This window comes from Salinarimonas chemoclinalis, assembly GCF_041514305.1.
GTDB classification, from domain to species: Bacteria; Pseudomonadota; Alphaproteobacteria; order Rhizobiales; family Beijerinckiaceae; genus Salinarimonas; species Salinarimonas chemoclinalis.
The window spans coordinates 1-55,724 of record NZ_JBGMWH010000009.1; the positions used below are offsets into that span (position 1 = coordinate 1).

Annotated in this window: 52 protein-coding genes and 1 pseudogene; 39 read left to right on the top strand and 14 right to left on the bottom strand. The window is 72.7% G+C overall.

Features of this window, described 5'->3' with window-relative positions:
- Window positions 1-341: 341 nt before the first annotated feature.
- Window positions 342-1,634: an adenylosuccinate synthase gene (locus AB9M23_RS14535; RefSeq protein ID WP_372425278.1), complete on the top strand. Its 1,293-nt coding sequence runs from the start codon at window positions 342-344 to the stop codon at window positions 1,632-1,634.
- 34 nt (window positions 1,635-1,668) lie between these two features.
- Window positions 1,669-3,177: a histidine kinase gene (locus AB9M23_RS14540; RefSeq protein WP_372425279.1), complete on the top strand. Its 1,509-nt coding sequence runs from the start codon at window positions 1,669-1,671 to the stop codon at window positions 3,175-3,177.
- Window positions 3,178-3,192: 15 nt separating this feature from the next.
- Here AB9M23_RS14540 and crcB read toward each other — a convergent pair whose 3' ends face one another.
- Together crcB and AB9M23_RS14550 are read right to left on the bottom strand one after the other, a co-directional pair.
- Complete coding sequence (gene crcB, locus AB9M23_RS14545; RefSeq protein WP_372425280.1) at window positions 3,193-3,567, bottom strand: fluoride efflux transporter CrcB; 375 nt, start codon at window positions 3,565-3,567, stop codon at window positions 3,193-3,195.
- 62 nt (window positions 3,568-3,629) lie between these two features.
- Window positions 3,630-4,436 (bottom strand): class I SAM-dependent methyltransferase, encoded by an 807-nt coding sequence (locus AB9M23_RS14550; RefSeq protein ID WP_372425281.1) that lies wholly within the window; start codon window positions 4,434-4,436, stop codon window positions 3,630-3,632.
- Between the two features lie 100 nt (window positions 4,437-4,536).
- Between AB9M23_RS14550 and AB9M23_RS14555 the strand changes: the two genes are divergently transcribed.
- The 4 genes from AB9M23_RS14555 to recG all read left to right on the top strand — a co-directional run bounded on the left by AB9M23_RS14555 (window position 4,537) and on the right by recG (window position 10,445).
- Window positions 4,537-5,898: a TIGR03808 family TAT-translocated repetitive protein gene (locus AB9M23_RS14555; RefSeq protein ID WP_372425282.1), complete on the top strand. Its 1,362-nt coding sequence runs from the start codon at window positions 4,537-4,539 to the stop codon at window positions 5,896-5,898.
- Window positions 5,899-5,970: 72 nt separating this feature from the next.
- Window positions 5,971-6,906, top strand: a complete 936-nt coding sequence (locus tag AB9M23_RS14560; protein ID WP_372425283.1) for a PfkB family carbohydrate kinase — start codon at window positions 5,971-5,973, stop codon at window positions 6,904-6,906.
- Entirely contained in the window at window positions 6,903-7,826 is a 924-nt protein-coding gene (locus tag AB9M23_RS14565) for a pseudouridine-5'-phosphate glycosidase (protein ID WP_372425284.1), read from the top strand. The genes AB9M23_RS14560 and AB9M23_RS14565 overlap by 4 nt, the downstream gene beginning before the upstream one ends.
- A 399-nt stretch (window positions 7,827-8,225) precedes the next feature.
- A complete protein-coding gene (recG, locus tag AB9M23_RS14570; RefSeq protein WP_372425426.1) occupies window positions 8,226-10,445 on the top strand; it encodes an ATP-dependent DNA helicase RecG in 2,220 nt (739 codons plus the stop codon).
- A gap of 80 nt (window positions 10,446-10,525) precedes the next feature.
- Here the strand turns inward: recG and argE are convergent, their stop codons facing one another.
- Together argE and AB9M23_RS14580 are read right to left on the bottom strand one after the other, a co-directional pair.
- Window positions 10,526-11,689, bottom strand: a complete 1,164-nt coding sequence (argE, locus tag AB9M23_RS14575) for an acetylornithine deacetylase (protein WP_372425285.1) — start codon at window positions 11,687-11,689, stop codon at window positions 10,526-10,528.
- A gap of 64 nt (window positions 11,690-11,753) precedes the next feature.
- On the bottom strand, window positions 11,754-12,680 hold the full coding sequence (locus AB9M23_RS14580) for a LysR family transcriptional regulator (RefSeq protein ID WP_372425286.1): 927 nt from the start codon (window positions 12,678-12,680) through the stop codon (window positions 11,754-11,756).
- Between the two features lie 199 nt (window positions 12,681-12,879).
- Here AB9M23_RS14580 and AB9M23_RS14585 point away from each other — a divergent pair, with 199 nt between their 5' ends.
- From AB9M23_RS14585 to AB9M23_RS14605, 5 genes are all read left to right on the top strand, one after another.
- The gene (locus tag AB9M23_RS14585) at window positions 12,880-14,499 is read left to right on the top strand and encodes an ABC transporter substrate-binding protein (protein WP_372425287.1); all 1,620 of its coding nucleotides are present in this window, start codon (window positions 12,880-12,882) and stop codon (window positions 14,497-14,499) included.
- A 139-nt stretch (window positions 14,500-14,638) separates the two neighbouring features.
- Window positions 14,639-15,616 (top strand): ABC transporter permease, encoded by a 978-nt coding sequence (locus AB9M23_RS14590; RefSeq protein WP_372425288.1) that lies wholly within the window; start codon window positions 14,639-14,641, stop codon window positions 15,614-15,616.
- Between the two features lie 67 nt (window positions 15,617-15,683).
- Window positions 15,684-16,598: an ABC transporter permease gene (locus AB9M23_RS14595; protein WP_372425427.1), complete on the top strand. Its 915-nt coding sequence runs from the start codon at window positions 15,684-15,686 to the stop codon at window positions 16,596-16,598.
- Window positions 16,595-17,599 (top strand): ABC transporter ATP-binding protein, encoded by a 1,005-nt coding sequence (locus AB9M23_RS14600; RefSeq protein ID WP_372425289.1) that lies wholly within the window; start codon window positions 16,595-16,597, stop codon window positions 17,597-17,599. Before AB9M23_RS14595 ends, AB9M23_RS14600 begins: the two co-directional genes overlap by 4 nt.
- Window positions 17,596-18,693 (top strand): ABC transporter ATP-binding protein, encoded by a 1,098-nt coding sequence (locus AB9M23_RS14605; protein ID WP_372425290.1) that lies wholly within the window; start codon window positions 17,596-17,598, stop codon window positions 18,691-18,693. The genes AB9M23_RS14600 and AB9M23_RS14605 overlap by 4 nt, the downstream gene beginning before the upstream one ends.
- Before the next feature lie 16 nt (window positions 18,694-18,709).
- Here the strand turns inward: AB9M23_RS14605 and AB9M23_RS14610 are convergent, their stop codons facing one another.
- The 4 genes from AB9M23_RS14610 to AB9M23_RS14625 form a co-directional block, all read right to left on the bottom strand.
- Window positions 18,710-19,399 (bottom strand): SPASM domain-containing protein, encoded by a 690-nt coding sequence (locus AB9M23_RS14610; RefSeq protein WP_372425291.1) that lies wholly within the window; start codon window positions 19,397-19,399, stop codon window positions 18,710-18,712.
- Complete coding sequence (locus AB9M23_RS14615) at window positions 19,396-20,166, bottom strand: radical SAM protein (protein WP_372425292.1); 771 nt, start codon at window positions 20,164-20,166, stop codon at window positions 19,396-19,398. The genes AB9M23_RS14610 and AB9M23_RS14615 overlap by 4 nt, the downstream gene beginning before the upstream one ends.
- A gap of 16 nt (window positions 20,167-20,182) precedes the next feature.
- Window positions 20,183-20,437 carry a hypothetical protein gene (locus AB9M23_RS14620; protein ID WP_372425293.1) on the bottom strand — a complete coding sequence of 85 codons (255 nt, stop codon included), beginning with the start codon at window positions 20,435-20,437 and terminating at the stop codon, window positions 20,183-20,185.
- Window positions 20,438-20,552: 115 nt separating this feature from the next.
- On the bottom strand, window positions 20,553-20,834 hold the full coding sequence (locus AB9M23_RS14625; protein WP_372425294.1) for a hypothetical protein: 282 nt from the start codon (window positions 20,832-20,834) through the stop codon (window positions 20,553-20,555).
- A 274-nt stretch (window positions 20,835-21,108) separates the two neighbouring features.
- Between AB9M23_RS14625 and AB9M23_RS14630 the strand changes: the two genes are divergently transcribed.
- The 8 genes from AB9M23_RS14630 to AB9M23_RS14665 all read left to right on the top strand — a co-directional run bounded on the left by AB9M23_RS14630 (window position 21,109) and on the right by AB9M23_RS14665 (window position 28,570).
- Window positions 21,109-21,489, top strand: a complete 381-nt coding sequence (locus AB9M23_RS14630) for a response regulator (protein WP_372425295.1) — start codon at window positions 21,109-21,111, stop codon at window positions 21,487-21,489.
- 22 nt (window positions 21,490-21,511) lie between these two features.
- Window positions 21,512-21,889: a response regulator gene (locus tag AB9M23_RS14635; RefSeq protein ID WP_372425296.1), complete on the top strand. Its 378-nt coding sequence runs from the start codon at window positions 21,512-21,514 to the stop codon at window positions 21,887-21,889.
- Between the two features lie 148 nt (window positions 21,890-22,037).
- Entirely contained in the window at window positions 22,038-23,612 is a 1,575-nt protein-coding gene (locus tag AB9M23_RS14640) for an ABC transporter substrate-binding protein (protein WP_372425297.1), read from the top strand.
- A gap of 264 nt (window positions 23,613-23,876) precedes the next feature.
- Window positions 23,877-24,851 (top strand): ABC transporter permease, encoded by a 975-nt coding sequence (locus AB9M23_RS14645; RefSeq protein WP_372425298.1) that lies wholly within the window; start codon window positions 23,877-23,879, stop codon window positions 24,849-24,851.
- A gap of 1 nt (window position 24,852) precedes the next feature.
- On the top strand, window positions 24,853-25,758 hold the full coding sequence (locus AB9M23_RS14650) for an ABC transporter permease (protein WP_372425299.1): 906 nt from the start codon (window positions 24,853-24,855) through the stop codon (window positions 25,756-25,758).
- Window positions 25,758-27,524, top strand: a complete 1,767-nt coding sequence (locus AB9M23_RS14655; RefSeq protein WP_372425300.1) for a dipeptide ABC transporter ATP-binding protein — start codon at window positions 25,758-25,760, stop codon at window positions 27,522-27,524. The genes AB9M23_RS14650 and AB9M23_RS14655 overlap by 1 nt, the downstream gene beginning before the upstream one ends.
- Window positions 27,525-27,724: 200 nt before the next feature.
- Window positions 27,725-28,132, top strand: a complete 408-nt coding sequence (locus AB9M23_RS14660) for a septal ring lytic transglycosylase RlpA family protein (protein WP_372425301.1) — start codon at window positions 27,725-27,727, stop codon at window positions 28,130-28,132.
- A gap of 111 nt (window positions 28,133-28,243) precedes the next feature.
- The gene (locus AB9M23_RS14665) at window positions 28,244-28,570 is read left to right on the top strand and encodes a hypothetical protein (RefSeq protein ID WP_372425302.1); all 327 of its coding nucleotides are present in this window, start codon (window positions 28,244-28,246) and stop codon (window positions 28,568-28,570) included.
- A 29-nt stretch (window positions 28,571-28,599) separates the two neighbouring features.
- Here AB9M23_RS14665 and AB9M23_RS14670 read toward each other — a convergent pair whose 3' ends face one another.
- A complete protein-coding gene (locus AB9M23_RS14670) occupies window positions 28,600-30,660 on the bottom strand; it encodes a multicopper oxidase family protein (RefSeq protein ID WP_372425303.1) in 2,061 nt (686 codons plus the stop codon).
- A 352-nt stretch (window positions 30,661-31,012) separates the two neighbouring features.
- Here AB9M23_RS14670 and AB9M23_RS14675 point away from each other — a divergent pair.
- A pseudogene (locus tag AB9M23_RS14675) lies at window positions 31,013-31,603 on the top strand (SspB family protein); the annotation flags it as partial.
- Between the two features lie 237 nt (window positions 31,604-31,840).
- Window positions 31,841-32,725, top strand: coding sequence for an N-acetylmuramidase domain-containing protein (locus tag AB9M23_RS14680; RefSeq protein ID WP_372425305.1), 885 nt, complete (start codon window positions 31,841-31,843; stop codon window positions 32,723-32,725).
- Window positions 32,726-32,924: 199 nt separating this feature from the next.
- Here the strand turns inward: AB9M23_RS14680 and AB9M23_RS14685 are convergent, their stop codons facing one another.
- On the bottom strand, window positions 32,925-33,617 hold the full coding sequence (locus tag AB9M23_RS14685; protein WP_372425306.1) for a zinc metallopeptidase: 693 nt from the start codon (window positions 33,615-33,617) through the stop codon (window positions 32,925-32,927).
- Window positions 33,618-33,915: 298 nt separating this feature from the next.
- On the bottom strand, window positions 33,916-35,133 hold the full coding sequence (locus tag AB9M23_RS14690; RefSeq protein WP_372425308.1) for an MFS transporter: 1,218 nt from the start codon (window positions 35,131-35,133) through the stop codon (window positions 33,916-33,918).
- 321 nt (window positions 35,134-35,454) lie between these two features.
- On the opposite strand from AB9M23_RS14690, the gene AB9M23_RS14695 reads away from it, so the two are divergent.
- Window positions 35,455-35,796: a hypothetical protein gene (locus tag AB9M23_RS14695; protein ID WP_372425309.1), complete on the top strand. Its 342-nt coding sequence runs from the start codon at window positions 35,455-35,457 to the stop codon at window positions 35,794-35,796.
- Between the two features lie 140 nt (window positions 35,797-35,936).
- Here the strand turns inward: AB9M23_RS14695 and AB9M23_RS14700 are convergent, their stop codons facing one another.
- A complete protein-coding gene (locus tag AB9M23_RS14700) occupies window positions 35,937-36,809 on the bottom strand; it encodes a LysR family transcriptional regulator (protein WP_372425310.1) in 873 nt (290 codons plus the stop codon).
- A 107-nt stretch (window positions 36,810-36,916) separates the two neighbouring features.
- Between AB9M23_RS14700 and AB9M23_RS14705 the strand changes: the two genes are divergently transcribed.
- From AB9M23_RS14705 to nusB, 10 genes are all read left to right on the top strand, one after another.
- Window positions 36,917-38,506 (top strand): proton-conducting transporter transmembrane domain-containing protein, encoded by a 1,590-nt coding sequence (locus AB9M23_RS14705; protein ID WP_372425311.1) that lies wholly within the window; start codon window positions 36,917-36,919, stop codon window positions 38,504-38,506.
- A gap of 16 nt (window positions 38,507-38,522) precedes the next feature.
- Complete coding sequence (locus tag AB9M23_RS14710; RefSeq protein ID WP_372425312.1) at window positions 38,523-41,087, top strand: YbcC family protein; 2,565 nt, start codon at window positions 38,523-38,525, stop codon at window positions 41,085-41,087.
- Window positions 41,088-41,214: 127 nt separating this feature from the next.
- On the top strand, window positions 41,215-41,517 hold the full coding sequence (locus tag AB9M23_RS14715; RefSeq protein WP_372425313.1) for an aa3-type cytochrome c oxidase subunit IV: 303 nt from the start codon (window positions 41,215-41,217) through the stop codon (window positions 41,515-41,517).
- Window positions 41,518-41,606: 89 nt separating this feature from the next.
- Window positions 41,607-42,755, top strand: a complete 1,149-nt coding sequence (locus tag AB9M23_RS14720; protein WP_372425314.1) for a Re/Si-specific NAD(P)(+) transhydrogenase subunit alpha — start codon at window positions 41,607-41,609, stop codon at window positions 42,753-42,755.
- A gap of 27 nt (window positions 42,756-42,782) precedes the next feature.
- Complete coding sequence (locus AB9M23_RS14725; protein WP_372425315.1) at window positions 42,783-43,238, top strand: proton-translocating transhydrogenase family protein; 456 nt, start codon at window positions 42,783-42,785, stop codon at window positions 43,236-43,238.
- 4 nt (window positions 43,239-43,242) lie between these two features.
- The gene (locus tag AB9M23_RS14730; protein ID WP_372425316.1) at window positions 43,243-44,637 is read left to right on the top strand and encodes an NAD(P)(+) transhydrogenase (Re/Si-specific) subunit beta; all 1,395 of its coding nucleotides are present in this window, start codon (window positions 43,243-43,245) and stop codon (window positions 44,635-44,637) included.
- Window positions 44,638-44,670: 33 nt separating this feature from the next.
- Window positions 44,671-45,516 carry an alpha/beta hydrolase gene (locus AB9M23_RS14735; RefSeq protein WP_372425317.1) on the top strand — a complete coding sequence of 282 codons (846 nt, stop codon included), beginning with the start codon at window positions 44,671-44,673 and terminating at the stop codon, window positions 45,514-45,516.
- On the top strand, window positions 45,513-45,992 hold the full coding sequence (locus AB9M23_RS14740) for a GNAT family N-acetyltransferase (protein ID WP_372425318.1): 480 nt from the start codon (window positions 45,513-45,515) through the stop codon (window positions 45,990-45,992). The genes AB9M23_RS14735 and AB9M23_RS14740 overlap by 4 nt, the downstream gene beginning before the upstream one ends.
- A 100-nt stretch (window positions 45,993-46,092) precedes the next feature.
- Entirely contained in the window at window positions 46,093-46,584 is a 492-nt protein-coding gene (gene ribH, locus AB9M23_RS14745) for a 6,7-dimethyl-8-ribityllumazine synthase (RefSeq protein ID WP_372425319.1), read from the top strand.
- 4 nt (window positions 46,585-46,588) lie between these two features.
- Window positions 46,589-47,071 carry a transcription antitermination factor NusB gene (gene nusB / locus AB9M23_RS14750; RefSeq protein WP_372425320.1) on the top strand — a complete coding sequence of 161 codons (483 nt, stop codon included), beginning with the start codon at window positions 46,589-46,591 and terminating at the stop codon, window positions 47,069-47,071.
- A 79-nt stretch (window positions 47,072-47,150) separates the two neighbouring features.
- Here the strand turns inward: nusB and AB9M23_RS14755 are convergent, their stop codons facing one another.
- Complete coding sequence (locus tag AB9M23_RS14755) at window positions 47,151-48,002, bottom strand: DUF2189 domain-containing protein (protein ID WP_372425321.1); 852 nt, start codon at window positions 48,000-48,002, stop codon at window positions 47,151-47,153.
- Between the two features lie 278 nt (window positions 48,003-48,280).
- On the opposite strand from AB9M23_RS14755, the gene AB9M23_RS14760 reads away from it, so the two are divergent.
- The 7 genes from AB9M23_RS14760 to trmFO all read left to right on the top strand — a co-directional run bounded on the left by AB9M23_RS14760 (window position 48,281) and on the right by trmFO (window position 55,079).
- Window positions 48,281-49,702 carry a circularly permuted type 2 ATP-grasp protein gene (locus AB9M23_RS14760; RefSeq protein ID WP_372425322.1) on the top strand — a complete coding sequence of 474 codons (1,422 nt, stop codon included), beginning with the start codon at window positions 48,281-48,283 and terminating at the stop codon, window positions 49,700-49,702.
- A gap of 50 nt (window positions 49,703-49,752) precedes the next feature.
- On the top strand, window positions 49,753-50,691 hold the full coding sequence (locus tag AB9M23_RS14765) for an alpha-E domain-containing protein (RefSeq protein ID WP_372425323.1): 939 nt from the start codon (window positions 49,753-49,755) through the stop codon (window positions 50,689-50,691).
- Window positions 50,692-50,731: 40 nt separating this feature from the next.
- The gene (locus AB9M23_RS14770) at window positions 50,732-51,637 is read left to right on the top strand and encodes a transglutaminase family protein (RefSeq protein WP_372425324.1); all 906 of its coding nucleotides are present in this window, start codon (window positions 50,732-50,734) and stop codon (window positions 51,635-51,637) included.
- Between the two features lie 42 nt (window positions 51,638-51,679).
- The gene (locus tag AB9M23_RS14775) at window positions 51,680-52,432 is read left to right on the top strand and encodes a proteasome-type protease (protein WP_372425325.1); all 753 of its coding nucleotides are present in this window, start codon (window positions 51,680-51,682) and stop codon (window positions 52,430-52,432) included.
- 296 nt (window positions 52,433-52,728) lie between these two features.
- Window positions 52,729-52,884: a DUF1127 domain-containing protein gene (locus AB9M23_RS14780; protein WP_372425326.1), complete on the top strand. Its 156-nt coding sequence runs from the start codon at window positions 52,729-52,731 to the stop codon at window positions 52,882-52,884.
- 161 nt (window positions 52,885-53,045) lie between these two features.
- Window positions 53,046-53,492: a hypothetical protein gene (locus AB9M23_RS14785; RefSeq protein WP_372425327.1), complete on the top strand. Its 447-nt coding sequence runs from the start codon at window positions 53,046-53,048 to the stop codon at window positions 53,490-53,492.
- 60 nt (window positions 53,493-53,552) lie between these two features.
- Window positions 53,553-55,079, top strand: coding sequence for a methylenetetrahydrofolate--tRNA-(uracil(54)-C(5))-methyltransferase (FADH(2)-oxidizing) TrmFO (trmFO, locus tag AB9M23_RS14790; protein ID WP_372425428.1), 1,527 nt, complete (start codon window positions 53,553-53,555; stop codon window positions 55,077-55,079).
- Between the two features lie 132 nt (window positions 55,080-55,211).
- On the opposite strand, the gene AB9M23_RS14795 is transcribed toward trmFO, so the two are convergent.
- Complete coding sequence (locus tag AB9M23_RS14795) at window positions 55,212-55,715, bottom strand: RNA pyrophosphohydrolase (RefSeq protein ID WP_372425328.1); 504 nt, start codon at window positions 55,713-55,715, stop codon at window positions 55,212-55,214.
- Window positions 55,716-55,724: the final 9 nt, after the last annotated feature.

Sequence of the window (55,724 nt, forward strand, 5' to 3'; positions counted from 1 at the left end):
AAGGCCGGAGGGTGGGGAGGGCGGCGACGCCGCTCGCCAGGATGGTCGACCGGCCCCACCGCCCGCGCTCCGCGCGGACTCCTCCCCTCCGGGGAGGAATCGGGGTTGCGGACTTCGCGAAGCGTCGATGCATGCTCGCTCGTCGAATGCCTCCCGCGCTCGACCCGCACCGCGCGCGCGAAGCCCCCTCACCTCCCCCTTGACCCCCGCCCCGCAATCCCCCACAAGACCGCGCAAGGTGAACGACCCGCCCCGGCCTTGCGCCGGGGCTTTTCGTTTGCGCCCCGCGAAGCGTGGCCGCGAACGTCGAAGGGGACCCCCAGCGAGGGGAGCGATACGAGATGTCGAACGTGGTCGTCGTGGGCGCCCAGTGGGGCGACGAGGGCAAGGGCAAGATCGTCGACTGGCTGTCGAGCCAGGCGGACGTGGTGGTGCGCTTCCAGGGCGGGCACAATGCCGGCCACACGCTCGTCGTCGGCGAGACGGTCTACAAGCTCTCGCTCCTGCCGTCGGGCGTGGTGCGCGCGGGCACGCTGTCGGTGATCGGCAACGGCGTCGTGGTCGATCCGCACGCGCTCGCCTCCGAGATCGAGCGGCTGCAGGGCCAGGGCGTCGCCATCTCGCGCGACAACCTGCGCATCGCCGACAACGCGACGCTGATCCTCTCCATCCACCGCGAGCTCGACGCGCTGCGCGAATCGGGCGGGCACGGGACCAAGATCGGCACGACGAAGCGCGGCATCGGCCCCGCCTACGAGGACAAGGCCGGGCGGCGCGCCATCCGCGTCAACGACCTCGCCGACCTCGACGCGCTCAAGCCCAAGATCGAGCGGCTGCTCACCCACCACAACGCGCTGCGCCGCGGCTTCGGGCTCGCGGAGTTCGGCCTCGAGGCGATCTACGAGGAGCTCGCCAGCGTCGCGCCCAAGGTGCTGCCCTACATCGACGCCACCTGGCGGCTGCTCGACGAGCAGCGCCGGGCCGGCAAGCGCATCCTGTTCGAGGGCGCGCAGGGCGCGCTGCTCGACGTCGACCACGGCACCTACCCGTTCGTCACGTCCTCCAACACGGTGGCGGGCCAGGCGGCGACCGGGTCCGGGCTCGGCCCGAGCGCGGTGGGCTACGTGCTCGGCATCGCCAAGGCCTACACCACCCGCGTGGGCGAGGGGCCCTTCCCCACCGAGCTGCACGACGCGGTGGGCGAGCGCATCGGCGAGCGCGGGCGCGAGTTCGGCACGGTGACCGGGCGCAAGCGCCGCTGCGGCTGGTTCGACGCCATGCTCGTGCGCCAGACCGTGCGCACGTCCGGCATCGACGGCATCGCGCTCACCAAGCTCGACGTGCTCGACGGGTTCGAGACGCTCAAGGTCTGCGTCGGCTATCGCCTTGATGGCGACACGATCGACCACTTCCCTGCGGCGCAGGACGCGCAGGCGCGAATCGAGCCCGTCTACAAGGAATTCGAGGGCTGGTCCGGCTCCACCGCCGGGGCCCGCTCCTGGGCGGACCTCCCCGCGCAGGCGGTCAAGTACGTGCGCTTCATCGAGGAGCTGATCGGCGCGCCGGTCGCGCTCCTCTCGACGAGCCCCGAGCGCGACGACACCATCCTGGTGACGAACCCGTTCGAGGCTTGACGGCGCGCTCTCCTTCAGGACAGTCAATCGCCCGATGGCCGACTACTATCCGCTGATCGCCCGCGCCGTGCAGGGCCTCGCCGATCCCTCCCCGTCGATGCGCGGGGCGGTGTACCAGCGCGCGCGCGCGGCGCTGATGGACCAGCTGCGCTCGCTCGATCCACCGCTCTCGGAAGACGACATCGCCGAGGAAGGCCGCTCGCTCGACGACGCGATCGCGCGGGTGGAGGCGGACTACGCGCCGGTCGCGGCGCCCGTCCCCGCTGCGGCGGCGCCCCCGCCGCCGGCCCTTCCCGAGCCGGAGACCCATCCCGAGCCGGAGGCGGCCCCCTACCCCGAGGCGGCCCCCTACCCGCAGCCCGCCGCCTACGCCGAGCCCGAGCCCTTCCCGGAGCCCGAGCCATTCCCGGAGCGCGAGCCATTCCCGGAGCGCGAGCCCTTCCCGGAGCCCGAGCCCTACCCGGAGCCCGAGCCCTTCCCCGAGCCCTATCCCGAGGCCGAGCCCGCCCAAGCGACGCCGTCCCTGGCGAAGGAGCCGCCCGCCCCCGCCCGTGCGATGCCGTTCGACGACGGGACGCAGCGCTTCACGCTGCCACCGACGCGGCGCCGTCCCGCCCTCGAGGCGCGCGCGGAAGGCGACGAGGTGGCCGACGACCGGCGCGCCGCCGCCGCGGCGGCGCAGGAGACCCGCCGGCGCCCGCGCATCGACGCGAAGGGAGCCAAGAGCGGGGCCGGCGGCGGGCGTGCCCGCATCGCCATAATCGCCGGCGCCGTCGCCGCGGTGATCTTCGCCATCGCCGCCGTCGCGTTGTCGCTCGGCGACGACCCGCCGGCCATCGTCGCCGAGGCGCCGGCCCCGAGCGCGACGCCGCCCGTCGAGGACGGCAAGATCGTCGAGCGCGTCGGCGCCGAGGCCCCCCCGGCGGTCGTCGCCGCGGCACCGGAGCAGCCCGCGACCGGTGTCGCGACGAACCAGGACGGCACCATCGCCGTCGCCCAGCGCGCCGTCCTCTACGAGGAGGACCCGCTCAACCCGCAGGGCGAGCCCCGCGCCGCTGCCGGACGTGCCGTGTGGAGCGTCGAGCCCGGCGGCCAGGGCGAGCCCGTCGTGCGCGCCACCGTCGAGATTCCCGATCCGCGCCTGCGGCTCGTCATGCTCATCCGCCGCAACCTCGACCCGACGCTCCCGGCCTCGCACACGATCGATCTCTCCTTCGAGACCGGCGACATGGAATCGCGGCGCGTGCGCGACATCGGCCTCCTCCAGCTCAAGGACGAGGAGACGATCCGCGGCGCGCCGGTGGCGGGCCTGCCGGTGCCGGTCCGCGACAACCTGTTCCTCATCGGCCTCTCCAACCTGCCCCGGGACATCGAGCGCAACACCGTGCTGATGACCGAGCGCAACTGGATCGACCTGCCGGTGCGCCTCGCCTCCGGCCAGCGCGCGATCCTGTCCTTCGAGAAGGGCACGTCCGGGGACCGGATCATCGACGAGGCCTTCGCCCAATGGGGCGAGAGCACGGTGAGCGCCGGCGCGAACTGACCGCGCGCGACACGGCTAGGCCGCGAGCGCGCGCCCGAGCGCCAGTCCAGCCGCGATCCCGGCGAGGGAGAGTGCCACCGAGGCGCCGACATAGGCCGCCGCGAGACCCGGCGCCCCGCGCTCGACGAGCGCGACGGCGTCGAGCGAGAAGGCCGAGAAGGTGGTGAAGCCGCCGAGCAGTCCTGTCATCAGGAAGAGCCGCGCGGTCTCCGACGGCATCCGCGCGAGGACGAGCGTCGCGACGACACCGATCGCGAAGGAGCCCGCGACGTTCACCGCCAGCGTCCCCCACGGAAAGACCGGCCCGAAGGCGCGCAGCGCCGCCAGCCCGACGAGCCAGCGCAGCACCCCGCCGAGGCCGGCGCCGAGGAAGACGGTGAGGGCGGACACGGGCGGACCTCGCGGAGCGGACGGGACGGGAGCGCCCCCTCTGTCGCCCGCCCGCGGGCATGTCAACCCGGCGCGGCCGGCGCACCGGGCTTCGTCGCCTCGAGCCAGGCGTGATGGCGCAGGCGATGGGGCAGCAGCCGGTCGCCGAGCCCCAGGCCGTCGTCGAGGCGCAGGAGCAGGCGCTGGAGCGCATTCTTGCGCTTGCGGCTCTCGTAGGTGACGTTGACCCCGAAGGCGCGGATGCGCTCGAGGCCGAGCTCGCCGGCGATCCAGCGCAGCTCGTCGATCGTGTACTCGCGGTGATGCCCGTGGAAGGGCGAGCCCTCCCGGTAGAAATGCACCACGCTCTCGTGCGGCGAGCGGCCGCCGAGCAACCTCAGGCGCATGTCGAGGCGCGCGATGTTGGGCACGGAGAGGCACAGCCGCCCGCCGGGGACGAGGGCCGCGACCATCTTCTCGAGCACGGGCCGCGGCGAGTGCGGCAGGTGCTCGATCGTCTCGAAGGCGACGACCGCGTCGTATTCGGCCTGCGGCAGCCGCATCGTCTCGACGTCCGCCTCGACGAAGCGGACGCCCGCTCGCGTGAGCGCCTCCACCCGCGGACGCACGTCGCCCGTCCACCCGCGCAGCGCGTCGACGACGGTCACATCGGTCCCCATCAGGGCCGCGACGAGCGGATAGATCGAGACGCCGCCGCCGACGTCGCAGGCGCGCCCGCCGGGGGCGCTCATCAGCGCGGCGGCGATGCGCATGCGCGCGCTCGGAGGCTGCGGGTCTGCGAGGATATCCCGGGCCCGCGCGCACGCTTCGGCGAAGACGGCGGGGTCGAGCCGGCGCTCGGCGAGGACTGCGCGGAGCCTGGGGTGCATGGATGCGCTCTCGAGGATGTCGGTCGCGCCTCTCGTCGCGCGTCGCAAACGACCCGTCAACCGCGGGCGGCTACGGTCGCGGCGAGAGGAGACCCCCGCCATGACGCTCGCGCCGCTCCATCCGCCGCCGCCGCCGCGCCCCGACCGCCGGGCGCTCCTCGGCGCCGCGCTCGGCGGCTCCGCGCTCCTCGCCGCTGGGGGTCCCGCCCTCGCCTCCGCCCTCTCCGCCGATAGCTTCGGCGTGCGCGGCGACGGCACCGAGCGCACGCTCGCGCTCCAGCAGGCCCTCGACGCGGCGACCGCCGCGGGCCGGCCGCTCGCGCTCGCGCCGGGGGACTATCCCGTCACGGGCCTGCGCCTGCCGACGGGCGCCGTGCTCATCGGCCCGCGCACCGCGCGACTGCGCCAGGCGAGCGGCGGCCCGGTGATCTCCGCGGACGGCGCCCCGACCGCGCGGCTCGCGGGGCTCTCGATCGAGGGCCTCGGCGCCGGCGTCGGCGACGCGCCGCTCGTCGCGCTCCAGGACGTCGGCGATCTCGCGATCGAGGACGTCGCGCTCGCCGGCGCGCCCGGGATCGCGATCCGGCTCGAGCGCTGCGGCGGGCGGATCTCGACCTGCACGATCGCGGGCGCGCGTATCGGCCTGCTTTCCCTCGACGCGACCGGTCTCGCGGTCACCGGCAACGCGGTCGCCGACTGCCTGGACAACGGCGTCCAGATCTGGCGCTCGCAGAAAGGTGAGGACGGCGCCCAGGTGCTCGGCAACCGCATCGAGCGCATCGCCGCCCGGTCCGGCGGTACCGGCGAGAACGGCAACGGCATCAACGTCTTCCGCGCCGGCGGGGTGATCGTCGCGGACAACGTGATCGCGGAGTGCACGTTCTCCGCCGTGCGCAACAACGGCGGCGACGGCGTGCAGATCGTCTCCAACCGCGCCCGCGCCTGCGGCGAGGTGGCGCTGTTCACCGAGTTCGGCTTCGAGGGCGCGGTGATCGCCTCCAACGTCGTCGACGGCGCGGCGCACGGGATCGTCTCGACGAACCTGAACGAGGGCGGGCGCATGGCGGCGATCACCGGGAACGTGGTGCGCAACCTCTTCCGCCGCCCCGCGGTGGAGGGCGGGCAGGAGGCGCGCAGCTACGGCATCTTCGCGGAGGCGGAGGCCGCCGTCACGGGCAACGTCGTCGACGGCGTGCCCGACGAGGGCCTGCGGCTCGGCTGGGGGCCTTACCTGCGCAACGTCGCCGCCACCGGAAACGTGCTGCGCGATTGCGGCGTGGGGATCGTCGTCAGCGTCGTCGAGGGCGCGGGACCGGTCCTGATCGCCTCGAACCTGATCAGCGGCGCGCGGCGCGGCGCGATCCTCGGCCATCGCTGGGACGAGACGGCGACCGGCGACCTCGCCCGCGAGGGCGCGGACGCGTGGGCGCACCTGACGATCACCGGCAACGCGGTGGGCTGACGCCGCCCGCTTCCGCCGGTCCCGCGCCTCTGCTAATCCCACGCTCCCGGCTGCACGACGGACACCGCGACCATGCTCCCTCCCCCGCCCCGCCGCATCCTCTGCCTCGGCGGCGCGGCCGTGGATCGGACCTACCGCGTGCGCGACGCCGTCCGGCTCGGAACTTCCAACCCGGCCGAGGCCGGCGTCTCGCACGGTGGCGTGGCGCGCAACGTCGCCGAGACGCTCGCGCGGCTCGGCACGCCGGTGGCCTTCGCCGGGGTCGTGGGCGCGGATGCGGCCGGCGCGGAGATCGTGGAGGCGCTCGCCGCGCGCGGCGTCGACGTCTCGGGCGTCGAGCGGACCGAGGGCACGCGGACGGCGGAATACGTCGCCGTGCTCGCCCCCGACGGCGCGCTGCACGTCGGCCTCGCCGCCATGGACGGGCTCGCGGGGCTCGACGCCGGCTTCGTCGCCCGCACCACGCCCGCGCGCGACGCCGCCGGCCTCGTCTTCGCCGAGGCCAACTGCGCCGCGGACGCGCTCGCGGCCCTCGTGGACCGCGCCCGAGCGGCGGCCTGGCGGCTCGCGCTCGACGCCGTCTCGGTGGCGAAAGCCGCCCGCCTGCCGCGCGACCTCGCCGGCGTCGCCGTCCTGTTCTGCGCCCGCGACGAGGCGGAGGCGCTCGTCGGCGCGTCGTTTCCGCCCGGGGATCTCGCCCGCGCGCTCGTCGATCGCGGGGCCGCGGCCGTTGTGGTGACGCTCGGCGCAGACGGCCTCGTCCACGCGGATCCGTCGGGTGCGACCCACCGCCCGGCGCCGCCGGCGGAGGTCGTCGACGTCACCGGCGCCGGCGACGCGCTCATCGCCGGGACGCTCCATCGCCTCGTCTCCGGCGTGCCGCTCGACGACGCGCTCGCCGCCGGCCAGGCCCTCGCCCGCCTCACCATCGCCCGCCCCGGCGCCGTGCGCGCCGACCTCTCGCCCGCCCTCCTCGCGGGGGCGCCGACCGACGGAGCCCCCGCATGACCACCCGCCCCTCCTTCCTCGACGTCGCCCCCGAGGTCGCCGACGCCGTCGCCGCCGGCCGGCCCGTGGTGGCGCTGGAATCCACCATCATCACGCACGGCATGCCCTGGCCCGCGAACCTAGAGACCGCGCGGGCGGTGGAGGCCGTCGTGCGCGCGGGCGGCGCCGTGCCGGCGACGATCGCGGTCATCGCGGGCCGCATCCGCGTCGGGCTCGACGACGCGTCTCTGGAGGCGTTGGCGCAGACGTCGGACGTGATGAAGCTCTCGCGGGCCGATCTCCCCTTCGCCGTCGCCGCCGGGCGCGACGGCGCAACGACGGTGGCCGCGACGATGATCTGCGCTGCCGCCGCCGGCATCCGGGTCTTCGCCACCGGCGGGATCGGGGGCGTGCATCGCGGCGTCGAGGAGACGATGGACGTCTCGGCGGACCTCGAGGAGCTCGCCCGCACGCCGGTCTGCGTCGTCTGCGCCGGCGCGAAGGCCATCCTCGACCTGCCGCGCACGCTGGAGGCGCTGGAGACCCGCGGCGTGCCGGTGATCGGCTACCGCACGGACGACCTCCCCGCCTTCTGGAGCCGCTCGTCGGGCCTGCCCGCGCCCCTGCGCCTCGACACGCCCGCGGCGATCGCGACGCTCGTCGCCGCCAAGGGCGCGCTCGGGCTCGACGGCGGCGTGCTCGTGACGAACCCCGTGCCGCACGACGCCGAGATCCCCCGCGCCGAGATCGACGCGCACATCGCCAGCGCCCTCGCGCAGGCGCGCGCCGAGGGGGTGAGCGCCAAGGCCGTGACGCCGTTTCTGCTCGGGCGCCTCGTCGCGCTCACGGCCGGCCGCAGCCTCGCGACCAACGTCGCGCTCGTGAAGAGCAACGCGGCGCTCGCCGCCGAGATCGCGGCGGCGCTGTCGGCGCGGGGCTGATCGCAGCCCCTCGCACGGGTCGTGAACGCGTCGGATTTCGCCGCTTTCGCATCCATGCGGAGCGAACCGGCTTGCCATCCGGCGCAGGCTTGCTATCCTCGGGTCTGGAGTGAACGGGGAAGGGTCTCCCCTCCCCCGCTCGTTTCGTCAGCCGCTCAGGGCGACGCGGAAGACGAGGTTCCAGCTCGTCTTCCGCACCCTGCGCAGCGTGACGGACACGGTCAGGCGTGAAAAGCTCCACGTCATCGCATGTCTCCTCCAGCGATCGAACGAGGCTGTCGCCCGCAGGCGCGCGGAGCCCGTCTCCGGCGCGGGGCTCTGGACCGCCCTGGCGTTTCGTTCGACCGCTGTCGGCAACCTATAGATCATGCCCGCGCGTCCCAAGCCGAAAGGCTGTAGATACGTCGATTGACGACACAGACCGCGTCCCGCCCCGCCGCCTTGCCCTCCCCGCCCCGATCGGCCACCTTCGCACCCCGTCGAACCGCCCGAGAGTCGCCGCCGGTGCGCCCGTCCGTCCTCGATCCGCTCTTCGCCCCCGCCACCTCGCTGCCCGGCGTGGGGCCGAAGATCGCGCCCCTCGTCGACCGGCTCGTCGCCGAGCCGGGGCAGCCGGCGCGCGTGGTCGATCTCCTGTTCCACCTCCCGACGGGGGGCGTGTCGCGCAAGGTCGCGGGGAAGATCGCGGATGCGCCCGTCGGCGAGCCCGTTTCCCTCGTCGTCACCGTCTCGCATCACCAGCCGGGGCCGCTCAACCGCTCGAAGGCGCCCTTCCGCGTCGTCGCCGACGACGACAGCGGAGACGTCGCGCTCGTCTTCTTCAACATGCCGCGCGCGCGCATCGAGCGGCTGCTGCCCGTCGGCGCGCGCAAGGTCGTCTCGGGCAAGCTCGAGGTCTACGACGGGCGCCGGCAGATGGTGCATCCGGACCGGATCGTCGACCTCTCCGAGCTCGACACGCTCCCCTCGGTCGAGACCGTCTACGGCCAGACCGAGGGCCTCTCCTCGCGCATGATCGCACGGCTCGCCGGTGCGGCGCTGGAGCGCGTGCCGGACCTCCCCGAATGGCAGGATCCCGCCTTCCTCGCCCGCGAGCGCTTCCCGCCCTTCCGCGAGGCGCTCGCCGCGCTCCACCGGCCCGAGAGCCTGGAGGCGGTGGCGGGCGAAGCCGGCGCCGCGCATCCCGCGCGCCGGCGCCTCGCCTACGACGAGGCGCTCGCCTCGCAGCTCGCGCTCGCCCTCGTGCGCGCCCGCGCCCGCCGCAAGCCGGGGCGCACCAACGCCGGCGACGGGCGGCTCGTCGAGGCGATCACGGGCCGCCTGCCCTACGCGCTCACCGGCGCGCAGGCCCGCGCGCTCGCCGAGATCCGCGGCGACATGGCGTCGGACAAGCGCATGCTGCGCCTCCTCCAGGGCGACGTCGGCGCCGGCAAGACGGTGGTGGGATTGCTGGCCATGGCGAGCGCCATCGAGGCCGGCCGGCAGGCGGCGATGATGGCACCGACCGAGATCCTGGCCCGCCAGCACTACGCCCGATTGAAGCCCCTCGCCGACGAGGCCGGCCTCTCGATCGCGCTGCTCACCGGGCGCGACCGCGGGGCGGACCGGCGCGCCGCGCTCGCCGGCTTCGCGGACGGCTCGATCCAGATCGCGGTCGGCACCCACGCGCTGTTCCAGGACGAGGTGGTCTTCCACGACCTTGGGCTGGCGGTGGTCGACGAGCAGCACCGCTTCGGCGTCCACCAGCGCCTCGCGCTCGGCGCCAAGGGCAAGGCGGTGGACGTGCTCGTCATGACCGCGACCCCGATCCCGCGCACGCTCGCGCTCACCTATTTCGGCGACATGGACGTCTCGATCCTCGACGAGAAGCCGCCGGGGCGCCAGCCGATCCAGACCAAGCTGATCGCGCTCGATCGCATCGGGGAGGTGGTGCGGGGCCTCGGCCGCGCCATGGAGGCCGGCGCGCGCATCTACTGGGTGTGTCCGCTCGTCGAGGAGAGCGAGACCATCGACCTCGCCGCGGCGGAAGAGCGCGCGGAGGACCTGCGCCGCTGGTTCGGCGAGAAGGTCGGCGTCATCCACGGCCGCATGCCGGGGCGCGACAAGGACGAGGCGATGCGCCGCTTCCAGGCGGGGGAGACGACTTTATTGGTCTCCACGACCGTCATCGAGGTCGGCGTCGACGTGCCCGAGGCCACCATCATGGTGATCGAGCACGCCGAGCGCTTTGGCCTCGCCCAGCTCCACCAGCTGCGCGGGCGCATCGGGCGCGGGTCGGGGGCCTCGACGTGCTTGTTGCTCTACAAGGGGCCTTTAGGGGAGACCGCTCGCGCTCGGCTCGAGATCATGCGCGAGACGGAGGACGGCTTCCGCATCGCGGAGGAGGACCTGCGGCTTCGCGGCGAAGGCGAGGTGCTGGGCACCCGGCAATCGGGGCTGCCGGGCTTCAAGCTCCTGCGGCCGGAGACGGACGGGCGGCTGCTCGAGACGGCGCGGGACGACGCGCGGCTGGTGGTGGAGCGCGACCCGGGGCTGGAGGGGGAGCGGGGGGAGGCGCTGCGGGTGCTGTTGTATTTGTTTTCAAGGGATGCGGCGGTGAGGACGTTGGGGGCGGGGTGAGACACCAGCCCCACGAACGAAGCAACTCTCGATCGACACAGCCGACCAGATTTCCCTTGCTTCGCGATCCGAGGTCACGCTCACCCCCGCGTCGCCTCGCGCACCACCTCCCCGAGGAAGCGGCCGCAGGCGGCGAGCTCGCTCACGGCGATCCACTCGTTCGCCTGGTGGGCCTGGGCGATGTCGCCGGGGCCGATCACCACGGTGGGTATGCCGCCGAGCTGCGAGAACAGGCCGGCCTCGGTGCCGTAGGCGACCTTGGCATGCTCGTTTCGCCCCGCCAGCCGCTTCGCCAGCGTCACGACCTCGGCGTCCGGCGGGGTGTCGAGGCCGGGGAAGCCGGCGTAGGTGTCGAAGGTGAAGCCGGTGCCCGCCCGCACGGGCGTCATGCGCGGCTCCAGCGCCTCCCGGGCGTAGGCCTCGATCTCGGCCAGCACCGCATCGGGGTCGTCGGTCCCGATGGCGCGGACCTCGAACAGGATTTCGGCGCGGTCCGAGACGATGTTGAGCGCGGTGCCGCCGCGCAGCACGCCGACATGGGTGGTGGTGTAGGGCACGTCGTAGAGCGCGTCGCGCGCGCCCTCGGCGGCGAAGCGGTCCGCCACGGCGCGGATCTTCGCCACGAGCAGCGCGGCGAACTCCACCGCGTTGACGCCGTGGGGCGCGAGCGACGAATGCACCGTGTGGCCGCGCACGCTCACCGTGACCGAGCGCTTGCCCTTGTGGCCGATGACGACGCCCATCGTCGTCGGCTCGCCGACGAAGCAGGCGAGCGGACGCACGGGCTTCGTGCGCAGCCGCTCGACGAGCCGCCGGGCGCCGACGCAGCCCACCTCCTCGTCGTAGGAGAAGGCGAGGTGGATCGGCCGCTTCAGGTCCGCCCCCGCCATCGCCGGCGCGGCGGCGAGGCAGGCGGCGAGGAAGCCCTTCATGTCGCAGGTGCCGCGACCGTGCAGCCGGCCGTCCTTCTCCGTCAGCACGAAGGGGTCGCCGTCCCACTCCTGCCCGTCCACCGGCACGACGTCGGTATGGCCGGAGAGCACCCAGCCGGGCACGTCGGCGGGGCCGATCGTCGCCCAGAGGTTCGCCTTCGTGCCGGTGTCGTCGCAGACGCGCTCGCAGGCGAAGCCGAGCGGGCCGAGGAAGGCCTCGACGTGGTCGATCAGCGGCAGGTTCGAGTTTCGGCTCGTCGTGTCGAACGCGACGAGGTCGCGCAGGTGCGCGACGATTGCCTCGGTTTCCATGACAGGCTCCTCGCGTCGCCCGCGGGTGCGGGGCGTGCGGATCGTGTTGCGACTCCCCCGGCGCTCAGGCGGCGGGAACGAGGCTCGTCTGCTCCGTGCGCACGAAGTCGACGAAGCGGCGCGCCACGGGCAGGTTGCCGCCGACCGCCGGGAAGACGAACGAGGATTCGTAGTCGATCTGCGGCGTGAAGGGCCGGAAGGCGATCTTCGCGCCGGTGACGTAGGCGATCGGGAACGGGTTCACCACCGCGACGCCGAGCCCGCCGCGCACCATCTCGGTGAGGAACTGCACCGTGCCCGCCTCGAGGACCGTACGGGGCTCCACGCCGTAGTCGGAGAAGGCGCGCTCCAGCCGCGCGCGCGCCGAGAAGCGGCGCGTCACCTGGATGAGCGGCGTGTCGCCGATATCCGCTGGCGTGACCGTTTCCTTGGCGCCGAGCGGGTGGTCGGCGGGCATCATCACGTGCGCGACCGACTGGCGGAACGGCTCGGCGCGCACGCCGAAATGGCTCGCCGGCACGTCGAGCACGCCGAGGTCCGCCGTGCCGTCCGCCACCGCGTTCACCGCGTCCGGCGAGCGGCCGATCTCCATCTGGATGCGCACGTCCGGATCGACCCGCATGAAGCGCACGACGAGCGGGGCGAGGAAGGTGTGGGCGATCGTCGGCGGCGCGAGGATGCGCAGCACCGTGCCCGCCGCGCGCACGTTCGGCCAGTCCGCGAGGCGCTCGAGGGCGGCGAAGATCGGCGCCGCCTCGGCGTCGAGGGCGAAGGCGTCGGCGGTGGGCACGAGGCGCCCGCCGTCGCGGATGAACAGGTCCCGGCCGAGCCGCGCCTCGAGGGCGCCGATGGCCCGTGACACCGCGGGTTGAGAAACCCCCAACCTCTGGGCCGCAGCAGTGGTCTTTCGCGTGGTGATCACCGCGTGCAGGACCTCGAGTTCGCGCACGCTCGGCCTCGACGAGCGGCCGGTTTCGTCGTCGCTATCCATCTCGCGCATTTTCCTATTACCGCCCCTGATGCGGTTGTGTATCGACAATGCCGGGGTCGAATATTAGCCTGCGCACAGCGGCAATCAAGCCTTTCCCCGGGACCGCGGGGGCGGCAGGATGGCCCAAGAGACGGCCCAAGAAATGCTTGCCGGTGGCCGTACAGTAAGCCCCGGCGAGAACCAGAGGAGACGTGACGACATGCACCGTACCGCCAAGCGGCTCGCGCTCGCGAGCCTGCCCCTCGCGATGATCTTCGCCACCCCGGCTCTGTCGCAGAGCCTCACCGTCGGCCTCACCTCCGAGCCGACCTCGGTCGATCCGCACTTCCACAATCTCGGCCCCAACAACTCGCTGCGCATGCACGTCTTCGAAGGCCTGACCCAGGCCGACGAGAACCAGCTGAACGTGCCGAGCCTCGCGAGCGACTGGGAATCGATCGACGACACGACCTGGCGCTTCAACCTGCGCGAGGGCGTGACCTTCTCCGACGGCACGGCCTTCGACGCCACCGACGTGGTCTACTCGATCTGCCGCGTGCCCACCGTCGAGAACTCCCCGTCCTCCTTCACGAGCTTCGTCGCCGGCATCTCCGGCGTGACGATCGAGGACCCCCACACGATCGTGTTCGAGACGAACGGCCCGGTGCCGCTGCTGCCGACGAACCTCGCGAGCGTGGGCATCATCTCGGCCGAGGCCTTCGGGGGCGAGGACGTGGTGTTCGCCCAGGGCGGCTGCGAGAATCTCGGCACGCCCCCGCAGGCCGCGGACTTCAACGATCCCGCCAAGGCGATCGGCACCGGCCCCTACAAGCTCGAGAGCTACGTGCGCGGCGACGCGATCGTGCTGTCGCGCAACGAGAACTACTGGGACGGTACGCCGACCTGGGAGCAGGTGACCTTCCGCCCGATCGCCAACGAGGGCGCGCGCGTGGCGGCTCTCCTCTCGGGCGACGTCGACATGGTCGAATCGCCCCCCGTGCAGGACTTCGACCGCCTCCGCCGCGACGGCTTCGAGATCGCCCAGGGCCTGTCGAACCGCGTCATCTACCTGCACCTCGACAACAACCCCGAGGACGGCCACGTCCCGCCGGGCGTGACCGGCACCGACGGCGCGAATCCGTTCACGGACGTGCGCGTGCGTCAGGCGATCTCCAAGGCCATCGACCGTCAGGCCATCGCGGCGCGCATCATGGGCACGCTCGCGGTGCCCGCCGGCGACCTCCTGCCCTACCCGATGTTCGGCACCCGCGAGGACACGCCGGTCGAGGCCTACGATCCGGAGGCGGCCCGCGCGCTGCTCGCCGAGGCCGGCTACCCGAACGGCTTCGGGCTCGTGCTCTCGGCGCCGAACGACCGCTACATGAACGACGAGCGGGTCGCACAGGCGGTGGCGCAGATGCTCGCGCGCATCGGCATCTCGACGACGGTCGACGCGATGACGGCCTCGACCTTCTTCTCGCGCCGCAACAACTTCGAATACGGCATGTGGCTCGCCGGCTGGGGTGCCGCCACGGGCGAGATGTCGAGCCCGCTGATCGCGCTCGTCGCGACCCGCGACCCGGACAGCGGCATGGGCTCGACCAACCGCCAGCGCTACTCCAACCCGGAGATCGACGCGCTGATCAAGGAGGCCATCGCGACCGTCGACGACGACGCCCGCGAGGCGCTGCTCCAGGAGGCCGCGACGATGGCGATGGCGGACTACGCCACCATCCCGCTGCACTTCGAGGTGACGCCCTGGGCCTTCCGCCCGGGCCTCGCGGTCACGCCGCGCGCGGACCAGTACACGCTCGCCATGGAGGTCGAGCCGGCGAGCTGAGGCGCGCCGCGCCGGCGGCGGGCGGGCTCGTCCGCCGCCGTCCTCCACTCTCCGGCACGGCGCGCGACCCGCGCCGTGCCCTCGCGCCGCGCGCCGAACCTCTCGGCGAGCGGCGGTCCGTCAGCACCCGGGTCAACCAATGCTGGTCTACCTCATCCGCCGCATCGGGCAGTCGCTGCTCGTCATAGCCGTCATGGCGTTCCTCGTCTTCCTCGCGGTCTACGCGGTGGGCGACCCGGTCGCGATCCTCGCCAACCCGGAGGCGAACCAGCAGGAGCTCGACGCCATCGCGGCGCGGCTCGGGCTCGATCGGCCGATCTGGGAGCAGTTCGGCATCTTCGTCTGGAACGCGCTCCAGGGCGACCTCGGCACGTCCTTCGTCTATTCGGAGAGCGCGCTGAAGGTGATCCTCGAGCGCCTGCCGGCGACGATGGAGCTGGCCTTCGTGGCGCTCCTCCTGTCGATCGTCATCGGCGTGCCGCTCGGCGTCATCGCCGGCCTCAAGCCCGATTCCTTCATCGGGCGCGGCATCATGTCGACCTCGATCCTCGGCTTCTCGCTGCCGAACTTCTGGATCGGGCTGATGCTCATCCTCCTGTTCGCGGTCGAGCTGCGCTGGCTGCCCGCGAGCGGGCGCGGGGAGACCGTCGAGGTGCTGGGCATGCAGCTGTCGATGTTCACCGCGAACGGCCTCTCGCACCTGCTCCTGCCCGCGATCACGCTCGCGCTGTACAAGTCCTCGCTCGTCATCCGCATCGCCCAGGCGGGCACCCGCGAGGTGATGCTGCAGGACTACGTGCGCTTCGCCCGGGCCAAGGGCCTGTCGTCGCGGCGCATCGTGTTCGTGCACGTGCTCAAGAACATGCTCATCCCGGTCGTCACCGTGCTCGGCCTCGAGCTCGGCTCGATGATCGCCTTCGCGGTCGTCACCGAGACGGTGTTCTCCTATCCCGGCATGGGCAAGCTCCTCATCGACTCGATCAACCGCCTCGATCGGCCGATCGTCGTCGCCTACCTGATGCTGACCGTGTTCATCTTCGTGATCATCAACCTCGTGGTCGACCTGCTCTACGCGGCGATCGACCCGCGGGTGCGCCTCTCCGAGGCGAAGGGCTGAGGACGATCCCATGAGCGACCTCTCCCCCCACGCCGCCGCCCGCCCCCTCGCCGGCCCCGCCGCCGGCATGCCGCCGGGCGCCTCCGTGCCCCCGGCCGCGCCGGACAAGGGCGAGAGCCTGCTGCGCCGGCACGTCTCCTCCTTCCTCGAGAGCTGGAGCGCCATCGTCGGCCTCGTCGTGCTGGTGCTGTCGGTGATGGCGGCGCTGCTGGCGCCGTGGATCGCGCCGCAGAACCCCTACGACCTGGCGACGCTGTCCATCATGGACAACATGCTCCCGCCCGGAGAGATCTTCGGCATGGGGCAGACGGCCTGGCTCGGCACCGACGACCAGGGCCGCGACATGCTCTCGGCGATCCTCTACGGGCTGCGGGTGTCGCTGACCGTCGGCGCCTCCTCGGTGCTGATCGCGGCCGTGATCGGCGCCTCGCTCGGCGTGCTCGCGGCCTATGCCGGCGGGCGGGTCGAGAGCATCGTGATGCGCATCGTCGACCTGCAGCTCTCCTTCCCGGCGATCCTGGTCGCGCTCGTGCTCCTCGCCGTCTTCGGCCGGGGCGTCGACAAGGTGGTGATCGCGCTCGTCGTCGTGCAATGGGCCTACTACGCCCGCACCGTGCGCGGCTCGGCGCTCGTCGAGAAGCGGCGCGAGTACATCGAGGCGGCGCGCTGCCTCGCGCTGCCGCGCCGGCGCATCGTGTTCCGCCACCTGCTGCCGAACTGCATCCCGCCGCTCATCGTCGTGGCCACCGTTCAGATCGCCAACGCCATCGCGCTCGAATCGACGCTCTCGTTCCTGGGTGTGGGCGTCCCCGTCACGGAGCCCTCCCTCGGCATGCTGATCGCCAACGGCTACGGCTACCTCTTGTCCGGCAACTACTGGATCTCGACCTTCCCCGGCGTGGCGCTCGTCATCGTCATCGTCGCCATCAACCTCGTCGGCGACCGGCTGCGCGACGTGCTCAACCCGAGGCTCGCGAAATGACGGCGCCCGTTCTCGACGTCCGCGACCTGAAGGTCACCTTCTCCACCCGCGAGGGGCTCGTCACCGCCGTCGACGGCGTCTCGTTCTCCGTCGACGCCGGCGAGGTGATGGGGCTCGTCGGCGAATCCGGCTCGGGCAAGTCCGTCACCGGGCTCGCCGTGCTCGGCCTGATCGACCCGCCCGGGCGCATCGCCGGGGGCTCGATCTCGGTGAAGGGCCGCGAGCTCGTCGGCCTCCCCGAGAAGGCGCTCCAGAAGGTCCGCGGCAAGGACGTCGCGATGATCTTCCAGGACCCGATGACGACGCTCAACCCGGTCCTGCGCATCGACACGCAGATGATCGAGGCGATCCGCGCCCACGAGGCCGTCTCCGAGAAGGCGGCGCGCGAGCGGGCCCGCGACGCGCTCGCCAAGGTCGGCATCCCCTCCCCCGAGGAGCGGCTCTCGGCCTATCCCAACCAGTTCTCGGGGGGCATGCGCCAGCGCGTGGCGATCGCGACCGCGCTTCTCAACCGCCCCGCCGTGCTCGTCGCCGACGAGCCGACGACGGCGCTCGACGTGACGATCCAGGCGCAGATCCTCGCCGAGGTGCAGAAACTGTGCGCCGAGACCGGCACGGCGCTCGTGTGGATCACCCACGACCTCTCGGTCATCGCCGGCCTCGCCGACAAGGTCGCGGTGATGTACGCCGGGCGCGTGGTCGAGGAGGGCCCGGTCGCCGACGTGCTCGAGCGCCCGATCCACCCCTACACGGCGGGCCTCATCGGCTCGGTGCCGAGCCGCAACAAGCGCGGCCAGCCACTCGCGCAGATCCCCGGCATGACGCCCCAGCTCTCCAAGCTGCCGCCGGGCTGCCCCTTCGCGCCGCGCTGCTTCAATGCGACGGAGCCCTGCCACGGGATCCGGCCCGAGCGCACGCCCTACCCCGGCGGCCGCGCCGCACGCTGCCACAATCCCCTGAACGTGCCCGCCGCCGACGCGGCGCGGGAGCTCGCGCCATGACCCCGACCTCCACGAAGACCGACCTCACCTCGCCGCCCGGGACGCCGATCCTGTCGCTGTCGCACGTGCACAAGCGCTTCGTGAAGTCCCTCGACGCGGCGGAGAAGGTGGCGAACCTCTTCGGCGCCGGCCTCCGGGAGCAGGTCGTGCGCGCCGTCGACGACGTCAGCTTCGACGTGGCGCCCGGCGAGGTCGTGGGCCTCGTCGGCGAATCGGGCTGCGGCAAGTCCACCCTCGGGCGCATCGTCGCCGGCATCCTCGATCCGTCCGACGGGGTCGTGCGCTTCGAGGGCGAGGACGTCGCGAAGATGTCGGGCGCCGCACGGCGGCGCGCCGACCTCGCGGTGCAGATGATCTTCCAGGACCCCGCCGCCTCGCTCAACCCGCGCATGCGCGTCGTCGAGATCATCGGCGAGGCGCCGGTGGTGCACGGGCTGATCCCGGCGGGCGGGATGGACGCCTACGTCTGCGGCCTGATGGAGAAGGTCGGCCTCGACCCCGCGACGCGTCGGCGCTACCCGCACCAGTTCTCCGGCGGCCAGCGCGCGCGCATCAACATCGCCCGGGCGCTCGCGGTGCAGCCGCGGGTGCTGGTGTGCGACGAATCCACCGCCGCGCTCGACGTCTCGATCCAGGCGCAGGTGCTCAACCTCTTCCTCGAGCTGCGGCGCGAACTGAACCTCACCTACGTCTTCGTCAGCCACGATCTCGGCGTGATCGAGCACATCGCCGACCGGGTGGCGGTGATGTATCTCGGCCGCATCGTCGAGCTCGCGAAGACCGACGAGATCTTCGAGGCGCCCAACCACCCCTACACGCAGGCGCTGCTCGAGGAGGTCCCCCGCCTCGAGGCGAAGAAGCGTGCCTTCACCGCGCTCACCGGCGAGATCCCCTCGCCCCTGCGCCCGCCGCCGGGCTGCCATTTCCATCCGCGCTGCCCCCACGCCTTCCCCCGCTGCTCCGCCGACCGTCCCGCGCTGAAGGCGATCGCGCCGGATCGCCTCTCCGCCTGCCACCTCAACGACGAGACCGGCGCGCGCCCCGGCCGCAGCCTTTCGGCGGAGCGGCCGAGCCTGGAGGCGGCGCGGGGGTGAGCTGGCGCGAGGCGCTCTACGCCTCGGCGAGCTCCGGGCGGGCGCGGAACTGGATCGCGAGCGGGATCTCGGGCTGGGCGGGGCCGGAGGCGAAGCCCGCCGCCCGCGCGACGAGCCGCGGCAGGTTCGTGCGCCAATAGCGCCCCTGCTCGTCGAGCGCGTGGCGGTCCCCCTCGAGATGCTTCTTCGGGCAGCCGCCCCAGCAGATCGGCAGGAAGGTGCAGGCCGAGCAGGTCGGCGCCCGCGTCGGGTCGAAGCCCTCCCAGAACCCGGCGTCCGCGCCGACCGGCGCGGCCCCCTCGCGGGCGCCCGGCATGGCCGAGACCGCCCGACCCGCCTCCCCGACCTGGAGCCCGCAGCGATAGACCAGCCCGTCCGCGCCGAGCACCGCCGAGCCGTGCGCGAGCGCCGCGCAGACGGAGGTCTTGGGGTGCGGGAAGCCGTCCGGCACCTCCGATTCCTCCACGACGGCGATGCCGTCGAGCGCTCCGCGCACCGCCGCGCGGAGCGCGTCGAACGCCGCGAGCGGCAGCTCGCGCCGGCGCATGAAGCGCGACGTCTCGGAGTAGGAGGCGAGCCGTGCCGGCTGGAACACGGCCGGCACCGGCGCGTCGAACCAGCCGCGGTCGCGGGCGAAGGCGACGAAGGGCAGGACGTCGTCGCTGTTGCCGGCGTCGACGTTGAAGCGCACGTCGACCCGGGTCACGCGCACGAGGCGGTCCACAGCGCCACGGCGCGGTCGAAGGAGGAGGCCGGCCCCGCCAGCGGCGCGCGCCCGCGGCGCCAGCGCCGACGCTTGTCGTGGTTCGCCCGCATGCCGTCGAAGGAGATCTGCACCTGGCGGATGCGGTGGCGGGCGACGAACGCCTCCACGTCCTCCGGCCAGTCGGTGCCGTTGGAGATGATCGAGGCGACGTAGCGGACGCCGTCCGCGGCGCAGGCCTCCTGCAGGGCGTGCGACGCGGCTTCGATGAAGCCGCGCTCGAGCAGCGGCTCGCCGCCGTACCAGTCCACGTGCAGGGCGCGGTGCGGCGTCAGAGCGAGGCGCGCGCGGGCGAGCGCGACGAGCGCCGCGACGTCGCGGGTCTCCAGGCGCGCGCCGCTGCGTTCCTCGTAGCAGTAGTAGCAGCCGAGATTGCAGTCCATCGTCGTCGTGACGGTGAGCACGACCGGCGTCTCGCCCCGCGCGCGCCAGTAGCGCTCGTGGATCGGCGCGATCTCGTCGGTGCCCCGCGGGACGAGGAAGCCGCCGCGGCGCAGCGTGGCGAGGAGCGGGGGATCGAGATCGCCGTCCTCGACGACGAGGCCGGGCGCGCACAGCGCCTCGGCGAGCGCCGCCGCCCCGGCGCCGTCGAGCACGGTGAGCGCGCCGCTCGCCGTGCTGAACAGCGCGACCCGCCCCGACTCCTCGGCCTCCTGCACGGCCACGAGGAAGCGCGACGGCACGAGCGGCGCGCCGGGAGCGGGCAGCATCGGGCTCACCCGCGCGTCAGGCCTCGATGAGGGCGAGGCAGGTGTTGGTGCCGCCGCACAGCCGCGCGGCGCTCTTCTTCACGGGCTTCAGCTCGGGGTCGACGACGGTCGTCGCCTGAACCTCGAAGCGCATGCCCGGCTTGAGGCGCAGCACCGGCTCGGGATCGTCGGTCTCGATGAGGTGGACCCGGGGCGCCTGCGCCTGGACGGCCTTGTCCTTCGGGCTCTTGGGCGTGGCGCTCTTCGCCTTGGGGGTCTTCTCCGCGGCCATGCCTGTCTCTCCTCGCCTGACGGTCACGTGCGAGAGTAGCAAGCTTCGCCGCATTCCGCCAGCCTCCCCGCGGCGCCTCGCCGCATGCGCCCGAGGCCGCGGTCCGGCACGCGCGTCAGTCGGGCCGCACCCCGCCGCCGTTCGCGACGCCGCCCTCGGAGGACGCCTCGTCCGGTGGGCTTCCACGCCTCCGGAAGGAGCGCGCCTGCAGGCGCGGGGCGAGGATCCACGCGATCGGCGCCGCGAGAATGAAGCTCGCCGCGACGACGACTGGAATCATCACGTCCGCTCTGGCGTTCAGCGACGGGACGAGGAGGATCGTCACGGCTCCGATGCCGAAGAGCACGGCGTTCGTCGGCAGATAGACGAGCAGGGCGACCATGGATCTCCTGCGCATGACGACGGTCTCCTTCGCGTCTCCTCGACACCGAGGAAGGAACGCGGGGGATGCGTGGCCGTTCCACCGTCGATCACGAACGCGTGATCCGCGGCTTCGACGAGGCCGTACGTGGAACGACTTGCGCTCGCGCGCGTAATCTGTTGGCCTATCATGCGAACGCGCGCCGCCGCGTCCGCGCCGTCCCCTCGAGTACGCGTCGGTCGTGATCGACGCTGGAGCATTTCCTCCCCATGGCCCGCCTCCGATGACCGAGCCGTTGTCCGAGCCTGGAGTGGAGCGGAGCGCCACCGTCCTCCTGGTGGAGGACGAGCCGCTCGTGCGGCTCGATCTCGAGGAGACGCTGCGCGAAGCGGGCTACGTCGTCGTCGCCTGCACCACCGCAGAGGAGGGCCGCGACGTGCTCCGGTCGGGACTTCCCGTCGACGCGATCGTCACGGACGTGCGCACGCCGGGCGCGATCGACGGGCTCGAACTCGCCCGCGAGGCACGCGACCGCGCCGCCGCCCTGCCAATCCTCGTGCTCTCCGGACATCTCGAGCCCGCGGCCGCGGCGGCGGCGCGCGTGGACGCCTTCCTGGCGAAGCCGGTCTCCAGCGACGCCGTCCGGGCGCGGCTGGAACGTCTCCTGGAGACGGATCGTTCGCAGGCGTGAACCTGTCAACCGGGAGATCGCCGTGCAGACCGTCCTCGTCGTCGATGCCGACGTCATCGTGCGCCATCATCTGGCGGAGTTCCTGCGCGAGTGCGGGCTGAAGGTCGTGGAGGCCTCCAGCGCCGCCGAGGCGCGCACCTTCCTGGCCGAGACCCGGCTCGGAATCGACATCGCCCTCGTCGATGCCAGCCTGCCGGGATCCGAGAACGCCTTCGCCCTGCGCGCCTGGATCGCCGAGACCTATCCCGACATCGACATCGTCCTCGCCGGTAGCCTGGAGAGCGCCGTCGAGGAAGCCTCCGAGATCTGCGAGCAGGGCCCGACGCTGCCCAAGCCCTACGACCCGAAGTCGGTACTCGACCGCATCAAGCGCCTGCGCGCCGCGCGCGACCGCGACTGACGCCGCGAAAGGCGCCACGAACACGTTCTCGCGAGCGCTGCCGTTGCGGCGGGCGGTATCGATTGTCGCAGGCATCGATGTGGTGCAGGGTTCGTGGAAATCCCAAATTCACGCAAGATTGCGTGGAATAATGGCCGGAGGTTTCCCGATGCGTCCCATCCTGCAGCTCGCGGTGCTCGCCACGGCGGGCCTCGCCTGTGCCCTCCCCGCTTCCGCCGAGACCTTCCGCTGGTCGAGCGGCACCGATCCGCAGACGATGGACCCCCACGCGGTCAACGCGGCTCCCGTGACCTCCTTCCTGAACAACGTCTACGAGGGCCTGGTGCGGCGCGACGCCGGCATGGCGATCGAGCCGTCGCTCGCGACCGAATGGGCGCCGCTCGACGGCGAGGACGGCTGGCGCTTCCGGCTTCGCGAGGGCGTGACCTTCCACGACGGCGCGGCCTTCACCGCCGACGACGTGCTGTTCTCCTACGAGCGCGCCGCCTCCGAGGAGAGCGACGTGCGCTCCTGGTTCGCGCCGGTCACGGAGGTGCGGGTCGTCGACGACACCACGATCGACTTCGTGACGAGCGCGCCGAACCCGCTCTTCCCCGATTCCATCGCGAACTTCCTGATCATGGACCGCGAATGGGCGGAGGCGAACGACGCGGTGCGTCCGGCGCGCGACGCGGAGAACCATGCCACCCGCAACGCCAACGGCACCGGCCCCTTCCGGCTCGTCTCCCGCGACCCCGGCATCGAGACGGTGCTCGAGCCCTTCGACGGCTGGTGGGACACGCGCGAGCACGACATCACGCGCGCGATCTACACGCCGATCGGCAACCCGGCGACGGGCCTCGCGGCGCTGCTCTCGGGCGAGATCGACATGATCTCGCCGATCCCGCTCCAGGACGTGGCGCAGGTCGAAGGCCGCGAGGGGTTCCGGGTGCTGGAGGGGCTCGAGACGCGCGTCATCGTGCTGGGCTTCGGGCACGAGCGGGAGGTGCTGAAGTACGGCGCCGACGCCGGCGCGCCGAACCCCTTCCTCGACGCGCGGGTGCGCCGCGCGGTGGCGCTCGCCATCGACGTCGACACGATCGGCCGGGTGATCATGCGCGGCAAGTCCGCGCCCGCGAGCCAGCTGCTGCCGGCGGGGCTGAGCGGCTATTCCGAGGCGAACGACGCGCCGCTGGGCTTCGACGAGGCCGGCGCCCGCGCGCTCCTCGCGGTGGCGGGCTACCCGGACGGCTTCTCGTTCGGGCTGATGTGCACCAACGACCGCTACATCAACGACGAGGCCGTGTGCCGCGCGATCGCCTCGATGCTCGCCCGCGTCGGCATCGACGCCGAGCTCACGGTGATGCCGGTGCGAAACTACTGGGAGGAGCTGCGGGCGGACAACTTCGACATGTACCTGCTCGGCTGGTCGCCCGGCACCTTCGATGCCGAGCACCCGATCCGCTTCCTCGCCGCGACGCCCAACGAGGAGACCCGCGTCGGCTCGTGGAACTTCGGCGGCTACTCGAACGCGCGCGTCGACGAGCTGCTGCCGCGCGTCCAGCAGGAGCTCGACCCCGCCGCCCGCCAGGCCATGCTCGACGAGATCGCCGCCATCCTCCAGGCGGAGGTGGCCTACGTCCCGCTCTACGTCGAGCCGCTCATCTGGGCCGCGAAGGACACCATCGACCTGGTCCAGCGGCCGGACAACTTCTTCATGCTGCGCTGGGTGCGCGTGAATTGAGCAGGAGCGCCGGCGGCTCGCACGCTTCGGCTTCGCCGAACACGCCTACGGCGTGCCCCATCCGTCGCCGGCTTCGCCGACGCCACCTTCCCCTACAGGGAAGGACGAATGAAGCGCTCTTTCCTTCTCCTTCCCTGTAGGGGAAGGTGGATCGCCGCGAAGCGGCGAGACGGATGGGGCGCGGCGACAGCCGCGTTCGGCGAAGCCGAATGGGTGCGCGCGCCGTCCGTGTTCCGCAGGCGGGGAAAGCTCGAACATCCCATCATGATCCCCTTCCTCGCCCGCCGCCTCCTCCAGTCCCTCTTCGTCATGCTCGCCGTCGCGGCGCTGTCCTTCGCGCTGTTCCGCTTCGTCGGCGATCCCGTCTCGCAGATGACCGGCGTCGAGACCGCGCCGGAGGACATGGCGCGGCTGCGCGTCGAGCTCGGGCTCACCGATCCGATCCCGGTGCAGTTCGCGCGCTTCGTGGCGGACCTCGCGACGCTCGACTTCGGCTATTCCTACCGCACCCGCCAGCCGGTGGGGGAGATGATCGCGCAGCGCATTCCGGCGACCCTCGAGCTGGGTCTGGTGGCGCTCCTGATCTCCCTCGTGGTGGGTGTGCCGGGCGGCGTCTACGCGGCGCTGAAGCCTCGCTCGCCGGCGACGCAGGCGCTCCTGATCGGCACGCTGATCGGCGTCTCGGTGCCGACCTTCGTCATCGGCATCCTCCTGATCTTCCTGTTCGGCGTGCAGCTCGGCTGGCTGCCCACCTTCGGGCGGGGCGGCACGGTGGAGATCGGCGGCTGGCGCACGAGCCTCCTCACGCTCGACGGCTGGCGCGCGCTGATCCTGCCCGCGGTGACGCTGGGCCTGTACCAGCTCACGCTGACGCTGCGGCTCGTGCGCGCCGAGATGATGGAGGTCATGCGCACCGACCACATCCGCTTCGCGATGGCGCGCGGGCTGCCGCTCGGCTCGATCCACTACCGGCACGCGCTCGGCAACACGCTGGTGCCGGTCGTCACCATCGTGGCGCTCCAGTTCGGCGGGGTGATCGCCTTCTCGATCGTCACCGAGAGCGTGTTCCAGTGGCCCGGCCTCGGGCTCCTCTTCCTCGAATCGATCCGCTTCGTCGACATCCCCGTCATGGCGGTCTACCTCGTGCTGATCGGCTTCGTCTTCGTGGCGATCAACCTCCTCGTCGATCTCCTCTACGCGGCCATCGACCCGCGCATCCGCGTCACGGGGGCCGCCTGACATGCGCGCGCTCCTCCGCGATTCCGAGGCGCTCCACCTCCTCGCCCGCAGCCCGCTCGTGATCGCCTGCGCCCTCGTCGCCGTCGCGATCCTCGCCGGCGCGGCGCTGGCGCCGTGGATCGCGCCGAGCGACCCCTACGACCTCGCGAGCTTCAGCCTGATCGACGCCCTGCGCCCGCCGGTCTTCCAGGAGGGCGCAGACCCGCGCTTCCCGCTCGGCACCGACGACCAGGGCCGCGACATGGTCTCGGCCATCCTCCACGGCGCGCGGCTCTCGCTCGTGATCGGGCTCTCGGCGATGGCCTTCGCGGCCGTGCTCGGCGTCGGGCTCGGCCTCGCGGCGGGGTGGATCGGCGGGCGCTTCGACGCGGTGGTGATGCGCATCGCCGACGTGCAGCTCGCCCTGCCGGCGATCCTCACCGCGCTGCTCATCGACGGCATCGCCCGCGGCGTGCTCCCGCGCGACGCCCAGGAGGAGACCCGCGTCGCGGTGCTGATCGTGGCGATCGGCCTGTCGCTGTGGGTGAACTTCGCCCGCACGGCGCGCGCCTCCACCTTCCGCGCCAGGAACGAGGACTACGTCCAGGCCGCCATCGCCATGGGCGTCCACCCGGCGCGCATCCTCTTCGTGGAGATCCTGCCCAACATCGTCGGCCCGCTGCTCGTCATCGCCACGGTCGACCTCGCCTCGGCGATCCTGCTCGAGGCGACGCTCTCCTTCCTCGGCGTGGGGCTGCCCGCGAGCGCACCCTCGCTGGGCACGCTGATCCGCATCGGCATGCAGTTCCTCCTCTCCGGCGAGTGGTGGATCCTGTGGGTGCCCACGGCCTTCCTCGTCGTGCTCGTCGTCGCCATCAACGTGCTGGGCGACTTCCTGCGCGACGTCTTCAACCCGAGGCTTAGCTGATGCCGGCGCAAGATCGCCTCGAGAGCGACCTCCTGAACGTGGCGGGCCTCACGGTGGAGTTCCCCGGCCGGCGTGGCGTGCTGCGCGCCGTCGAGGACGTCGCCCTGTCGGTCGCGCCGGGCGAGATCCACGGACTCGTGGGCGAGAGCGGGGCCGGCAAGTCCACGATCGCGGCGGCAATCACCGGGCTGCTGCCGGAGCCGGGGCGGATCACGGACGGGCGGGTGCGCCTGGGCGAGACCGACCTCCTCGCGCTCTCCCCCGCCGCCCGCCACGCGGCGCGCGGAAAACGCATCGCGATGATCTTCCAGGACCCGCAGACGAGCCTGAACCCGTTGATGACCATCGAGGCGCAGCTCGTCGAGACGATCCTCGCCCACGAGCCCGGCCTCGGCGAGGCGGCGGCGCGGACGCGGGCGGCCTCCCTCCTCGCCGAGACCGGCATACGCGACGCCGAGCGGCGGATGAAGGCCTATCCGCACCAGTTCTCCGGGGGCATGCGCCAGCGCGTCGTCATCGCGCTCGCCCTGTGCACCAATCCCGAGCTCGTCGTCGCCGACGAGCCGACGACCGCGCTCGACGTCGCCGTGCAGTCGCAGGTGCTGGCGCTGATCCGCCGTCTCGTCGACGAGCGGGGGATCGGCCTCGTGCTGATCACCCACGACATCGGCGTGATCGCGCAGGTGACGGACCGCGTCACCGTCCTGCGCCACGGGCGCGTCGTGGAGGCCGGCCCGACGCGCGACGTCCTCGGCCGGCCGCAGGCGGCCTACACGCGCAGCCTGATGGCCTCGGTCCCGCGGCTCGAGCGCCGGCTCGACCGCTTCCCGCTGATCGCCGTGGACGGCGCGCCCGCGATCGTGCGCCCGGACGTCGCCGAAGAGGCCGAGCGCTGGCTGCGGGCGCATCGCGAGGCCGGCGCCACGCCGCCCGCCGCCGAGGCGCTCGCGGTCGAGGGTCTCGGCGTCGCCTTCCCCGGCCCGCGCCGCGGGCTCTTCCGCAAGGGAGAGCCGATCCGCGCCGTCAGCGACGTCACGCTCGCCCTCCCCCGCGGCTCGGTGCTCGGCCTCGTCGGCGAGAGCGGCTCGGGCAAGTCGACGCTGGCGAAGGCGATCATGGGGCTCGTCGAGCCCACCGCGGGCGTGATGCGCCACGACGGCGCGCCGCTGCCGCCGGGCCGGTCGCGGCCGCGATCGCATCCTGCCCGGCGCGCGATCCAGATGGTGTTCCAGGACCCCTACTCGTCGCTCAATTCCCGCCGGCGCATCGGCGCGATCCTGGCGGAGCCGCTGGCGCTCTACCGGATCGAGCCCGACGCAGCCGCCCGCGACCGGCTCGCGCGGGCCATGCTCGCCCTCGTCGGCCTGCCGGAGGACGCCGCCGAGCGCTATCCGCACCAGTTCTCCGGCGGCCAGCGCCAGCGGATCGCCGTCGCCCGCGCGCTGCTGGCCCGCCCGGACGTGCTCGTGTGCGACGAGCCGACCTCGGCGCTCGACGTCTCGATCCAGGCGCAGGTGCTCAACCTGCTCAAGGACCTGCAGGAGCGTTTCGCGCTCTCGATCCTGTTCATCAGCCACGATCTCGCGGTGGTGCGGCAGATGGCCGATCGCATCGCGGTGATGCGGGACGGGCGGCTCGTCGAGGCCGGGGAGAGCGAGGCGTTCTTCTCCGGTCCGCGGGCGGAGTATTCCCGCACGCTGCTCTCGCTCACGCCCTCGCTGGCCCTCCTCGAGCCCGCCGCCGCCGCAGCTCCCGCTTCCGCCTAGAGACCGCGAACGGGGTTGCGCGGACGGGCGACGCCCCCTGCCGCGAGACCGCGGCCGTTCACGAAATGTGACGCGGCTGCCCGGAAATCGCCCAGAGCGATCCCGATGCGCACCGCATTCGCGCCCGGAACGAACCGTCTTAGGAGCGCGCCGCAAGGCAACCGACGAAGTCCCTCCAGCGAACGGCGACGAACGATCCGATGACGCGCATCCGGCACGCGGCCGCAGCCGCCCTCCTCTCGACCGCCCTCTTCTCCACCCCCCTCCTCGCGCCGCAGGCGCAGGCCCATCCCGTCGGCGGGGCCGCCGGCGCGATCCACGCCGCGACCGTGCACGCCTCCTGGTACGGTCCCGGCTTCCACGGCCGGCGAACCGCGAGCGGCGAGCGCTACGACATGGACGCGCTCACCGCCGCCCACAAGACGCTGCCCTTCGGCACGAAGGTGCGCGTCACCAACGTCGCCAACGGCAGGTCCGTCGTGGTGCGCATCACCGACCGCGGCCCCTTCGTGCGCGGGCGCGAGATCGACCTCTCCCGCGGCGCGGCCCGCGCGGTCGGCATGCTGGCCAGCGGCACCGCGCAGGTGCGCATGGAGGTCCTCGGCTGAGGACCGCTCCCGCCGATGCCGGCCTTCCGCCGGGACGCGGGGCATCGAACCTTTTCGCGCGCGCCACCGACCAAGCCTCCGAGACCGTGACACGCACCCTCGGAGACCACGATGCACCGCGCGCGCAATTCCCTTTCCGTCCTGCCCGGCCCGCTTCCGGCGTCGCCGTTCGCGACCGCGGGCGACCTCCGGCGCGGCCCCGGACCGCGGCATCTCCTTCGGCTCGCCGCCGCCGTCGGGCTCGCCGGCCTCTCCGTGCTCGTCCTGCGCGCCGGGATGCCCGACGCGAGCGCATCCGTCCCGGCGAACGCGCCGATGGTACGGGAGGCGCCGGATACCGTCGCCTGCGACCCCCGCCCGTGGCGGCAGCCGACGGCGATCTGCCGCCAGCCGCTCCCGGACGGGACGGCGTCGCGCCTCGTGCGCATCGTCGGCTGAGACCGCGGCGACGCGAGGCCCGGCCGCGCTCAGTGCGCGCCGTGGCCGCCGTGCCCGCCGTGCCCGCCGCGCATCGCCTTGCCGTCGGCGCCGGGGAGCGCGATCACGACGTTCTGCATCATGCCCTGGTCCTCGTGGTCGAGGATGTGGCAGTGCAGCACGAACTCGCCGATGTAGCGCTGGTAGCGCGTGCGCATGACCACGTCGTAGCCCGGCTTGACGAAGATCGTGTCCCGCCACACGCCCTTCATGCCCGCGTATTGCGGGTCGTCCGGCTCGCCCGTCTCGCTGACGTCGACTCTGTCGGGATTCAGGATCTCCACGATCTGGAACGGGTTGACGTGGATGTGGAAGGGGTGGCCGGCGGCGGGATCGGTGCCCGAGGTCAGCGTCCACTCGTCGACGCCGCCGAGCGTGAGGAGCCGGTCGACGCGGTCGGGATCGTAGGCCTCTCCGTCGATCAGGAAGCCCGTGGGCGTCGTGCTCGTGTCGATGGAGAAGACGAGCTCCTGCGTGCCGGTCACCTCCGACGCGTCGATTGTCGGATGCGGCACGAACTTCGAGAGCCTCAGCCCGTCCACGAGATCGGCGATCACCGCGTCGCGCACGTCCGCCGGCATGGTGCGTTCGGCCGCGGCGACGAGGGCGGCTTCGAGATGGGCCGTCAGGCCCTCGGCATCGGCGGGCACCGCGTCGGCATCCCCCTCGCCGAGCGCGACGTCGACGGCGCCGAGCAGCTGCCGGCTCTCGGCGGCGCCGCTCACCGTCGTCGTCGCCGGCGCCTGCGTGTCGATCACGCAATAGCGGCCCGGCTCGGGGAAGACCACGAGGAGATCGGTGCGGTAGCCCGGCTGGAGCACGCTCGTCGTGCGCGGGTCGATGGCGCCGCGGGTGAGCCCGTCCTCGGCCATGGCGAAGGCGGTCAGGGGTTCGCCGGGGCAGTTCGCCGCCATCCAGTCCTCCTCGTTCCCCGCCGCCGCGTCGAGCGGGCCGGCGTCGACGGCCGCCTTGCGGAACTCGAGCTTCACGGTGTCGCGGATGCCCGCATGCGCGATGCGCCAGCGCTCGATGCGCCCGACCTCGGCACCCGGGAAGGTCGGCAGGATCTCGCCGTTGATCGAGGTGTAGCGGCCCGACGCCTCCCAATCCCCGGGGGAGAAGTTCGCGTAGCCCTCGATGACGCCGGTCTGGCCCGGGTCGCAGCGATAGGTGCCGTCGGGGTTGGTCTCGAGGTTCCCCTGCGCGTCGTAGCAGGCGTACTGGTTCTGCTGGAGCAGCACGAGCCGCTCCGCGTACGGCGCGCCGTCCGCCGCGACGAGGAGCGTGTCGACGTCGCCGTTCGTCTCCGGCGTCGGCAGCCGGTCGCCGCGGACGAGAATGAACCCGGCCATGCCGGACGACACCTGCAGCGCCGTGCTGCCATGCAGGTGCGGGTGGTACCAGAAGGTGCCCGACGGATGGTCGGCGGGGATGTTCCATTCGTACTGGAACGTCACGCCCGGATCGATGGCGATGAGCACGTTGTCGCTGTTGCCGGCGGGCGAGATCCACAGGCCGTGCGAGTGCAGGTTCGTGCGGTTGAAGCAGTGCGGGACGTTGATGTCCTCGATGTCGGCGGGGCAGGACTCGTCGTCGGCCGGCAGCTCGTTGCGCAGCGTCACCCGCACGGTCTCGCCCGGCGTCACCTGGATGGTCGGCCCGGCATGGACAGGCGCGTTCGCCGCCGCCGGCGCTTTGAGATCGACGTAGGCCCGCAGCCGGGTGGCGTCGTCGCGCCCCTCGGCGGGGTCCCAGATCGCGCCGTCGACGTAGCGGATGGCCAGATCGAGCACCGCCTCGCCGGGCGCGACCCGCGCCGTCGGCGCCGGCGGGGCGACGAGGAAGGGCGCGAGCGCGTCCGCGGGCGGCGCCGCGCGCTCCAGCACGGCGTCGGGGATCGCGGGAACGAGGCGCTCGGCGGGCTGGGCGAGGACCGGGCCGAGAGTGGCGGGGGTGAACGCGAGCAGCGCGACCGCGGCGGTGATGGCTCCGGATGCCGCGGCGTGTGCCGTGGCGCGGCGGTGGTCCGCCGTGCTCGATCGATGTCTCATGATGCCCCTCCCTCCAACGGTGGCGCCGGCGAATCGGCCCACTCGACCATCCATGGACGAGCTTGCGCGACCATCGAGGGCAATAGCAATCCGGCGGTGCGCGGAACAAGCCTACGGGCGTGGGGCGCGCGTCGGCGCCTCGCATCGGCGTGCAGGCGGCCCGTCCCGCCCACCGGATCCCGCGACGCCGCCGCCTCCCCTCGACAGCCCGCCCCGCCCCCTCGTCTCCCGAAGAGAGCACCGGATCGGAACGGGCGGCGGCGCGGGCGACCCGCGCCCTCCCCTTCCCTTTCCGGCGAAGACGCGGCATAAGCCGACGACGACAGCACGAGCGGGATACGTCGAGCGCGCCATGACACAAGACCTGATCCGCTACGACCTCCTGGTGCAGGACGCCCTCAAGGGCGTGGTGCGCAAGGTGCTGGCGGACGCCGCGCGCGAGGGCCTGCCCGGCGAGCACCACTTCTACGTCTCCTTCCAGACCGCCTTCCCCGGGGTGCGCCTGTCCTCGCGCATGCGCGAGAAGTACCCGGACACGATGACGATCGTGCTCCAGCACCAGTTCTGGGACCTGATCGTCAACGAGCACGCCTTCGAGGTCGGGCTCTCCTTCGGCGGCGTGCCGGAGCGGCTGCTCGTGCCCTTCGACGCGCTCACCGGCTTCTTCGACCCCTCCGTGCAGTTCGGGCTGAAATTCGAGATCCGGGAGGCCGCACCGGCCCAGGATCCCGCACCCCCCGCGGGTCCCGCGCTGGTCGAGACGCCGCGCCAGCCGGCCCGAGGCGCCGGCTCCGAGCCCGTGGAGACCGAGCCGCGCCGCGCGCCGGCGACGACGCCGCGCATCCCCGCGGCACGCCCCGCCGTCGAGGCGGGCGGTAAGGATGGGGGGAAGAAGGCGGGCAAGGGCGCGGGCAAGGACGAACCGTCGGCCGAGACGCCGTCGCCCGAGACGCCTTCTCGCCGATCGCCCGACACTCCTTCGCCCGAGACTCCCTCGCTGGAGAAGAAGAAGCCCGGGACGGGCGGGCCGTCGAAAAACGATACGGGCGCTGCACCGAGCGGCGCCGAGGTCGTGAGCCTCGACGCGTTCCGCAAGAAGACCTGATTCGTTCACTCTTCGTTCTTGACAGGACGGCATGGCCACGCTAGCGTCTTCGGGCAATCTCGGGAGGCGGGCGGCATGTCCCTGCGAACGATCTCACCAGGCGGCGCGCGCCGTGCCGGCTCGTCCGCGGTGGAGTCCGGGCGGCCGCTGACGCCCTCGGGCTTCGAGGCCGCACGGGAGCGGCTCGGGGTCGCGCCGGCGGTGCTCTGGGCGGTGATGGCAGTGGAGGCGCGCGCCTGCGGCTTCCTGCCGGACCGCAGGCCCGTCATCCTGTTCGAGCGCCACGTCTTCCATCGGCGCACCGGCGGGCGCTTCGACGCGGCGAACCCGTGGATCTCCCACGCCAGGCCCGGCGGCTACGGCGAGCCCGGCGCTGCGCAGCACGCCCGCCTCGCGGCGGCGCTCGCGCTCGATCGCCGCGCCGCGCTGGAGAGTGCGTCCTGGGGGCTCGGCCAGGTGATGGGCTTCAACGCGGCGCCGGCGGGCTTCGCGGACGTCGAGACGCTCGTCGCGGCGATGCGCGCGAGCGAGGACGCGCAGCTCGCCGCCATGGCCGCCTTCATCGCCGCGCGCGGGCTCGCGGCGGCCCTGCGGGCGGGCGACTGGGCGGCCTTCGCCCGCGGCTACAACGGCCCCGCCTTCGCGCGCAACGCCTACGACGTGCGCCTCGCCCGTGCGGCGGAGAAGCTCGCCGTCGGCCCGCTCCCCGATCTCGCCCTGCGCGCGGCGCAGCTGCGCCTCTCCTACGCCGGGTTCGACCCCGGCCCCGTCGACGGCCGGATGGGCCGGCGCACCCGCGCGGCGCTCGCCGCCTTCCGCATGCGCATGGGCGAGCCGGAGCGGGAGGCGACGAACCGCGACTTCGCGGCGGCGGATCTCGCCGCGCTCGAGCGGGCGACGCGGCCTCCGGCGTTCGCCATCGTGGGCGGCGAGCGGGGGACCGGCGAGCGCGCGGCGTGAGGCGCATGGTCGCGGCGACGCGGGTGAGGCGACGCGGGTGAGGCGAGACGGGTGAGGCGAGACGGGTGAGGCGAGACGGGTGGCGTCGCGGCGGAGCGCTGGTGGCGGAGGTACGAGCGGGGCGGAACGCCCCGGTGCGGGCGCCGCGGTGGAGGCCCGCGGTGGAGGCGCCGCTGGAAAGACGGCGCGCGTGCGCGCCTCAGAACCGCAGCACGCGCATCAGCCGCGCGATGTCGAGGAGCGAGACCAACGCGGAGGCGACGTAGGTGAGGGCCGCGGCGCGCAGCACGCTCTTGGCCTTGGGCAGGTCCTCGGCGGGCAGGAAGCCGCCCTTCTCGAGGATCGGCAGGGCGCGCGCGAAGCTGGCGTCGAGCTCGACGGGCAGCGTCAGCACGTGGACGAGCACCCGCGAGCCCATCAGCGCGACCGCGACGCCGATCTGGAGGACGAGGAGGACGGGCGACTTGACGACGAGCATCACGACGGGCGCGAGCGCCAGCACGATCGCCGCGGCGATCTCGATCGACCGCAGCGAGCCCGCGAGCTTCAGGCGCGTGGCGAGGAGGCGGTCGCCGTCGGCGTCCTGCATGGCGTGGGACGCCTCGTGAGCGGCGACCGCCACCGCGGTGATCGAGCGGCCGTCGTGATTGTCGGGGGAGAGCCGCACGACCTTGTCGATGGGGTCGTAGTGGTCGCCACCCGGCGGGGCGAGCTCGACGCGCACGTGCGCGAGCCGCGCCCGGTCGAGCAGGTGCCGCGCGAGCTCGCCCCCGGTACCGGGGAAGTCCGCCCGCTCGACCGCGTGCGCGCGCATGACCCGGCGCACCCACCATTGCGGCAGGACGATCGCGGAGAGGAGAACGAGACCGAGGAAGCCGAGGACGAGCGCCATGGGACCAATCTAGGCGCGCCGCGCGCGTTCGGGGAGTGGGTCCCGGCTGCGACCGAACGCGCCCGGCGTCCGCGACGAGGGCCGTCGATGCGATCCGACGGGCGAGCGAGAGGCGTTCGGGCGCGCGACGGAGGGGCGGCGCAATCCCGCGCCGAAGGCGTTCGGCGACAGACGCGTCGGCCGTGGCGAGGCCGATACGGTCGTATTCGTCTCCACCGCGCGAGAGCTCCTCGGCATCTCGACGCCATCATGCGGGGCGCAACGCCACGGCGAACGCGAGACGCCCGACGGCAGTCGTTCACCCTTCGCGCGCGGCGAGCGCCGCCGACGCCGTGCGGCGGTGCGCCGAGAGGATGCGGAAGCTCTCGAAGCCCGCCGCCATGATCGCCACCGCGCCGAACGCGGCCGGGAAGGCCGTGCGCACGTCGGTCAGCTCGGCCAGCGTCCCAACGGTGAAGGAGGCGACCTGACCGCCGAGGGTGAGGCTCACCACCATCACCGCGGAGAAGGTCGCCGCGCGGGCCGGGTCGCCGTCCATGGCGAGGCCGAGGAACACCGGCAGCATGGCGCCGATGCCCATCCCCAGCGCCACGTTGGCCGCGAGGAGCGTCGCTTCGCCCGGCGCGACCAGCATCGCCGCGTGCCCGGCGAGCGCCGCCGCGAGGAGCAGGCGCACCGCGAGTGCCGAGCGCATCCGGTCGCCGAGCGCGATTGCCGCCACGCGCGCCGCGACCATGCCCGCCGTGAAGGCGGCGAGCGCGATCCGCGCGAAGGCGCCGTCGATGCCCGCGGCGAGGGCCCAGGTGACGAACCAGACGTGCTGCGACCATTCGGTCGCGCCGAGCCCGAACGAGCCCGCCGCGAGCGCGATCAGCGGCGGCCCGTCCCGGCCGCGGGGGCGCGCGGCCGTCGGCGCCGCTGCGGGCTTCGCCGTCGCGCCCCCCGCTTCGCGTCCCACGCCCGCTCTGCCGCCGAAGGCGAAGGCGATCGCGCCGGCGAGGAAGGCGGCGCCGATCACGACGAAGGTCACGCGCCAGGACGCGTCCGCCGCGACGAGCCCGACCACGAGCAGCGGCGCGACGATGTTGCCGCCGCTGAAGACGAGGTCGAGCACGCCGAGCGCGGAGGTCCGGCGCGCGGGGAAGAGCGCGCCGAACAGCGTGTGCGAGGCGGTGAACACCGCCCCGCCGAACAGGCCGAGGGCCGCGTAGAGGCCTGCGAAGATCGCGAAGGTCGGCGCCTGCGCCTGGACGAGCGCGGCGACGCCGGTCGCGGCCGAGAGGACGAGCAGCAGCCGGTGCGCGGGGGCGAGCCGCAGCAGCCGCTCCGCGGCGGCCGACCCGATCGCGAAGCCGAAGGACCACACGACGAAGATCAGCCCCGCCTCGAAGGAGGAGAGCGACAGCTCGGCGACGACCTCGGGCAGGATCGACCCGACGAGGACGCCGAGCACGCCCCAGACGAAGAACGAGAACGCGACGGCCGCTGCGAGGGGGAGGACGTGCTTATCGGTCAAAGCGAACCACCGTTTTCAGTCCCAGGCGCGCGGACATCGGCGCACCACGTCGCAGCACTCGAAAGTCGTCGGCCTGGAGATGCATGGGCTCAGGGTTGCGTCGACGATCGCCCCATCATCGACCGGCGTCAACCCGGCGCAGCTCGTCTCGCGATGTTCAACGGGAAAACGAACATTCGTCGAATACGCACTCCCGCGGGCCTCGATAAAGTGCGGCGTCATGCCGCGCCGCTCGGCATCGGAATTCGCTTGGCGGTCCGGATCATGTTCCCCCTGCCGCCGTTGTCGAGCCCAACCTGCTCAAAGCGAGAGGCACCCCTGATGTCCCGCGCCGCAAACCGCCTCGCCGTCCGGCCGGCCCCCATCCCGCCCCGTGCCCCGCGCAGGCGGCTCGTCCCGCGCTCGATGCGCCTCGCGTCCGGCATCGTCATCGCCGGGTTGACGGCCTTCGCGCTGCGTACCGCCACCGCGGAGGCGGAGGGGAGCGAGATCGCCCCGCCTCCGGCGAGCGTCGAGACCGCCGCCCTCGCCGATCGAGCGCCGGTCGCAGCCTCCGACTGTGCGGCGCTGCCGCACCTGCAGATCGCGCCCGTGTGCGTCCAGCGCCTCGACGACGGCACGCCGCGCCTCGTGCGGGTCGTCTCGGCGGTGGCAGCCCGATGAGGCCGTCCGTCTCCGCGGGCGCCGTGACACCCGTCACCGGCGGTCCCCGCTGGACCCGCGCCGCGGTCGGGTTCCTCGCATCGCAAGGGGCGATGGTCGCCGTCGCCGTCCTGCTCTAGGGCGTCGGCTGACGCGGCTCCTCAGCCGTCGAGCAGCTCCCGTATGAGCGGGTTGGGAAACCGTCGCCTCAGCGTGATCGCGTAGAACCCCTCGGACAGCCGCGGCACCCGGGCGCGCTCGACCAGCGCGCCGCTCTCCAGCTCATCGCGCACGACGATGGGCGGGACGAGGGTGAGGCCGTCGCTCTCGCGGGCGAGGAGGCGCAGCATCGCCATGTCGTCGACCTCCGCGAGGATCGTCGGGCGCACCCGGGCGGCGTCGCAGATTCGGTCGAAGGCCAGGCGGATCTCGCTCTCGGCGGAAGGCAGCACCATCGGCGCGCCGTCGAGGTCCTCGGGCACGCGCAGGGCGCCGTCGCCCGCCACCGGATGGCCGACGATGGAGACCGGCTGCTCGTCGAGGAGGCGGCTCTCGCGCGGGGCGGCGGCGTCGCGCGGCGCGGGGGCGTTGGCGAGCACGAGGTCGAGCTCGTGCGTGTCGAGCCGCGCCAGCAGTTCCCGCAGCGTGCCCGAGCGTAGCACGAGGTCGACGTCGGCGCGGCCGAAGAGCGGGCGCAGCAGCCCGAGCTGGAAGTTGCGCGAGAGCGTGGCGATCGCCCCGATCCGCAGGGCGCGACGCGTGCCGCCGGGGCGCTCGGCGAGCGTCGAGACCAGCTCGTCCCCCGTCTCGAACACGCTCTTCGCATAGTCGAGCGCGATGCGCCCCGCCTCGGTGAGCTCGAGCCGCTTGCCGGTGCGGGTGAACAGCGGGTGGCCGAGCTGCTCCTCCAGCGATCGCAGCTGCACCGAGAGCGCCGACTGCGAGACGTTGAGCCGCCGCGCGGCGCGGGTGAGCCCGCCCTCGTTGGCGATGGTCCAGAAGTAGCGCAGGTGGTGGTAGTTCAGGGCGGCCATGCGATCGTTCTACTGAAACGAACGTAATCTTGCAATCTTTGAATTTTTAAGAAGCAACCGCTCCCCCTATATCCGGACGCCAGACCCGCTGCTCCGGAGAAACGCGTATGACGGCCCTGCTCGCCTGGCTCGCCGCGATCGGCCCCGCCGCCCTCGTCCTCGTCGGCCTGATCCCGACCGCCCGCGCCAATGCCGACCCGCGCGGCACCGCGCGCCGGGCCCGCCTCGCCGCCCTCGTCGCGCTCGCCGCGAGCCTGGCGACGGGCCTCGCGGTGATCCTCGCGGGGCCGCTCTACACGGGCACGCTGGGCATCGCCGGCGCGGGCCTGGCGCTCTACGCGGACGCGTTCTCGGCGATCATGCTGGTGCTCGTCTCCTTCGTCGGCGCCATCGTCGTCGCCTACTCGAAGAACTACCTCGACGGCGACCCGAACCAGGGGCGCTTCTTCAAGCGGCTGTGCCTGACCCTCGCCGCGGCGCTCTTGATGATGGGCGCGGGCAACGTGCTCCAGCTCGTGCTGGCCTGGATCGCGACGAGCCTCGCGCTGCATCAGCTCCTCGTCTTCTACAAGGACCGGCCGCAGGCCGTGCTCGCCGCACGCAAGAAGGCGCTGGCGAGCCGCGCGGGCGACGTCGCGCTGGTCCTCGCCGCCGTCATCGTGCTCTTCGTCTTCGGCACGTTGGAGATCCCCGTCCTCCTCGCGGAGGCGACGGCGATGGCGCAGGCGGGGGAGGTGCCCGCCATCATGCACCTCGCCGTGCTGCTCATCGTCGTGGCGGCGCTCGTGAAGTCGGCCCAGTTCCCGGTCCACGGCTGGCTCGGCGAGGTGATGGAGACGCCGACCCCGGTCTCGGCGCTGCTCCACGCCGGCATCATCAACGGCGGCGGCTTCCTGGTGGTGCGGCTCTCCCCGCTCGTCGTCCTCTCCGCGCCCTCGATGGACGTGCTCGCGCTCGTCGGTGGCTTCACCGCGCTGTTCGGCTCGCTCGTGATGCTGACCGTGCCCAGCGTGAAGGTCGCGCTCGCCTACTCCACCATCGGCCAGATGGGCTTCATGCTGCTGCAATGCGGGCTCGGCGCCTTCTCGGCGGCGGCGCTGCACATCGTGGCGCACGCCCTCTACAAGGCCCACGCCTTCCTCTCCTCGGGCTCGGCGGTCGAGACGATCCGCGCCGCGCTGCCGCCGCAGGAGGCGAAGATGCCGAACCCGGCCGTCTACGGCGGCGCGCTCGCCGCCGCGGTGGCGCTCACCCTCGCGATCGGCGCGGTGTTCGGGCACGGCGTGCTCGACAACCCCGGCGCCTTCGCGCTCGCCGCCGTCGTGGCGCTCGGCGTCGCCCACTATCTCGCGACCGTCCTCTCGGGCGAGAACGCGGTGAAGGCGCTCGGCGCGGCGGTGGCGACCGCGGGCCTCGTGGTCGTGGCCTACTACGGGCTCCAGACCGGGGCCGCCCGGCTGCTGGCCGGCGCGGTCGCGCCGAGCCTGCCGCTCGCAGGCGCCTTCGACGGCTTCGTCGTGACCCTCGTCGTCGTCTCCTTCGCCGCCGCCCTCGCCGTGCAGAGCTGGGCCCCGGCGCTCGCGAAGCACCGGCCCTTCGCGGCGCTCTACGTCCACATCGCCAACGGCTTCTACGTGAACGCCTACGCCACCCGCCTCGCCGCCCGGCTCGCGCCGGTGACGGTCGCGAAGTCCTGATCCGGAGGCTCCCCCGATGACCAAGACAACCACCGCCGACCTCTCCTCCGGCAAGGCCGCGCTCGCCCGCGCGGAGGCCGTCGAGGCCCGCGAGACGCCCGTCTCGCTGGCGAGCCTCGAGGCCGACGTCGCGACCGCCTGCGGCCGCATCGCGCCCCTGTGGCCCTTGAAGCACTTCGTGGCGGTCAACCCCTATCTCGGATTGACCGTGCAGAGCTTCGCCGAGGCCGCGAGCACGCTGGCGCGGGTCTCCGGCGCGCGCATGACGCTGCCGCGGTCCCACTACGCCGCCAGGCACGCGGCCGGCGCGATCGCCGACGCGGACCTCGCCGAGGCCCTGCGGGCGGCCGGCGCGGGCAAGGTGCCCGGCGTGCCGGCGGACCTCGCCGCGCTGAAGGCGAAGATGGCGCAGGACGTGCCGCCCCGCGCCCTCGCCCTCACCGCCGCCGAGGCGATCGACGTGGCGACCGGGCGCGACCCGGCGGTCGGCGCCGCCGCGCTCGTCGTCGAGGAGATCTCGAAGACCTGCGCGCGGGTCTTCGACGAGGGCCAGGCGCTCTGGCGCGCGCCCTACCGCGAGCGGGGCCTCCATGCAGCCTGGCGGGCGCAGGCCGCTTTCGACCGCACGCCCGAGGTATTGGGCTTTCCGGGCTTCCGCCGGGCGCTCGCCGCGCTGCCGGAGGACGCCGACGGCGCCATCGCGGCGGCCGTCTCCGCGCTCGGCGTGCCGGAGGCGGCGCGGGCGGACTACCTGCACCGGGCGCTCGTGACCATCAACGGCTGGGCCTCCTACGCGCGCTATCTCGTCTGGAACGCCGAGCTCCACGGTGGCGGCGATCCTGTCCTGAAGGAGCTCCTCGCCATCCGGCTCTCCTACGACGCGGCGCTGCTCTCGGTGACGCCGCAGGCGCAGGCCGCCTGGCGGGACGCGCTCGCGCGGATGAGCGCGCCGCGCACGCTCGATCCCGAGCGGGTCGTCGACGCGATCCTGCAGGACGCCGCCGAGATCGCCCGCCGGCGCGGGCTCGTGGCGCGGATCGTCGAGGCCAACCGCGCGCGCGAGGGCGCTTCGGCGACGGCCGCCGAGCGTCCGTCCGTCCAGGCGGCCTTCTGCATCGACGTGCGCTCGGAGGTGTTCCGGCGCGCGCTGGAGACGGTGGCGCCGGACGTGCAGACGATCGGGTTCGCCGGCTTCTTCGGTCTCTCCATCGAATACGTGCCCTTCGGCCGGCGCAAGGGCGGGGCGCAGTGCCCGGTGCTGCTGAAGCCCTCCTTCGTCGTCTGCGAGGAGGTCGGCGGCGCGGGCGCGGGCGAGAACGCAGAGATCGCCGGGCGGCGGCGGCTGCGCCACGAGGCGGCGAAGGCGTGGAAGACCTTCAAGCAGTCGGCGGTCTCCTCCTTCGCCTACGTCGAGGCCGCGGGCCTCCTGTTCGCCGGCAAGCTCGTCGGCGATACGCTGGGCCGCACCCGGCCGGTGACGCACCCCGCCGTCGACGGGCTCGACGCCGACGCGGCGGCGCGGCTCGGGCCGACGCTGGCGGGGAGCGAGATCGACGGCCGGCTCGCCGGCATCCCGGTCGAGCAGCGGATCGCGACCGCGCAGGTCGTGCTCGAGGCGATGTCGATGACCGGCCCCTTCGCCCGGCTGATCGTGCTCGCCGGCCACGGCTCGTCGACCGTCAACAACCCGCACGCGTCCGGCCTCGATTGCGGCGCCTGCGGCGGCCACACCGGCGAGGCGAACGCCCGCGTGACGGCGGCGATCCTCAACGATCCCGCCGTGCGCGCGGCGCTGAAGGAGGCGGGTCGGGGCCTGCCTGACGACACCTGGTTCGTCCCCGCGCTCCACGACACCACGACCGACGAGGTCCGGCTCTACGATACCGGCATCCTGCCGGCGTCCCACACCGGCGATGTGGCCCGGCTCGAGGCGCAGCTCGCGCAGGCGGGCGCGCTGACGCGACTCGAGCGCGCGGCGCTGCTCGCGCTCGACGCGCCCGGCGCGGACGTCGATCGCCAGGTGCTGGCGCGGTCGAAGGACTGGTCGCAGGTGCGTCCCGAATGGGGTCTCGCCGGCTGCGCCGCCTTCGTCGCCGCGCCGAGGGCGCGCACGCGCGGTGTCGATCTCGGCGGACGCGCGTTCCTGCACGACTACGATTGGCGGGCGGACGAGGGCTTCGGCATCCTCGAGTTGATCATGACGGCGCCGATGGTCGTCGCCTCCTGGATCAGCCTCCAGTATTATGGCTCGTCGGTCGACAACCGGGCCTTCGGCTCGGGCAACAAGGTGCTGCACAACGTCGTCGGCGGGCTCGGCGTGCTCGAGGGCAACGGCGGCGACCTCAAGGTCGGCCTGCCGCTGCAATCGGTCCACGACGGCGCCCGGCTCGTGCACGAGCCGCTGCGGCTGGACGTCTTCATCGAGGCGCCGATCGAGGAGATGAACCGCATCATTGCCAAGCACGAGGGCGTGCGCCGGCTCGTCGACAACGGCTGGCTCCGGCTCCTCCAGCTCGACGACGAGGGCCGGACCGTGCGCCGCTACGTCGGCGGGCTCGCCTGGGAGACGCTCGACGCCTGAGGCCGAGGGCGCCGCCCGCGTCGCCGACGCCCGCGTTTCCCCCGGTGGCATCTTCCATTGACGCATTGCGGCGCGCCCGCGCTTCGGCTAAAGCCGAGGTCGTTTGCGTGGAAGGATGACCAGGAACATGGCGACGATGGCTCACGACCAGCGTAACCCGAACGAGGGCTACCGCCCCGAGATGGACGGCGAGACCCACGAGCAGACCTACGACGGCTTCATCGTCTTCACGACGATCACATCGCTCGTCGTGATCGCCTGGGTGCTCGCGCTGGCGCTCGGCGGGATCAAGGAGGCCTGGCTCACCGGCATCCTCGGCGTCGTCGCCTCGATGATCGCCGGCGGCATCGGCGCGCTGTTCCCCCGCGTGGGCTGGCGCGCGCCGGCCGTCGTGGTCGGCCTGATGCTCGTCGCCTTCGTCCTGGCCTGAACCATCCGCGCGGGCGCGCCGCGCGGCCGGTCCGGCCCCGCGATCGCGCCCCGCTCACCCGCAGAACGACGTCACAGGGGGGAGAGGGCATGCGCATCGCCGTCCTCACGGAAACGGACGCCAACGAGGCCCGCGTCGCCGCGACGCCCGACACGGTGAAGAAGCTCGTCGGGCTCGGCGCCACGGTCGTGATCCAGTCCGGTGCCGGCGCCGGCTCGGGCCTGAAGGACGCCGACTTCGAGGCCGCCGGCGCGACGATCGCGCCGGACGCCGCCGCCGCAGCGGGCGATGCGGACGCCGTGCTCCTCGTGCGCCGCCCCGAGGGCGAGCGCCTCGCCGCCATCCGGGAGGGCGCCGTCGTCGTCGCGACGATGGACCCCTACGGCAACGAGGCCGCGCTCCAGGCCATGGCCGAGAAGAGGCTCTCCGCCTTCTCGATGGAGCTGATGCCGCGCATCACCCGTGCGCAGGTGATGGACGTGCTCTCCTCGCAGGCGAACCTCGCGGGCTACCGCTCCGTGATCGACGCCTCCGCCGTCTACGGCCGCGCCATGCCGATGATGATGACGGCGGCGGGCACCGTTCCCGCGGCGCGCGTCTTCGTGATGGGCGCGGGCGTGGCCGGCCTCCAGGCGATCGCGACCGCGCGGCGCCTGGGCGCGGTGGTCTCCGCCACCGACGTGCGGCCCGCCTCGAAGGAGCAGGTCGAATCGCTCGGCGCGAAGTTCGTCGCGGTGGAGGACGAAGAGTTCAAGCAGGCCGAGACCGCCGGCGGCTACGCCAAGGAGATGTCGGCGGAATACAAGGCCAAGCAGGCCGAGCTCGTCGCCGCCCACATCGCCAAGCAGGACATCGTGATCACCACCGCGCTGATCCCGGGCCGCCCCGCGCCGAAGCTCGTGACCAAGGCGATGGTCGAGACGATGCGCGCGGGGTCGGTGATCGTCGACCTCGCGGTCGAGCGCGGCGGCAATTGCGAGCTCTCGCGGCCGGGCGAGGTCGTCGACCACGACGGCGTGAAGATCGTCGGCTACCTCAACGTCCCGGGCCGCCTCGCGGCCACCGCGTCCAGCCTCTACGCCAAGAACCTGCTCGCCTTCGTCGAGACCATGGTCGACAAGGAGAAGAAGGCGCTGGCACCGAACTGGGACGACGAGCTCGTCAAGGCGACGCTGCTGACGCGCGACGGCGCGATCGTCCACCCGAGCTTCCAGCCGCAGCCGCAGCCCGCCGCCTGACGGCGGGACGACAGATTGGGGACAGGAATGGCCACTCTCACTCCCGAGCAGGCGCTCGACCGGGCCCAGGCCGCTGCGGAAGCCGCGCGCGAGGCCGCCACCGCGGCGCAGTCCTATGCCGACATGATCGCTTCCGACATGGTGGCGAACGGCGTCGCCGCCGCCACCGGCGGGGCGGTGGACCCCACCGTGTTCCGGTTCGCGATCTTCGTGCTGGCGATCTTCGTGGGCTACTACGTGGTCTGGTCGGTCACGCCCGCGCTGCACACCCCGCTGATGTCCGTGACGAACGCGATCTCCTCGGTGATCGTGGTCGGCGCGCTGCTCGCGGTCGGCGTCCAGGTGGCCGACGTCGCCTCCTCCGGGGCCGCCTGGGGGGCGACGGTGCTCGGCTTCATCGCCCTCGTGCTCGCCTCGGTGAACATCTTCGGCGGGTTCCTCGTCACGGCGCGGATGCTCGCCATGTACAAGAAGAAGGGCTGAGGCGATGGGCGACAACCTCGCGAACCTGCTCTACCTCGTCTCGGGCGTGCTCTTCATCCTTGCGCTGCGCGGGCTCTCGCACCCGACGACGTCGCGCCAGGGCAACACGTACGGCATGGTCGGCATGGCGATCGCCGTGCTCACCACGCTCGTCTACGCCCCGCCGGCGATCGGCGGATGGCTGCTCGTGATCGTCGGCATCGCCATCGGCGGAGGCATCGGCGCGCTCATCGCCAAGCGCGTGCCGATGACGGCGATGCCGCAGCTCGTCGCGGGCTTCCACTCGCTCGTCGGCCTCGCCGCGGTGCTCGTCGCCGCGGCCGCGCTCTACGCGCCGCAGGCCTTCGCCATCGGCGCGCCCGGCGCGATCGGGGGCGCGAGCCTGTTCGAGATGGCGCTCGGCGCCGGCATCGGCGCGATCACCTTCACCGGCTCGATCATCGCCTTCCTGAAGCTCGACGGGCGGATGTCCGGCAAGCCGATCATGCTGCCCTCGCGGCACGTGATCAACCTCGCGCTCGGCGTGGGCGCCTTGATCCTCATCGGCGTCTTCATGGCGACCGAATCGGCGCTCGCCTTCTGGCTGCTCGTCCTGATCGCGCTGGCGCTCGGCATCCTGTTGATCATCCCGATCGGCGGCGCGGACATGCCGGTCGTCGTGTCGATGCTCAACTCCTACTCGGGCTGGGCGGCGGCGGGCATCGGATTCACGCTCGGCAACCTCGCGCTGATCATCACCGGCGCCCTCGTCGGCTCGTCCGGCGCGATCCTGTCCTACATCATGTGCAAGGGGATGAACCGCAGCTTCATCTCCGTCATCCTCGGCGGCTTCGGCGGCGAGACCACGGCCGCGGGCGGCGGCGAGGCCGAGACGCGCCCGGTGAAGAAGGGCTCCGCGGAGGACGCGGCCTTCATCATGAAGAACGCCTCCAAGGTCATCATCGTGCCGGGCTACGGCATGGCGGTCGCCCAGGCGCAGCACACGCTGCGCGAGATGGCGGACCTGCTGAAGGCGGAGGGCGTCACGGTCAAGTACGCGATCCACCCGGTCGCGGGCCGCATGCCCGGCCACATGAACGTGCTGCTCGCCGAGGCGCAGGTCCCCTACGACGAGGTCTTCGAGCTCGAGGACATCAACGGCGAATTCGCGCAGGCGGACGTCGCCTTCGTCATCGGCGCGAACGACGTGACGAACCCGGCCGCGAAGACGGACAAGACCTCCGCCATCTACGGCATGCCGATCCTCGACGTCGAGAAGGCGGGCACGGTGCTCTTCCTCAAGCGCGGCATGGGCTCGGGCTATGCCGGCGTCGAGAACGAGCTGTTCTTCCGCGACAACACGATGATGCTCTTCGGCGACGCCAAGAAGATGGTCGACGAGATCGTCAAGTCGATGTGAGCCGGGACGGGGCGCGCGGGCGGGGAGCGGATCATGCTTTCGCGGCTCGCGCGCGCTTTCGTCCTCGTCGCCGGCCTCTACGCGACGCTCGTGGGCGCGCTCTACGTCTTCCAGCGCGCCCTGCAATACCCCGCGCCGCAGGGCATCGCCACCTCCGCCGAGGCGGGGGCCGTGGGCTTCGCGGACGTCGTGCTCGAAACAGCCGACGGCGAGCGGCTGACCGCCTATTTCCGCCCGCCGGAGCCCGGCCGCGCGCTCGTCGTCTACTTCCACGGCAATGCCGGCTCGATCCGCCAGCGCGCCCCGCGCGCGGCGGCGCTCGCGGAGGGCGGGCGCGGCGTGCTCATCACCTCCTACCGCGGCTATTCCGGCTCGACCGGCTCCCCCACCGAGGAGGGCCTGATCGCCGACGGCCGCGCCGCACTCGCCTTCGCGCGGGCGCACGCGCCGGCCGAGCGCATCGTGCTCTACGGCGAATCCCTCGGCACCGGCGTGGCGGTGGCGCTCGCCGCGGAGACCGAGGTCGGCGCGGTGGTGCTCGACGCGCCCTTCACCTCCGCCGCCGACGTGGCCCGCATGCGCTACCCCTTCGTGCCGATCGGCCTCCTGATGCACGACCAGTTCGACTCGGCCGCGCGGATCGGCGCGGCGGACGCGCCGCTGCTCGTCCTGCACGGCACGGCGGACCCGGTCACCCCCTTCGCCCAGGGCCGGGCGCTCTACGAGGCGGCGCGCGCGCCAAAGCGCTTCGTCGCGTTCGAGGGCGAGGGGCACGTGCGCCTGCTCGAGAACGGCGGGCTCGCCGAGGTGCGCGCGCTGCTGGATGCGGTCGAGGACGGGCGGGCGGCGGAATACCTGATGGAGGAGGCCGGCGGATGACCCTCGCCATCCGCACAGCCGGCCCCGCCGATCGCGGGACCTGCGTCGACCTGATCGATGCGCTCAACGCCTACGAGGCGACGCTCGTCGACGACCGGCTCACCACGCGGGCCGCCGCGGAGGCGGCCTACGCCGCCGCGGTCGACCGTGTCGCGCGCACCAGGGGGCGCATCCTGCTGGCCGAGGAGGACGGCCATCCCGTCGGCCTCCTCGTCTTCGTGATCGACGAGGAGCACCCCTACGTCCGCGAAGACGTCCGGCGCTACGGTCAGGTGGCCGACCTCGTCGTCGTCGAGGACGCGCGCGGGCGCGGGGTCGGGCGCGCGCTGCTGGCGCAGGCGGAAGCGCTCACGCGCGAGGCCGGCCTGAAGCGCCTCGCCATCGGCGCGCTCGCGGCGAACGCGGGCGCGCTCGCCGCCTACCGCCGCGCCGGCTTCGGCGACTACCTGACGCTCCTCGTCAAGGACGTCTCCTGAAGCCTCCGCACGGACGCCCATCGACCGCCCATGCCGCACTTGCCCTTCGCGCCCGCGCCCCTTAACTGAGGCGCCCGACCCCCGCACGAGACAGCCCACCATGGTCGCCACGCATGCCGAGAGCCGCCCGCTCGCCCCGCTTCCCGGGGCGCGCGTCCTGATCGTGGAGGCGCGCTACTACGACGGCATCGCCGATGCGTTGCTGGAAGGCGCGCGCGCAGCCTGCGCGGCGGCGGGGACGGACGTCGACGTGCTCACCGTCGACGGTGCGCTCGAGATCCCCGCCTGCGCCGCCATCGCGCTCGACGCCGCCGCGGCCACGGGCCGGCCCTACGAGGCGGTGGTGACGCTCGGCTGCGTCATCCGCGGCGAGACCGCGCATTTCGACATCGTCGCCTTCGAGAGCGCACGGGCGCTGATGGACCTCTCGGTCGCGCGCGCGATGCCGCTGGGCAACGGCATCCTCACCGTGGAGGACGAGGCGCAGGCGTGGGCGCGCGCCCGGGTCTCGGAGATGGACAAGGGCGGGGGCGCCGCGCGCGCCGCGCTCGGCCTCGCCGCGCTCGCGCGGCGCCTGCGCGGGGGGGCGTGACGCCATGGCGAAAGATGCCAAGCCCAACCGCGCCGCCGCCCGCGCCGCGGCCCGCCTCGCGGCGGTGCAGGCGCTCTATCAGATGGACGTCGCCGGCAAGGGTGTGGTCGACGCGCTCGCCGAGTTCGAGGCCTACTGGATCGGCCGCGAGGTCGAGGGCGTCGAGGCGGCCCCCTCCGACATCGACTTCTTCCGCGACATCCTCCAGGGCGTGGTGCGCGAGCAGCGCCCCGTCGACATGAAGGTCGACGCCGCACTCGCCGCCAAGTGGCCCCTGAAGCGCGTCGAGGCTGTCCTGCGCGCCATCCTGCGCGCCGGCGCCTACGAGCTGATGTTCCGGCGCGACGTGCCGGCGCGGGTGGCCATCACCGAGTACGTCGACGTCGCCCACGGCTTCTACGGCGAGGACGAGCCGGGGCTCGTCAACGCCGTGCTCGACGCCGTGGCGCACGAGGTACGCGGGGAGGAGTTCTCGAAGGGGCGGTGAGGGGGCCGCCGAGCGGGTGTCGTGCCGGACGCCGAGGCGCTCCGCACCCGCGTCGCGACCCGGGAGGACAGCGGCTGCATCAGCCTGCCGCCCCCTCCCCCACGGGCTCCACCACGCGCCGGTACAGCCGCCAGGTCGCGTGCCCCAGCGCCGGGAGCACGATCAGGAGGCCCAGGAAGAACGGCACGATCGCCAGAATCAGCAGCGCCACGATGAAGGCCGCCCAGCCGAGCATGGGCTTGGGGTTCGTCACCACCGCCTTCACGGAGGTGATCATCGCCGTGATGAAGTCGACGTCCCGGTCGAGCAGGAGCGGGAAGGAGACGACGGTGAGCGAGAACAGGGCCGCCGCGAGGAAGGCGCCGACCACGTTGCCGACGACGAGGAACATCAGCCCCTCGGGCGTGGTGAACACGACCGTGAGGAACGCTCCCAGCGTGGCGAAGGACTGGTAGCCCAGGAAGATCGCCAGCAGCAGGCGCACCTGGTACATCCAGATGATCATGATGAACAGGGTCACGAAGGCCATCCAGCCCAGCTCGCGCTTGGACTGGCTGAAGACGACGCCGAGCACCGGGCCGAAGGCGAGCGGCTCGCCGGTCTCGCGCCGGCGCGAGACCTCGTAGAGCCCCACCGCCACGAAGGGCCCGATCAGGGCGAAGCCCGCCGCCAGCGGGTAGGCGAGGTAGCCCATGCCGGAATAGGCGGTGAGCAGCACGAGGGCGATGCCGGCGAGCGCGTAGACCGCCCCGAAGAACAGCCCGAAGCGCGGCGCGGCGCGGAAGTCGCTCAGCCCCTCGGCGAGCGCGGCGCGCACGTCGTCCTGCGTGATGGTACGCACGACCGGCTCGGCGCGCGGGCGCGCGTCCGTCTCGGCGCCCTCGTCGGTCCGCGGCGCCCCGGCGTGATCGGCGTTGGTGGTGTCGGCCATGGTTTCCTTCCCTCGCCCTCGGAACTCTGGTCTCGTCTCGTTCGTGTGCGGGTCTCGGGGGAGAGCGGAGAGTGACCGATTTTTCGCCCGCCGCATAGGCCCCTTCGGTGCCCGCGTGGCCACGTTGTAGCGCGTGCGGGCCCCGCCCGGCGCCGGCCGCGACGGGACCGGCGGGGCATTCGCCCTTCGCAGGGGGCTTCCCCTGGCGTGCCTCTTGCCTCTACGCTCGTGGTTGCGACCCGCGGCGAACGCGGGCGGCGTGAACGACGAGGGAGCGGATGGCGGCGTTCGACGAGATGGATGGGGGCCAGGGGCCCGACGCGTGCCGGGCGGCCTACGGCCGGCTCAAGCGCTGGCTCGCCACGACGCCGCGGGACGTGTTCGACGCGCGCCGCAGCCAGGCGGAGCTGTTCTTCCGGCGCATCGGCATCACCTTCGCGGTCTACGGCGACGCGGAGACGACGGAGCGGCTGATCCCGTTCGACATCATCCCGCGCGTGATCACGCGCGACGAGTGGGCGCGCGTCGAGGCCGGGCTCACCCAGCGCGTGAAGGCGCTCAACCTGTTCCTGGCGGATCTCTACGGGCCGCAGACGGCGCTCGCCGCGGGCATCGTGCCGCCCGAGCTGATCCTGCGCAACGAGCACTACCGGCTGGAGATGCAGGGCGTCGCGGTGCCCCACGGCATCTATTGCCACATCGCCGGCATCGACCTCGTGCGGGTCGACGAAGACACGTTCTACGTGCTCGAGGACAATGCGCGCACGCCCTCGGGCGTCTCCTACATGCTGGAGAACCGGGAGGTGATGATGCGCCTCTTCCCGGAGCTGTTCGCCCAGCACCGGGTCGCGCCGGTGGAGAACTATCCCGACGCGCTGCTGGCCACCCTGCGCTCGGTCGCGCCCAACACCGGCAAGAAGGACCCGACGGTGGCGCTGCTCACGCCGGGCCAGTACAATTCCGCCTATTACGAGCACTCCTTCCTCGCCGACCAGCTCGGCGTCGAGCTGGTGGAGGCCTCCGACCTCGTGGTGCGCGAGGATCGCGTCTACATGCGCACCACGGAGGGTCCCAAGCGCGTGGACGTGCTCTACCGGCGCATCGACGACGACTTCCTCGACCCCCTCGCCTTCCGCCCGGATTCGGTGCTGGGCGTGCCGGGGCTCTTCGGTGCCTATCAAGCAGGCAACATCACGCTGGCCAACGCCGTCGGAACCGGCATCGCCGACGACAAGGCGGTCTACACCTACATGCCGGAGATCATCCGCTTCTTCCTCGACGAGGAGCCCATCCTCGGGAACGTACCGACCTGGCGCTGCCGGGAGGAGGAGTCGCTGAAATACGTGCTCGACCACCTCTCCGAGCTCGTCGTCAAGGAGGTCAACGGCTCGGGGGGCTACGGCATGCTGGTCGGGCCGCACGCCACGAAGGAGCAGTTGGAGACCTTCCGGCGCAAGCTCAGGCACGATCCGTCGGGCTTCATCGCCCAGCCGACGCTCGCGCTCTCGACCTGCCCGACCTTCGTCGCCTCGGGCGTGGCGCCGCGGCACGTGGACCTGCGCCCCTTCGTGCTCTCGGGCGCGGACGGGGTGCGCGTCGTGCCCGGCGGGCTCACCCGCGTCGCGCTCAAGGAGGGCTCGCTCGTCGTGAACTCCAGCCAGGGCGGCGGCACCAAGGACACCTGGGTGCTCGACGGCTGATCGCCGCGAGCCGCCACCCGCCCGCGTTTCGCGTCACCACGGACGAGGCCATGCTCTCACGCACCGCCAACAGCCTGTTCTGGCTCTTCCGCTACACCGAGCGTGCGGACTTCATCGCGCGCATCCTCGATGCGACCGTGCGCCTCGCCGCGCTGCCGACGAGCTACGGCGAGCGCAACGAATGGGAGAGCGCGCTCGAGGCCGCGGGCTCGGCGGAGATCTTCCGCGAGCACTACGGCGCCGTGACGGAGGACACGGTGCGGGACTTCCTGGCCTTCTCGCCGCACAACCCTTCCTCGATCCGCTCCTGCCTGGAGCGGGCGCGCACCAACGCGCGGGCGGTGCGCACCGCGCTCACCCTCGAGATGTGGGAGACGATCAACGGCGCCTGGCTCGAGCTGAAGAAGTACCGCAACGCCGACATGAGCCGGGAGGACTTCGCCCGCTTCCTCGAATGGGTGAAGAGCGTCTCGCTCGACTTCGACGGCTCGGCCTACCGCACCATGTTGCGCAACGACGCCTACTACTTCACCCGACTCGGCGTCTCGATCGAGCGGGCGGACAACACCGCGCGCATCCTCGACGTGAAATACCACGTGCTGCTGCCGCCGACGGAACGCGTCGGTGGCTCGCTCGACTATTTCCAGTGGACCACGATCCTGCGCGAGGTGCAGGCGCACACGGCCTATCACTGGGTCTATCGCGAGAGCGTGAAGCCGTGGCTCGTCGCGGACCTGCTGATCCTCAACAAGCAGATGCCGCGCTCGCTCGCCTGCTGCTACGAGAGCCTGGTGCGCCACCTCGACCTCGTGGCGGATCTCTACGGCCGGCGCGGCCCCGCCCAGCGCCAAGCCAGCGACTGCGCGGCGCGGCTGTCGGCGATGCGCATCGAGGAGGTGTTCGGCCGGGGGCTGCACCAATGGGTGACGGAGTTCATCATCGACAACAACAAGCTCGGCTCGGCCATCGCGGATCAGTATCTCACCTGAGGCGCGAGGGCGGGACCGGCGGTTCGCGGGGAGGCGCGCCATGCGCATTCGCATCGAGCACGAGACGACCTATTCCTACGAGGAGCCCGCGCGGGGGCTGATCCAGATCCTGCGGCTCACCCCGCGCGCCCACGTGGGCCAGCACGTGGTGCGCTGGCGCATCGAGCCCTCCCTCGACGGCGCGCTGCGCCAGGGCGAGGACGCGCTCGGCAACGTCGTCCACCGCTTCGCCGCCGAGACCGCGGGCGACGCGCTGACGATCCGCGTCACCGGCATCGTCGAGACGGACGAGACCCACGGCGTGGTACGCGGCACGGTGGAGCGGGCGCCGGACCTCTACTTCCTGCGCACGACGCCGATGACCGCTCCCTCCGACGCCCTCGCCGCCTTCGCCGCGGAGGTCGCCGGCGAGGCGGCGCGGACCGATCCGCTCGCGGCGCTGCACGCGCTCAACACCGCGCTCGCCGCGCGCATGACGATGGAGCGCGGCCCCGCCGATGCGGCGATCGGCGCGGCCGACGCCTTCGCCGCGGAGCGGGGTGTCGCGCAGGACCTCGCCCACGCCTTCGTCGCCTGCGCCCGCCACCTCGGCATTCCCGCCCGCAACGTCTCGGGCTATCTCCACCGCGGGGACGATGCCGACGGCGAGGCGGGCGCCGGGAGCGCGCCGGTCCAGGGCGCACAGGTCCAAGGCGGGCACGTCCATGCCTGGGCCGAGGCGCTCGCGCCACGGCTCGGCTGGGTGGCGTTCGATCCGTCCTTCGGCGACTGCGCCGGGCCGAGCCACGTGCGCGTCGCCATCGGCCTCGACGCGCCCGGCTGCGCGCCGGTGCGCGGCGCGCGCTACGGCGGCGGCACGGAGAGCCTCTCCGTGCGTCTCTCGGTGCAGGACGCGGCGGGCGGCGCGCCCGCGCCCGTGCAATCACGCTCGCAGACCCAGTCCTGACGCATCCCGCGGCCCCGCCGCCTCCCACCGGACGCCCCGCACATGACCTATTGCGTCGGCCTGCTCGTCGAGCAGGGGCTCGTGATGATCGCCGACACCCGCACGAACGCGGGCCTCGACAACGTCTCGACCTTCCGCAAGCTCACCGTCGTCGAGCGCCCGGGAGACCGCGTGCTGGCGCTCGCGAGCGCTGGCAACCTCTCGGTCTCGCAGACGGTGGTGAGCCTGCTCGAGGAGGGCGTGGAGGACCCCGAGACCGGCGCCGTGGCGCGGCTCGAGGACCAGCCGAGCCTGTTCAAGGCGGCGGAGCTCGTCGGGCGCGCGATTCGCGAAGTGCGCGCCGTCCACGGGCCGGCGCTGGCGGAGGCGGGCGTGACCTTCGACGTGTCGTTCCTGTTCGGCGGCCAGATCCGCGGCGGGCCGATGCGGCTCTACATGATCTACGCCGCGGGCAACTTCATCGAATGCGGGCAGGACGCGCCCTTCCTGCAGATCGGCGAGCACAAGTACGGCAAGCCGATCCTCGACCGTGCCGTGCGCTTCGACGGGGACCTCTACGACGCCCTCAAGATCGGCCTGATCTCGATGGACTCCACCATGCGCTCGAACATCGGCGTGGGCCTGCCCATCGACGTGCTGGTGCTGCGCCGCGATGCGCTCGCACCGGAGGTGAACCGGCGCATCGAGGCGGGCGAGCCCTATTTCCACGACCTGCGCGAGCGCTGGTCGGCGGCGCTGCGGGCGGCGCACATGGCGATCCCGCGACCGCCCTACGCGCCCAAGCGCGGCGGCTGAGGCGCTGCGGCCAGGCTTGCTGCCCGATTAACGTGCATGGCGGAATTCGGGCAACTCTTCGTGCCGAAGCGTCCCGCTCAGCGCATCCGTAAAGGATTTGTGACCGATTCTCGGCAGCATCATGCGCGGGACGCATGCCTGATTTCGACTTTCGCCTCTAACGCCCGTGGGCGAACTCCATATATTGCAGTGCACAAGACAGGACGCGACGGCGCCGCACCGATGCGGAGCCGCGCGGCCGGTCCTTCGTTCGTCCCCCTGCGCGTCCCCCGGACGTTCCCTTGGAGTCTCCACCGATGTTCCTCACCTGGGTCCTCTCCCGCATCCGCGCCTACCAGCGCTACCGCCGCACCGTGCGCGAGCTCGAGCGCCTCTCCGACCGCGAGCTCAACGACGTCGGCCTCTCCCGCGGCGACATCGACCACGTCGCCCGCCGCTACGCTCATGCATGACACGCGACGCATCGCTGCGCCGCTGCGAACGCCGGCCGGGAACCTCCCGCGCCGGCGTTCTTGTTTCTCGCCTGATACATCATTCGAACGTATGTTTTATCTGCTGACGTAATAGAATTTCGATGCTATCCTATCGGCGGTCCGAAGCGACGGAGGCCGCCATGACCGTGCGCGTGGAAACCCGCGGCTGCGAGCCGCCACCCCGGTCCTGCGCCGATGCGGGCACCGCGTTCCGGCTGCCCTCGCCCCCGCCGCCGCGCGAGGACGCCTGCGCGCTCGACGCGGCCTTCCGCGACACCCGCACCTTCCTGGCCGCCAATCGCCTGTTCATGGGCGAGACCTTCGGCGCGGCCGCCGTGGAGCCCGGCGGGCGCTGGGCGCTCGAGCAGGGCGTCGAGGTCGGCGGCGCGTTCCTGTCGTATCTGGAACGGCCGGGCGTCACCGCGCTCCACCCGAGCCCGGAAGACGCCGCGCGCGCCTTCGCCGAGGACGAACTCGACCTCTCGCCCGAGGCGGCGCGGCGCTTCGCCGAGGACCTGACGACGCTTGTGCGCCGCGCCGCCGGCGGGGCGGCGGACGAGGCCGCCCGCCAGGCGCGCCGGTCCTGAAGCCGGAGCGCGACCCCGTGCGGCCTTGACGCCGGAGCGGTGCTCGCGCATCTGTCCCGGATGTCGAACACCTCGCAGATCGAGCCCGTCCACGTCGTCGGCGGGGGCCTCGCCGGTTCCGAGGCCGCCTGGCAGATCGCCCGCGCCGGCGTGCCCGTCGTGCTCCACGAAATGCGTCCCGTGCGGACGACCGAGGCGCACAAGACGCACGGTCTCGCCGAGCTCGTGTGCTCGAACTCCTTCCGGTCGGACGATGCGGAGGCGAACGCGGTCGGCCTGCTGCACCAGGAGATGCGCCGGCTCGATTCGCTGATCATGCACACCGGCGACCGGCACCAGGTGCCCGCCGGCGGCGCGCTCGCCGTCGACCGCGACGGCTTCTCCGAGGCGGTAACGGCGGCGCTCGAGGCGCATCCGCTGGTCACGGTCGACCGCGCCGAGGTCGCCGGGCTCCCGCCGGAGGACTGGGACTCGGTCGTCGTGGCGACCGGTCCCCTCACCTCCCCCGCGATGGCCGAGGCGATCCGCGGCCTCACCGGCGCCGACGCGCTCGCCTTCTTCGACGCCATCGCCCCCATCGTCTACCGCGAGAGCGTGGACATGTCGGTGGCGTGGTTCCAGTCGCGCTACGACAAGCCCGGGCCGGGCGGCACCGGGGCCGACTACCTCAACTGCCCGATGAACCGGGACGAGTACGAGGCCTTCGTCGATGCGCTGCTGGCCGGCGAGAAGACCTCCTTCAAGGAGTGGGAGGCGAACACCCCCTACTTCGACGGCTGCCTGCCGATCGAGGTCATGGCCGAGCGCGGCCGCGAGACGCTCAGGCACGGGCCGATGAAGCCCGTCGGGCTCACCAACCCGCACAGGCCGGACGAGAAGCCTTGGGCGGTGGTGCAGCTGCGCCAGGACAACGCGCTCGGCACGCTGTTCAACATGGTGGGCTTCCAGACGAAGCTGAAGTACGGCGCGCAGGCCGCGATCCTGCGCATGATCCCGGGGCTCGAGAACGCCGAGTTCGCCCGGCTCGGCGGGCTGCATCGCAACACCTACCTCGACTCACCCCGCCTGCTCGACGGGACGCTGCGCCTGAAGGCCGCGCCGCGACTGCGCTTCGCCGGCCAGATCACGGGATGCGAGGGCTACGTCGAGAGCGCGGCGGTCGGCCTGATGGCGGGCCGCTTCGCCGCCGCCGAGCGGCTCGGGCGGCCCCTGCGGCTGCTGCCGCCCACCACCGCGATGGGCGCGCTCGTCGCCCACATCACCGGCGGCCACATCGTCGCCGAGGAGGAAGACGCGCCGGCGGAGGGATCGGGGGCGGAGGGATCGGGGGCGGAGGGATCGGGGGCGGAGGAATCGGCGACGGGAGGGCTGCCGAAGCCGGCGAAGCCCCGCTCGTTCCAGCCGATGAACGTCAATTTCGGCCTCTTCCCGCCGCTCGAGGGCGCTCTGCCCAAGGGCGAGGACGGCAAGCGCCTGCGCGGCTCGGCGAAGGCGATCGCGCGCAAGAAGGCTCTGACGGACCGCGCGCGCGCCGACCTGGCGGCATGGCTGGCGCAGGCGGGGGAGATGGAGGTCGCGGCGGAGTAGCCGCCGGCGTGAACCCCGCGGTTCGGCTCGTCGCCGCGCATCCCGATGCATGCCCGACACGGTCCACGGAGGGGGCTGCCCTCGCGCGCAGGAGCGCCCGCCCTCCTCGCACGCCCCTCCTCGCACGCCCCTTCACGGCGCTGCGAAGCGCGCGAAATCCGCCACGACCCGCTCGTAGACCGAGCGCTTGAAGGGTATGATCAACTCCGGCAGGCGCTCCAGGCGCTCCCAGCGCCAAGCCTCGAACTCGGGCTCGTGGCCGGCGGGGCTGGCGATGTCGATCTCGCTCTCGTCGCCCTCGAAGCGGAAAGCGAACCATCGCTGCGTCTGGCCGCGCCACTTGCCCTTCCAGGCCTGGGCGGCGACCGTGCCGGGGAGGTCGTAGGCGTACCAGTCCGCCGCCTCGCCGAGCAGGCTCGCGCTGGTGACGTTCGTCTCCTCGTGGAGCTCGCGCCGCGCCGCCGCGAGCGGGTCCTCCCCCGGGTCGATGCCGCCCTGGGGCATCTGCCAGACGAAGGGACCGTCGACGTGCTCGGGGCCGGAATCGGGCAGACGCTTGCCGACGAAGACGAGGCCCTCCCGATTGAAGAGCGCGACGCCCACGCAGGGGCGGTAGGGCGGAAGGTCCTTCGTCATCTCGGCCTC

Coding starts and splice junctions, on each gene's coding strand:
- AB9M23_RS14625 (WP_372425294.1), bottom strand. CDS start 20,834: ATGCGCAGGAGATCCATGGTCGCCCTGCTCGTCTATCTGCCGACGAAC.
- AB9M23_RS14670 (WP_372425303.1), bottom strand. CDS start 30,660: ATGAGACATCGATCGAGCACGGCGGACCACCGCCGCGCCACGGCACAC.
- AB9M23_RS14780 (WP_372425326.1), top strand. CDS start 52,729: ATGTTCCTCACCTGGGTCCTCTCCCGCATCCGCGCCTACCAGCGCTAC.
- ribH (WP_372425319.1), top strand. CDS start 46,093: ATGGTCGCCACGCATGCCGAGAGCCGCCCGCTCGCCCCGCTTCCCGGG.
- AB9M23_RS14650 (WP_372425299.1), top strand. CDS start 24,853: ATGCGCGCGCTCCTCCGCGATTCCGAGGCGCTCCACCTCCTCGCCCGC.
- AB9M23_RS14735 (WP_372425317.1), top strand. CDS start 44,671: ATGCTTTCGCGGCTCGCGCGCGCTTTCGTCCTCGTCGCCGGCCTCTAC.
- AB9M23_RS14680 (WP_372425305.1), top strand. CDS start 31,841: ATGTCCCTGCGAACGATCTCACCAGGCGGCGCGCGCCGTGCCGGCTCG.
- AB9M23_RS14660 (WP_372425301.1), top strand. CDS start 27,725: ATGACGCGCATCCGGCACGCGGCCGCAGCCGCCCTCCTCTCGACCGCC.
- AB9M23_RS14540 (WP_372425279.1), top strand. CDS start 1,669: ATGGCCGACTACTATCCGCTGATCGCCCGCGCCGTGCAGGGCCTCGCC.
- argE (WP_372425285.1), bottom strand. CDS start 11,689: ATGGAAACCGAGGCAATCGTCGCGCACCTGCGCGACCTCGTCGCGTTC.
- AB9M23_RS14785 (WP_372425327.1), top strand. CDS start 53,046: ATGACCGTGCGCGTGGAAACCCGCGGCTGCGAGCCGCCACCCCGGTCC.
- AB9M23_RS14770 (WP_372425324.1), top strand. CDS start 50,732: ATGCGCATTCGCATCGAGCACGAGACGACCTATTCCTACGAGGAGCCC.
- AB9M23_RS14550 (WP_372425281.1), bottom strand. CDS start 4,436: ATGCACCCCAGGCTCCGCGCAGTCCTCGCCGAGCGCCGGCTCGACCCC.
- AB9M23_RS14715 (WP_372425313.1), top strand. CDS start 41,215: ATGGCGACGATGGCTCACGACCAGCGTAACCCGAACGAGGGCTACCGC.
- AB9M23_RS14655 (WP_372425300.1), top strand. CDS start 25,758: ATGCCGGCGCAAGATCGCCTCGAGAGCGACCTCCTGAACGTGGCGGGC.
- AB9M23_RS14560 (WP_372425283.1), top strand. CDS start 5,971: ATGCTCCCTCCCCCGCCCCGCCGCATCCTCTGCCTCGGCGGCGCGGCC.
- AB9M23_RS14535 (WP_372425278.1), top strand. CDS start 342: ATGTCGAACGTGGTCGTCGTGGGCGCCCAGTGGGGCGACGAGGGCAAG.
- AB9M23_RS14760 (WP_372425322.1), top strand. CDS start 48,281: ATGGCGGCGTTCGACGAGATGGATGGGGGCCAGGGGCCCGACGCGTGC.
- AB9M23_RS14555 (WP_372425282.1), top strand. CDS start 4,537: ATGACGCTCGCGCCGCTCCATCCGCCGCCGCCGCCGCGCCCCGACCGC.
- AB9M23_RS14640 (WP_372425297.1), top strand. CDS start 22,038: ATGCGTCCCATCCTGCAGCTCGCGGTGCTCGCCACGGCGGGCCTCGCC.
- trmFO (WP_372425428.1), top strand. CDS start 53,553: ATGTCGAACACCTCGCAGATCGAGCCCGTCCACGTCGTCGGCGGGGGC.
- AB9M23_RS14645 (WP_372425298.1), top strand. CDS start 23,877: ATGATCCCCTTCCTCGCCCGCCGCCTCCTCCAGTCCCTCTTCGTCATG.
- AB9M23_RS14700 (WP_372425310.1), bottom strand. CDS start 36,809: ATGGCCGCCCTGAACTACCACCACCTGCGCTACTTCTGGACCATCGCC.
- AB9M23_RS14600 (WP_372425289.1), top strand. CDS start 16,595: ATGACGGCGCCCGTTCTCGACGTCCGCGACCTGAAGGTCACCTTCTCC.
- AB9M23_RS14595 (WP_372425427.1), top strand. CDS start 15,684: ATGCCGCCGGGCGCCTCCGTGCCCCCGGCCGCGCCGGACAAGGGCGAG.
- AB9M23_RS14725 (WP_372425315.1), top strand. CDS start 42,783: ATGGCCACTCTCACTCCCGAGCAGGCGCTCGACCGGGCCCAGGCCGCT.
- nusB (WP_372425320.1), top strand. CDS start 46,589: ATGGCGAAAGATGCCAAGCCCAACCGCGCCGCCGCCCGCGCCGCGGCC.
- AB9M23_RS14685 (WP_372425306.1), bottom strand. CDS start 33,617: ATGGCGCTCGTCCTCGGCTTCCTCGGTCTCGTTCTCCTCTCCGCGATC.
- AB9M23_RS14775 (WP_372425325.1), top strand. CDS start 51,680: ATGACCTATTGCGTCGGCCTGCTCGTCGAGCAGGGGCTCGTGATGATC.
- AB9M23_RS14580 (WP_372425286.1), bottom strand. CDS start 12,680: ATGGATAGCGACGACGAAACCGGCCGCTCGTCGAGGCCGAGCGTGCGC.
- AB9M23_RS14740 (WP_372425318.1), top strand. CDS start 45,513: ATGACCCTCGCCATCCGCACAGCCGGCCCCGCCGATCGCGGGACCTGC.
- AB9M23_RS14620 (WP_372425293.1), bottom strand. CDS start 20,437: ATGGCCGCGGAGAAGACCCCCAAGGCGAAGAGCGCCACGCCCAAGAGC.
- AB9M23_RS14565 (WP_372425284.1), top strand. CDS start 6,903: ATGACCACCCGCCCCTCCTTCCTCGACGTCGCCCCCGAGGTCGCCGAC.
- AB9M23_RS14605 (WP_372425290.1), top strand. CDS start 17,596: ATGACCCCGACCTCCACGAAGACCGACCTCACCTCGCCGCCCGGGACG.
- AB9M23_RS14765 (WP_372425323.1), top strand. CDS start 49,753: ATGCTCTCACGCACCGCCAACAGCCTGTTCTGGCTCTTCCGCTACACC.
- AB9M23_RS14730 (WP_372425316.1), top strand. CDS start 43,243: ATGGGCGACAACCTCGCGAACCTGCTCTACCTCGTCTCGGGCGTGCTC.
- AB9M23_RS14695 (WP_372425309.1), top strand. CDS start 35,455: ATGTCCCGCGCCGCAAACCGCCTCGCCGTCCGGCCGGCCCCCATCCCG.
- AB9M23_RS14665 (WP_372425302.1), top strand. CDS start 28,244: ATGCACCGCGCGCGCAATTCCCTTTCCGTCCTGCCCGGCCCGCTTCCG.
- AB9M23_RS14720 (WP_372425314.1), top strand. CDS start 41,607: ATGCGCATCGCCGTCCTCACGGAAACGGACGCCAACGAGGCCCGCGTC.
- AB9M23_RS14710 (WP_372425312.1), top strand. CDS start 38,523: ATGACCAAGACAACCACCGCCGACCTCTCCTCCGGCAAGGCCGCGCTC.
- AB9M23_RS14705 (WP_372425311.1), top strand. CDS start 36,917: ATGACGGCCCTGCTCGCCTGGCTCGCCGCGATCGGCCCCGCCGCCCTC.
- AB9M23_RS14585 (WP_372425287.1), top strand. CDS start 12,880: ATGCACCGTACCGCCAAGCGGCTCGCGCTCGCGAGCCTGCCCCTCGCG.
- AB9M23_RS14590 (WP_372425288.1), top strand. CDS start 14,639: ATGCTGGTCTACCTCATCCGCCGCATCGGGCAGTCGCTGCTCGTCATA.
- AB9M23_RS14795 (WP_372425328.1), bottom strand. CDS start 55,715: ATGACGAAGGACCTTCCGCCCTACCGCCCCTGCGTGGGCGTCGCGCTC.
- AB9M23_RS14615 (WP_372425292.1), bottom strand. CDS start 20,166: ATGCTGCCCGCTCCCGGCGCGCCGCTCGTGCCGTCGCGCTTCCTCGTG.
- AB9M23_RS14755 (WP_372425321.1), bottom strand. CDS start 48,002: ATGGCCGACACCACCAACGCCGATCACGCCGGGGCGCCGCGGACCGAC.